Source organism: Pseudactinotalea sp. HY160 (assembly GCF_009372055.1).
GTDB lineage: Bacteria > Actinomycetota > Actinomycetes > Actinomycetales > Beutenbergiaceae > HY158.
Window position 1 is genome coordinate 57,672 of record NZ_WHMT01000005.1, and the last position, 57,671, is coordinate 115,342.

Sequence of the window (57,671 nt, forward strand, 5' to 3'; positions counted from 1 at the left end):
ATGACCGGGATGTCCTTGGCAGCGGCCGACTCGAGCTGACTCGACAGCGCGGTGCCGTCGATCGACGCGATGATGAGCAGGTCGACACCCTGCGTGATCATCTGGTCGATCTGCTGACTCTGCGTGGGGATGTCGTCGTTCGCGAACTGCAGGTCGACGGTGTAGCCCTTCTCCTCGAGCTGGCTCTTGACTGCCTCCCCGTCGGCGATCCATCGTTCCGAGGTCTGGGTGGGCATGGCGACACCGATGGTCTGATCCGACGGATCGGCATCGGCGCTGTCGCCGCCGGGTGCGTCATCGACGCCGCCCGCACCCTGACCGCCACACGCGGCCAGGGTCAGGGCTAGTCCCAACCCGGCGGTGGCCGCCACAAGTCTGTTGATACGCATGTACTCCTCCTTGAGAGATTGCCTGCCGTAGCAAGGCCGCAGGGCCGTCGATGCCCGCCTACGAGGGGTCGACCACCTGGGTTGGTCATGGCCCCGCGGCCAATGTGCGCGCTAACATCGTAAGCCCGCATGGCGGCCGATGTCACTAGCTGGGGGCTGAGCTGCGGTCTCGATTCGGTAACGAGTGAGGTCTGGGGCGTCGAGCGATACGGCGGCGGCGGGCGGGGCGCGTGGCCCGAGACCTGGCGACCGAGCCTCACGGCGCCCGGTGGACGCTTCGCGTAGGAGGGAATCCGCCGATGGCCCCGCGGCCGTTGCGTGGCCGGGGGAGTGGTCGCCGGCTAGAGGCGGCGACCTGTCGAACCTCGGACGACGAGGCGGGGGTGGATGAGCGATTGCGTCGACATGCTTCCATCGATCGCTGCAAGGAGCACGTCGATCGCCTTGTGGCCGACCGCGTCGAACGGCTGTCGCACGGTCGTGAGAGGGGGCTGGTAATAGTCGGCGCCGGAGATGTCGTCGTAGCCGACGACGGAGACGTCCTCCGGGACGCGGAGACCCACTTCGTTGAATCTCCGCATGAGGCCGAGGGCGAGAAGGTCGTTCGCCGCGAACACGGCCGTGATCTCCCGGTGTCGGCGGAGCAGCTCGAGGCCGGCGTCGTACCCGTCGTCGGCGCCCCAACCGGCGTGGAGCAGGTGTGCGGTCGACAGTCCGGCATCGGTCAGCTCCGCGCGCCACCCCTCCAGCCGGGCGCGCGCGTCGAACCAGTTGAGGGGTCCGCTCACGTGCGCGATGTGCTCGTGACCGAGGGAGGCGAGGTGCCCGGTGGCAAGGCGTGCGCCGAAATCGTGGTCGACCGCGACGACGTGCATGGGGGCGGGGGAGGTGAGACCGGGAGCGATGATGACGACGGGGAGTGTGTCCGCCAGGTCGCGTGTCGCTTCGGCCATCTCAGTAGTCGGGGCCACGACGATGAGACCGTCGACAGCAAGGTCGAGGAAGAAGTCCAAGGTTGGAGACAGGCTGCTCGTCTCGCTGTCCGTGCCGGCCGAGATGGTCGCGTACCCGGACGCCCGGGCGGCGTCTTGGATCGCCATCGCCATATGGCTCGGTCCGAAGTGCGTGACGGATGGGTTGACCACCCCGATGAGGCGCGTGCGGTTCGTGGCAAGAGCACGCGCGGACAGGTTTCGCCGGTACCCCATCTCCTCGATCGCCTCGAGGACTCGTCGACGAGTCTCCGGCCGGACGAGGGTCGGACTGTTGAGTACTCGTGACACGGTTTGGTGTGAGACTCCGGCGCGTGCGGCCACGTCGGCCATGACGGGTGCTTTCGCCATTTTCGTAACTGTCCAGTTCGAGCGTGGATGGGAGCGTGCGGTGCGAAGCCGCCACCGATGCCTGGATCGGTCGCGCTTCTGCGTCATCCTCGGACGCTGGGAGGTCCCGGAAGCCGCCTCGAACACGAGATCCGTTCCGTTCCGGCCGTCGAGTGATGCCTGATCGGCATGATAGTCGGTGTGCCACCCGTCGGCACCTACTCCGGGACTGCGTCGACGGGAACAGGGAGGGTGCGTGGTTGGGCTCCCGGCGTGCCCGGTCGACGCCGATGCCACGGATGCCGACGGGTCTTGACAGCGCGAACGTTAGCGCTAACATCGGGATGCCGGTTGAGCCACAGAGATGTCGTCCGGCAGCGTGTCAACGAAGATCACAACCAGTACGGGGAGGCACCGAGGAAGATGACCAAGCAATCTCATACGGATGTATACAGGGGATCGAGGAGACCGTCGTTCGGAGCGAGAGCCGTTGGGCTCGCGGCGACGGCGGCCATGGCGACAGCCGGGCTCCTCGGGGCCTCCACGGCGCTTGCGCCCGAGGCTCAGGCCGACGACGACGTCATCGACGTCGAGGTCGACGCGAGCGTGGTGGGGCGTACGTACGACGGAGTGGGAGCCGTGTCCGGGGGAGGGGCCACGACGCGACTTCTGCTCGACTACCCGGAGCCGCAGCGCTCCCAAGTGCTCGACTATCTGTTCCTACCGGGATACGGGGCCTCGCTGGAGATGCTCAAGGTCGAGATCGGGGGCGACACGAATGCGACCGACGGCTCGGAGTCGAGCCACATGCACGTGCCCGACGTCGTCAACTGTGAGACCGGCTACGAATGGTGGTTGATGCAGGAGGCCGTCGAGCGGAATCCGGACATCAACCTGGGTGGCCTCGCATGGGGGGCTCCCGGATGGCTGGAAGACGAAGGCGGATACTTCTCCGACGCGACGATCGACTACTTCCTCAACTGGCTCGGATGTGCAGATGAATATGGTCTGAACATCGATAACATGGGTGTGCGCAACGAACGCACCTACGACGTCGAATGGGTGATCAAGTTCCGTGCCGCGCTCGATGCCGCGGGGTACGAGGACGTCCGGATCGTTGCATCCGACGAGGCCGCGGTCAAGGGTGAGTGGCCGATTGCTGTTGATATGGCGGAGAACGCCGAGCTGCGGGACGCCGTCGACGTTCTCGGCAACCACTACTCCTTCGGGCCGAGCTCGGAGACCGCCCAGGCGCTCGATAAGCCGTTGTGGATCTCGGAAGGGGGGCCGTGGTCGGCCGAATGGGGAGCAGGTGGCCCGCCGCGGGCGATTTCCTCCCTCCTCAACAACTCGTACCTCCGTGGCCAGATCACGGGCGTCCAATTTTGGAATCTGCTTACCGCATACTATGACGGCTTGAGCATCTCCGATGCCGGGCTCATGCGTTCGAACACGCCGTGGTCGGGCGCCTATCAGGTGCAGGCGGCGATCTGGACCGTCGCGCACACGACTCAGTTCGTGAGCCCGGGATGGCTTTACCTGGACAATTCGAGCGCGCACTTCGACGAGGATGACATTCTCAAGGGAAGCTACGTGACGAGACGTGCTCCTGATACCGGCGACTGGTCGATGGTGATCGACCGGATCGCGACGGAGGACTCCCAGACCATGCGAATCAGCGTCGACGATGAGCTGATCGGCGACACGATTCATGTCTGGCAGTCGACCGAGAACGAGTGGTTCAGTCAGAAGGATGATCTCACCCCCGATGCAGATGGATTCGTCGAGGTCACGATCCCTGCGGACTCCGTCGTCACGTTGACCACGACGACCGGGCAGGGCAAGGGCACGGCCGTCGGAAAGAACGAGTCGGCATTCCCGTTCCCGTACCACAATTCGCTGTCCGACGGCGGGCCCTCGGGACAGACGCCCTATCTCTCACAGATGGAGGGGGCGTTCGAGGTGCGTGACTGCGTCGGTGGGCGCGATGGGGAATGTCTGACCCAGGTATCCCCGCGCCCCGCCATCGGGTGGGCGCCGTGGACCAAGCCGACGGCCCTGCTCGGCGATCTGGCGTGGGCCGACTACCAGGTGAGTGCGGACGTCTGGATTCCTGCCGGCGGGGCCGGGGAGGTGCTGGGGCGGTTGTCGAACGATGCGATGCAGCCGGTTCCGAACGGATACGGATTCTCGTTGGATGCCGAGGGGCACTGGACGTTGAGCCGAGGTGAACTCGGCGGGAAGGAGATCGTCGAGTTGGCGACCGGCGCGACCGAGGGCGTGGATGAAGGCTGGCACCGGCTCACGATCCGCTTCGACGAGGATCGGATCTCGGGTCTCATCGACGATGTCGAGGTCGTCCAGGTCGAGGACGCGACCTGGGCCAGCGGCATGGCCGGGGTGGCCAGTGGGTATGCCCCCACGCAATTCGCCGATCTCGCGATCGAGCCGCTCGCGCCGCTCGAGTTCGTGCATGTATCGGATGGCGCCGTCGCCGTGTCCGGATCCGGCTGGGAGCCTTGTGAATTCGGCGGCGACGACTGCCGCGTGGTCGACGCTCCCGAGGTCGATGCGTCTGCGGACGGCACCGCCGTGACGTCGAATACGGCGGGGGACGTCCTGGAATTCGGATTCCAGGGTGTCCAGGGGACACTGACGGGTTTTGCGGTTCCGACCGGTGGAAGCGCGTTGGTGTCGATCGACGGCAACGAACCGCAGACGCTTTCCTTCGATCGAATCGGTGACGATGCCGCCGTCGAGTGGCGGACGCCGATTCTGCCTGCCGGCAGCCACACCTTGCGGGTCGAGGTCGTGAACGGTTCCGCCGATGGTGGTGGCGTGGTCGTCAACGGTGTCCAGGTCGTGCCGAATAATGGTGCGCTCAGCTCGATCGATGACCAGATGGAGGGAGTGGGGCTCGGCGGATTCGACTACCGAGGTAGCGGCTGGCTCAGCTGCCCGGGCTGCATCAACAACTCCCAGCTCTTCCACGGGTCGGTGACCTACTCGGACAACCCGGGAGACACCGTGTCATTGCGCTTCGTCGGCGACCGCGTCGATCTCTACGGACTGCGTGATTCGCGGCAGGGCCAGACCGACGTCATGATCGATGGCCGTCGTGTCGGTACCGCGGACTTCAACGGAAGTGAGCGGGTCGGTAACCAGCTGATCTGGCAGAGCGAGCAGCTGCCGATGGGTGAGCATGTTCTCACGCTCATGGTGACCGAGGAGAGTGGGCGGATCAATGTCGACCGAGTCGTCGTCCACGGCGACATCTCCGATGGGGGGTCGACCGAGGAGCCGACCGATGACCCGACAGACGAGCCGACCGACGTGCCGACCGGTGACCCGACAGACGAGCCGACGGAAGGATCGGCGGACCAGTCGTCCGATGGTGCGTCCGCCGGTGCGGACACAGGCTCGGCGGGAGCGGAGGACATCTCGACGGCGGCAGCGGCGTCGGGAGACGCGGACGGTTCGGAGTCGGGCGATGGGCGGCTCCCGGACACGGGCGTCAGCGTCGCGTTCCTGTGCCTGCTCATGATCACGGCCACCGCAGCGGGCGTGCTGATCCGGCGGCGGGGACTCGCGACCCGATGACGGGTCGTGGGCGGGGCGGGACCCCCTCCCGCTGATCCCGTCCCGGCGCAGGCGGGGTGCTCCGTGCAGAGCCACGGGCCACCCCGCCTGCGCCCGGCCATTGCCCGCGCGACGCGTTTGACAGAGCGAATGTTAGCGCTCACACTAGTCGTGTGGGGCGAGCGTCACGCATCGCTTCAGATGGATTCGATCGCGAAGGAGAGATCATGGCCGAACGTGCGGGAGAGCTTGTGGTCGGAGTGGACTTCGGAACGCTCTCCGGGCGGGCCGTCGTGGTCCGTGTGGCCGACGGCACCGAACTCGGCAGTGCCGAGCATGCGTACAGCCACGCCGTGATGGAGCGCGAGCTCACAGCCGGTGACGGTCGCGCACTCCCGCCGGACTGGGCGCTCCAGGTGCCGCGGGACTACATCGACGTGCTCCGTCACGCCGTGCCGGCCGCTCTCGCCGACGCGGGCGTCGATGGCGGGGACGTCATCGGCATCGGCACGGACTTCACCGCCTGCACTATGGTGCCCACCCTGGCCGACGGCACCCCGCTGTGCGACCTGCCCGAATACCGCGATCGGCCGCACGCCTACGTCAAGCTCTGGAAGCATCACGCGGCCCAGGCCCACGCCGACCGAATCAACGAGCTTGCCCATGTCCGCGGCGAAACCTGGATCGGTCGCTACGGCGGCCTCATCTCCTCGGAGTGGGAGTTCGCCAAGGGGTTGCAGCTGCTCGAGGACGACCCCGAGCTCTACGCCGCCATGGACAGGTGGGTCGAGGCGGCCGACTGGATCGTCTGGCAGCTGAGTGGCGAGTACGTTCGTAACGCCTGCTCCGCCGGATATAAGGGCATCCTCCAGGACGGCGAGTACCCGAGCGAGGAGTTCCTCACCGTCCTCAACCCCGACTTCGGCCGATTCGTGGCCGACAAGGTCGACCAGCCGGTCGGGCAGCTCGGGCAGGCCGCCGGCCGGCTCACCCCGGAGGCCGCCGCCTGGACCGGTCTGCCGGCCGGGATCGCCGTCGCCGTCGGCAACGTCGACGCGCACGTGACCGCACCCGCCGCCGGAGCCGTCGACGCCGGGCAGATGGTCGCGATCATGGGTACCTCGACGTGCCACGTGATGAACGGCGAGACTCTCGCCGAGGTGCCGGGCATGTGCGGAGTGGTCGACGGTGGCATCCTCACCGGAGCCTGGGGCTACGAGGCCGGTCAATCCGGCGTCGGCGACATCTTCGCCTGGTACGTGAACAACCAGGTGCCCGCCGCGTATGCGCAGGAGGCGGAGTTGCGGGGACAGAGCCTGCACGAGTACCTCACGGACCTCGCCGCGGGTCAGCAGGTCGGCGAACACGGCCTCGTCGCCCTCGACTGGCATTCGGGGAACCGTTCGACCCTGGTGGACCACGAGCTCTCCGGCCTGCTGATCGGCCAGACGCTCACCACCCGGCCCGAAGACGTCTACCGGGCGCTGCTGGAGTCGACCGCTTTCGGTACCCGGGCGATCATCGAGGCCTTCGAGTCCTCCGGCGTGCCCGTGACCGAGCTCGTCGTGGCCGGCGGTCTGCTCAGGAACGCGTTCCTCATGCAGCTGTACTCCGACGTCACACGACTGCCGCTCTCGACCATCACCTCGTCTCAGGGGCCGGCGCTCGGCAGCGCGATCCACGCCGCCGTGGCCGCGGGTGCCTACGCCGACGTCCGCGGTGCCGCGGCCGCGATGGGACGGCGCACGATCGCCGCGTACACGCCGAACGAATCCGCGGCGCGCCGATACGACGAGCTCTATGCGGAGTACCGCCTTCTGCACGATCACTTCGGTCGAGGCGGAAACGACGTCATGCACCGCCTCAAGGCGATCCGTCGCGACGCGGTCGTGGCGCGAGAACCGGTCGGCGCCACCAGCGCCGTTCCCGCAGCGAAGGGATGAGGAGACCATGAGACTGAGCGAACAGAGCGCGGCTGTGCAGGAGGCCGTGGCGGCGGCGCGCGAACGCGTGGCCAGACTGCATGCCGAGCTCCCGCGAAACGATCTCGTCGTCTGGACCGCCGGCAACGTGTCGGAACGCGTCGCGGGCGCGGACCTCTTCGTGATCAAGCCCTCCGGCGTCTCCTACGACGAGCTCACCCCCGAGGTGATGGTCGTGTGCACGCTCGACGGCGCGAAGATCGACGACGGCACCCCGGGCGCGCTCGTTCCATCCTCCGACACGGCGGCCCACGCCTACGTGTACCGGCACCTGGCGCAGATCGGGGGAGTGGTGCACACCCATTCGACGTACGCCACGGCCTGGGCGGCTCGCGGAGAGGAGATCCCGTGCGTTCTCACGATGATGGCCGACGAGTTCGGCGGGCCGGTCCCGGTCGGGCCGTTCGCGATCATCGGTGACGACTCGATCGGGCGCGGGATCGTCGAGACCCTCGCCGGCAGTCGCTCGCCCGCGGTGCTCATGCGCAATCACGGGCCCTTCACGGTCGGCGCGGATGCGCGTGCGGCGGTCAAGGCGGCCGTCATGGTCGAGGAGGTGGCGCGTACGGTGCACCTCTCCCGGCAGCTCGGCAACCCACTCCCGATCGCGCAGGGCCACATCGATTCGCTGCACGACCGTTACCAGAACGTCTATGGACAGGGCGCCTCGTCGCCGAAGGAGAAGAAGGCATGAATCACGACCCGTTCGAGCGCCGCGAGGTCTGGTTCCTCACCGGGAGCCAGGACCTCTACGGGGACGACGTCCTCGACCAGGTGATGGAGCACTCCCGCACCCTGGCCGCCGTGCTCGACGACGCCGACGCGATTCCGGTGACGGTTCGCTGGAAACCGATCCTCAAGGAACGCGACGGCATCCGGCGGATCGCCCTCGACGCCAATTCCGACGACGCGTGTGTCGGCGTCATCGCCTGGATGCACACCTTCTCCCCGGCGAAGGCCTGGATCCAGGGGCTCGATGCGCTACGCAAGCCGCTGCTCCACCTGCACACGCAGGCAAACGTCGCGCTGCCGTGGGCGGACATCGACATGGACTTCATGAACCTGAACCAGGCCGCCCACGGCGACCGGGAGTTCGGCTACATCGCGACCAGGCTGGGCATCTCCCGCAAGACCGTCGTCGGTCACGTGAGCGACGCGGGAGTACAGGCACGGGTCGGCACGTGGGTACGGGCAGCGGCCGGCTGGGCCGAGGCGACGGGCCTCCGGGTCGCCCGGTTCGGTGACAATATGCGCGACGTGGCCGTGACCGAGGGCGATAAGACCGAGGCGGAGTTGCGGCTCGGGGTCTCCACCAACACGTGGGGCGTGAACGACCTCGTCGACCGCGTGGACGCCGCCGACGAGGACGACGTCGACTCCCTGGTCGCGGTCTACGACGAGGCGTACGACGTTGTTCCCGAGTTGCGCGAGGGCGGCGCCCGCCGGGAGTCCCTCCGCTACGGGGCCCGGATCGAGCTGGGGATGCGGTCCTTCCTGGAGTCGGGCGACTTCGGCGCCTTCACCACGAACTTTCAGGACCTGGGCGGGCTCCGCCAGCTCCCGGGCCTGCCGGTCCAGCGACTCATGGCCGACGGGTACGGCTTCGGCGCGGAAGGAGACTGGAAGACCGCGATCCTCGTGCGACTCGCCAAGGTCATGGGGCACGGCCTTCCCGGTGGCGCCTCCCTCATGGAGGACTACACCTACGAGCTCACCCCGGGCAGGGAGAAGATCCTCGGAGCGCACATGCTCGAGGTCTGCCCCTCCCTGACGCGCGGCACGCCCCGGCTGGAGATCCATCCGCTGGGTATCGGCGACCGGGAGGATCCGGTGAGGCTGGTCTTCGACGCCGACAACGGGCCCGCCGTGGTCGTCGCCCTGGCGGACATGCGCGATCGGTTCCGTCTCACCGCCAACAAGGTGACGATCGTCGGGCCCGACGCCGAACTGCCCAAGCTGCCCGTCGCCCGCGCAGTCTGGGAGCCGGAGCCCTCCTTCGCCACGTCCGCCGAGTGCTGGCTCACCGCCGGCGCCGCCCACCACACGATGATGACCACCCAGCTCCATCTCGACGTGCTCGAGGACTTCGCCGAGATCGCCGAGATGGAGCTGGCGGTCATCGACGAGGCGACCACGCCCCGAGGCTTCCTCAAGGAACTACGCTGGAATCAGGCCTACTACCGACTCAAGGAGGGGCTCTGAGATGAGGGTGGCCCGGCTCCACGCCGCCGGCGATCTGCGGATCGCGGTGGAGGCCGAGCCGGTGCCCGGACCGGGCGAGAGTCTCGTTCGTGTCGGTGCCGTGGGTCTGTGCGGTTCCGACCTGCACTGGTACTCCGAGGGCCACATCGGCGATGCGGGCCTCACCCGACCACTCGTTCCGGGGCACGAGTTCGCCGGTGTTGCGGAGGGCGGCAGGTACGACGGCCGAGTCGTCGCGGTCGATCCGGCGATCCCCTGTCGCCTCTGCCCGATGTGTGAGGCAGGGCACCGCAACCTGTGCCCACAGGTCCGCTTCGCAGGCCACAGCACGACCGACGGCGGGCTTCAGGAGGCGATCGCCTGGCCCGAGCGCAGCCTCCACCCGGTTCCAGCGGAGTTCACGGCTGCCGATGCCGCGATGCTCGAGCCCCTCGGGGTCGCGCTGCATGCGTGGGACCTCGCCCACGCCCGCGTCGGCGACACCGTGGCCGTCATCGGAGCCGGCCCGATCGGGCTGCTCGCGATCCAGGTCGCCCGGGCTGGGGGAGCGGGCCGGGTCATCGTCGTCGAACCCCTCGACCACCGCCGGCGAGCCGCCGAACGTGCCGGTGCGGCCACCACGCTCGCGCCGACGGAGGCCGGTGCCGCGGCCTGGCGAGAGCTGAGCGGACTCGGCTGCGACGTCGTCCTCGAGTTCGCGGGCACCGATCCCGCGATCGCGACCGCGCTCACGGCCGCCCGGCCCGGCGCCCGGGTGCTGCTCGGCGGGATACCCTGCGACGACACGAGCTCCTTCCCGGCCGGGCCGGCCCGCCGGAAGGGGCTCACCCTCGTCATGGTCCGGCGGATGAAGGAGATGTACCCCCGCGCGATCGACCTGGTCGCGACCGGGCACGTCGACGTCCGTTCGATCGTTTCGGAGCAGGCGCCGCTCGCCGCTGCCGATCGGGCCTTCATCCGTGCGACGAATCGCAGCGGCCTCAAGGTCGTGATCGACCCCTCCGCCTGATTCGGCCGGGCCTCAGGCCCCTGCCCGGGCGAGTCCTTCGCGCGGATCCTGTGTGTGACGCCCGTCGGCCCGGGCGCGGGAGCAATCCGACACGGGCCGGACGGGCGCTTCATCGGCCCGGAGATGGCGCTAGTGTGACGTGAGTCTCATCGTCGAGGGTGAAGGTGTGAACATGTCCGAGTCCGAAGGCCATACCGGGAAGAGGGGCTCCCGGAACGGGCCCGTGCGCCGGGTCATCCGGGAGGTCACGCGCCCGAGCCCGGGCCTCATCCACCCCGCGCTCATCCCCGGGATCGGGGTCGAGCGCACGGGCAAGTCGTTCTCCACGAACGTGCGCGTGTTCGCCATCGCGGGGGCGCTCGTGGCGGGGGTGATCCTCTGGGCGGTCGTCGCCCCGGGGACCATCTCCTCGACCGGGGCGTTCCTGCTCGCGTGGGTCACGGACAACTTCGGGTGGCTCTTCGGGCTGCTCGCCATCGCCATCGCCGGGTACATGATCGTGCTCGGCTACGGGCGCACGGGCGGGGTTCGCCTCGGCGCCGACGACGAGGAGCCCGAGTTCTCGACCGTGTCGTGGGTGGCGATGCTCTTCTCCGCCGGCATGGGCATCGGCCTGCTGTTCTACGGCCCGTACGAGCCGCTCACGTACTTCCTCGACCCGCCGCACGGGATGCGGGCCGATCCGGGCACCGTCGACGCGATGCACTCGGCCATGGCCCAGACGCTGCTGCACTGGGGCCCGATCGCGTGGGCGTTCTACGCCCTCGTCGGCGGCGCGATCGCCTACAACGCCTACCGGCGCGGCCGCAGCGCGCTCATCTCCTCGATCTTCGAGCCGATCTTCGGGCAGCGCACCCGGGGCGCGATGGGGGCGGTCATCGACATCTTCGCGATCATCGTCACCCTCTTCGGCACCGCGATCTCGCTGGGGATCGGCGCGCTGCAGATCGGCCAGGGCTACGAGGTGCTCACGGGCGCGGGGCCGGTGACCAACACCTTCCTCGTCGCGGTCATGGCGGCCCTCACCGCGGCGTTCATCGTCTCGGCCGTCTCCGGCGTCAAGCGCGGGATCCGGGCGCTGTCGAACATCAACATGGTCGTGGCCGGGGTGCTGGCGCTGTTCGTGTTCATCGCCGGACCGACCGTGTTCCTGCTCAACTTCATCCCGGCCGGCATCATCGACTTCTTCCGTGAGCTCGGCACGATGCTCGTGCGCAACCCGAACGAGGGCCCCGAGACCGCCGAGTTCATGGCCGCCTGGACCACCTATTACTGGGCCTGGTGGGTCTCTTGGACGCCGTTCGTGGGCCTGTTCATCGCGAAGATCTCCCGCGGGCGCACCCTGCGGGAGTTCGTCACCGTGGTCATCATGGTGCCCGCCTTCGTGTGCGCGCTGTGGTTCGGCATCTTCGGCGGCACCGCGATGTACCTCGAGCTCACCGGGAACGGCATCAGCGGGGCCGGCTCCGCCGAGGCGATGCTCTTCGACATGCTCGGCAAGCTGCCGTTCGGGGCGATCACGTCGGTGCTCGCGATGATCTCGATCGTCGTGTTCTTCGTGACCTCGGCCGACTCGGCCTCGATCGTCATGGGTTCGATGAGCCAGCGCGGCAAGCCGGACCCGTCCAAGTGGGTGACGGCCGTCTGGGGCATGCTCCTCGGCGGCACCGCGGTCGCGTTGCTGCTGGCGGGTGGCCAGGACGCGCTCAACGGCCTCCAATCGCTCATGATGGTCTCGGCGCTGCCGTTCGCGATCATCGTCATCGGCATCATGATCGCCTGGGCCCGCGACCTGCACACCGACCCGTACATCCTGCGCCAGCGGTACGCGCGCACCGCGATCGCGCAGGGGGTGCGACGGGCGATCGCCGACCACGGGGACGACTTCGTGTTCGAGTCGAGCGAGGTCGATGCCGACGAGGGGGCCGGTGCCTGGCTCGACACCGGCGATCCCGCCCTGGTCGAGTGGTACCTCGAGGCCACCGGCGAACTCGCGGCCGTGGACGCCGAGGACGTGCTGCGCACGATGACACCGGGTCGCATCCAGCCCCGCGGCGAGCCGCGCCCGGAGCACACGGCCTCGGGGGAGCGGGCGATGGTCACCGCCGACCTGATCCGGCTCGAACGCCTTCGCCAGGCCGAGGAGCGTCGTCGCCGAGACAACGGGGGGTCCGGCCGGCGCGACACCTGAGGCTGGTGCGCCGGACGTAGTGCAAAGGCATCCTTGCAAAGGATCCTCTGCAAAGGTATCTTTGTGCTTATGGACGACGCAGCTTCCGTTCCCGAGCCCCCGCAGCTCGCCGCGGGCGCGCTTCGGGCCCTCGCCCATCCGCTCCGGGTGGCGATCTTCGACATCCTCAGCCAGCGTGGCCCCCAGACCGCGTCGACCCTGGCCGACCTCACGGGGGAGTCCACCGGTTCGACGAGCTATCACCTGCGGGCCCTCGCGAAGCACGGTCTCATCGTCGAGGCGCCGGGCACGGGGCGGGGCCGGGAGCGCTGGTGGCGGCGGCCCGAGGGGGCGGTCTCCTTCGTCAACCCGGAGGCGCTCGAGACCCCGGCCGGCCGCGCCGCGAGCCAGGTCGTCATGACCGAGTTCCTCAACCGTCGCCACGGCCAGCTGCTCGACTTCATCGAGCACGGCATCCGCGCCGGCGTCGACGACTGGAGCGAGGCCGCGGTCGTGAGCACCTCGACCACGCACCTGACCCTCGAGCAGCTGAGCGAGCTCACCGCCCGGCTGCAGGCGGTCGTGGACGAGTTCACCCGCGCCCACCGCGATCAGCGCGGCCCCGGCGTGCGCACCGTGACCATCCGCACGGACGCCTTCCCCCTGCCTCTCGACGGAGCCTGACATGAGCACGACGATCACCCATCGCCCCGCGCACCTCCCGGCGCCGGCCACGACCGCCGAGCGGCTCGTGCTGCGCGCGACCGTGCTGGCGCAGGACTGGGTCGGCCGCCGGATCGAGCGCCGCTCCCACCGACCCGACCTGGCCGCGGCCACCGAGCGGCGTCGGCGGATCCAGGCCGCCGGCCGCATCGGCGACCCGCGCCTCTGACGGGCGGGCCGCGGGGAGGTCACCCGGCGGCGCGGGCTCCTCGGCGCGAGCGCACCGCGACGCCGGCCACGAGGGCGAGCAGGCCCGCGAGCACCACGAGGGCCGTGGCCCCGGACGCGATCCCCGTATCGGCCAGTGGCTCGGGCCGTTCGTCGCCGCCGGGGGAGCGGTCCGAGTCGTTGGCGCCGCCTGAGTCGCTCGAGTCGCTCGAGTCGCTCGAGTCGCTCGAGCCGGCCGTCCCACTCGAGCCGTCCGCCCCCGGCCCGCCGGAACTCGTCGACCCGGCGGAGGCGTCCGAACCATCGGAGCCGGCCGACCCGCCGGAATCCGCGGAGCCGGTGGTGTCGTCGGACGCATCGGAACCATCGGCCCCGTCGGCCCCGTCGGAACCGTCGGAGGCATCGGAACCAACGGACCCGTCCGATCCGTCGGAGGCATCGGAACCGTTCGACCCGTCCGAACCGCCGTTCGACCCGTCCGAACCGCCGTCCGGGCCGTCATTCCCGTCGTCCGGGCCGTCACTCCCGTCGTCTCCGCCGTTCGGGAGCGCCTCGACGACGACCGGCTCGGCGCCCACCGTCACGTTCCCGGCGAGGTCGACCGCGCGGTAGGCGAGGGTCATGCCCGTGTCGGGAGCACGGACCGGACCGCCGGCGTTCTCCCACGTGGCTCCGGCGTCGAGGGAGTACTCGATTCGGTCCACGCCCGAGCCCTCGTCGCTCGCCGACAGGGTGACCACCCGATCGTCCACCACGGCCTCGACCCGCGGGGCGGTCGAATCGACCCGGACCGTGAGCGACTGTGCCGGCTCGCGCGCCCCGGTGCCCGCGTACCCGCGGAAGGCGACCTGGGTCGTGCCCTCCTCGAACGCGAGGGCGCCGGTGTAGTCCTGCCAGGGCCCGCCGTCGAGCTGGTACTCGATGCGGACGGCGTCGGCGGAGGAGAGGGTGAGCGTCGGCGTCTCGGCGTACCATCCCGATGCGGGCTGCTCGGGTGCGAGCCCCGCGCTCGTCGTCGGCGCGACGTAGTCCGGGTCCGTGCAGGTGACCCGGGCGTCGGCCCAGTCGGCCCGGTCGAACCAGTCGACCGCGCCGGGATCGACGGCAAGCGTGAGGGTCTCGATACCGTCGACCGGCACCACGGCGGAGACGGCCGGCCCGCCGGTCACCTCCACGCTGCTCCACAGCCGCTCCCCGTCACCGGAGACGACGAAGGTGACCGAGGGGGACTTGCCCGGCAGGTCCATCGTCGCGTCCACGCCGACGTCGGCGCTGAACACCGAGCACCGACCGGCCAGGTTGAAGCTCAGGGTCGTGGGCGCCTGCACGCCGAGTCCGCGGGCGTAGGTCACGCCGTCGATCGTGATCGGGGGAGTGACCCGGGTGGGCACGTCGGTGATCGCGGTGTCCCGGGCGACCGGCCCGAACTCGTCCACGTCGGCGACGTCGGCCTCTAGGAACGGCAGATGCGAGAGGTAGGTCGTGCCCTCGCCGGGCGGGGCCGGCGCCGGGATCTGGCCGCCGCACGTGACCCGGGCGTCGGCCCAGTCGGCCCGGTCGAACCATTCGCTCCCGTTCGGGTCGACATCGAGGGTGAGCAGGCGCACGCCGGTCACGTCGACGCCCACCTCGACCCCGCCGCTCGTGACGGAGCCGGAGGTGAACAGCTCCCGGCCGTCACCGAGCACCGTGAAGGTGACGTCGGGTGACTTCCCCGGCTGGTCCATGGTCGCGTCGATCCCGGCGACCGCGTCGAAGCGGGTGCACACGGCGCCGAGGTTGAACGTGATCCTCGAGGGGGAGTTGACGCCGAGCCCGCGCTCGTACACGGTCCCGGCCACGGTGATCGGCCTGCGCACGTGCGAGGTCGCGTCGCCGATCTCGGTATTGCGAGCCGTGGGCCCGTAGGCGTCGTCGTGGCGATCCGACACGAAGCCGATCTCCGAGAGGTAGGTGATCCCGGCCCCCGGCGGCGCCGGCAGCGGGGTCGGCGTGGGCGAATAGGCACGCACCCAGGAATAGCGCTCGAGCGCCTCCTGGGCGAGGGCCGGAAGATCCCCGCCGGGCGCCGTCCGGTAGCCGTCGTCCGGCTCGTACGGGGCGGTGCCGGCCACGAACTCGGCGGCCATCGCCCGAAAGTCCGGCGCGGTCGAGTCCTCCCCGGCGAGCTGAGCGGCCAGGTGGTCGAAATAGGCGCCCCAGCGGGCCCGGTAATAGCCGCCCGCGAGGCCGTTCCACAGCCGGTTCGCGTAGTCGTTCAGGTTGGTCGACGGGGCCGCCGGGTCGGTCCAGGACGAGACGATCGCACGGGCGCCGGCCTCCTGGGCGCCGGCACTGGCCGGAGTCGGTGCATCGACCCGGGCGGCCTCGAGCCAGCGGCCGAGGAGCTGCCCGCCGTCGGTGCCGGCGACCCGGTCGATGAGGTCGAGGTCGGCGAGCCACTGCGCGGTGAGCTCCTCGAAGTCGGCGGCGCGCCCGTCCTCGTACGCAGACCTGATGAGAGCGAGCAGCGGCCGGTCGAGGTTGGCGAGCACCTGCCTGGCCACCGCCATGAGGTCGTACCGGTAGGTCTCGCTCGCGCGGGCGCCGGCGCCCGCCGCCAGCAGCAGCGGCAGCGCCGTGGCGAATTCGTCGACGTCGTAGCGCTGCGTCCCGGGCGACCACGCGGCCGCCGTCGAGACCGTGAGCGAGGGCTGGGCGCCGAAGATCGAGTCGGCCGCCTCGCTCCACCCGTCCGCGGGCATGTCGTAGGCGGTACGCCCGAGCACCGCCCACGCGGCGCGCGCGTTCGGGTCGTCGATGCCGTAGCGCCGCTGGGCCCAGTCGGCGAACCACTCGCCCAGGTCCGCGGGCTCGTCCCGCCAGGCCAGCCCGGCCGCGAAGTCGAATGCAGCGGGGTTGTTCTCGCCGGCCTCCGGCAGGATGGCGATGCCGTCGAGCGCCGATCCGGCCCGGTCGAGGGCCTCGAAGTAGCGCTCGCCCAGCACCCCGAGGTTCGCCCCCATGGTCGTGTGCCCACCGAAGTTCCAGATGGTGCCGACGGCATAGGGCGTGCCGTGCCAGTCGGCGTCGCGGTTCGAGGAGCCGTAGCGGTCCGAGAGGCCGTCGACGATGAACATGCGACTCGTGTCGGCGCCGGCGATCACCTGCTGCGGCGGGTTGTTCTGCCAGCCGAGCAGCACCCAGATCGACGCCGGGTTCGCCTCCAGCATCGCCTCCTGCACCGCGGCGGAGGCGGCGGCGACGTCGACATCGCCCGGCCGCCCGCCCTCGTGGAGCAGGTCCGCCTTATACATCGTGGTCGGCCCGAGCAGGGAGATCGAGGCGTCGTAGAAGGTGTCGGCGACGGCGGCGAACGGGGCGCTCGTGGGGTCGAGCCAGTCCGGCCGGTCGTAGCCGCCGGCCCACCCTCCCTGGGGCACGATCCGCGCCCCGGCGACCTTCTCGGCGAAGCCGGCCGGCACGGTTCCGAAGTAGCCGGGCAGCACGGGCACCATGCCCAGGTCGCGAATGTAGTCGGCGATCTGTCGCCCGAGTGCGGCGTTCTCGTCGAGCTGTGCGCGCGTCATCGGATCGGGGCCGCCGGACATGTTCTGAAGCAGCCACCACGGCTGGTGCTCGGACTGGGGGATCCAGTCGAGGATCTCCGCCTCGCTGTAGCCGTACTCGCTCAGCAGCTCGGCATACACGGCGTCGCTGCCGACCGGCATGAACACCTCGTTCAGCCCGTGCATCGCGTAGACGTCGACGAGGCGTTGCCAGTCGGCCAGCGTGCGGTACGGCCCCGTGTAGCCGTCCTCCACGTCGTTGTTCACGAACCGGTGGGAGACGTTCGCGCTGCCGGTGAGCGGCTCGCTCGCCGGCAGCCGGTCCGGCAGGTCGAGGCTCGAGCCGTTCCACGAGACCGACTGGTGGAGCACCGCGGAGACGTAGGCGTTGAAGCCGGCCAGGAGCGTGGCCGGAGTCGTCGCGGAGATCGAGACCCGGCCGCCGGCGGCGCTCACCGTATAGGTGTCGGCAGCTCCGACATCAGCGTCATCGGGGTCGGTCACGAGCGCGAGGTCGAACTTGGCGGCGTCGGCCCCGATCCACTCTCTCAGGGCGTCGGCCGCCGGCTCGGCCCCGGCGCCCACCTGGGCTCGGGCCGGCGTGGCGGTGAGTCCGGCGCCGAGCAGAAGTCCGCCGACGACGGCGCCGATGGACGTCGTCGCGGCCGTGCGTAGCCAGGGGAACCTCGTCATGGTGTCTCGTCCGCTTCGTCGTCGGCGACGCCCGTCCTCCACGGGCTCGCACGAGTATGACACTTTGGACGCGTTCGCTCAACGAGTCGATCACAAGCGCTCACCAGCCATGTGGGGCTTCAGAGGTGCGGGGCCACCACCCGGTCGAACGATTCGGCCGTGCGGCGCGCGACGTCGGCGAACGGGGCGTTCCAGATGTCCGCGTTGAAGAGCTCCACCTCGACGTCACCCGCGTATCCGGCGGCCCGCACGGCCCGGGTGAGGAATTCGAAGTCGATCACGCCGTCGCCGGGGTAGTGGCGGGCGAGGAGCACGTCGGCGGGCAGGGGAGTGGCCCAGTCGCACACCTGATAGCTCGAGATCCGTCCAGCGGCCCGGGCGATCTGCGCCGCGATGTCCGGATCCCACCACAGGTGGAACGTGTCCACGACCACCCCGACCGCCGCCGCCGGGAACTCCTCCGCGATGTCGAGGGCCTGCCCGAGCGTGGAGACCACCGCCCGGTCCGAGGCGTACATCGGGTGCAGCGGCTCGATCGCCAACTGTACGCCGACACCCGCGGCGTGCTCGGCGAGCTCGCCGATCGCCTCGCGCACCCGCTCCCGGGCTCCGACGAGATCCCGGCTCCCCGCCGGCAGCCCGCCCGCCACGAGCACGAGCGCGGGCGCTCCGAGGGCGGCCGTCTCGTCGAGTGCGCGCCGATTGTCGTCGATCGAGGCGCGCCGGTCCGGGCCCTCGGGCGCGGTGAAGAAGCCGCCGCGACACATGCTCGAGACCCGCAGCCCGGCATCGGCCACCATCCGGGTGGCCTGGGCGAGGCCCACCTCGGCCACGGGCTCGCGCCACAGGCCGATCGAGGCGTATCCGGCGGCCGCGCTCGTCTCGAGCGCCTCCGCGAGCGTGGCGTGCTTGATCGTCGCCTGGTTGAGGGAGAGACGTGGGTGGGTCATCGCGCACCCCCGGCGGTGACCCCGTGGACGGCGAGGTAGTCGTTCCAACGCCGGGCCGCGAGCTCGGGCCGCTCGAGCGCCCCGCACGCATTGGCGAGCTCGACGATCCTCGACAGGTGCGGCAGGCTCCGGGCGCTGTGCAGCCCGCCGACCATCGAGAAGGCCTGCTGGTGCCCGTTGAGCCACGACATGAACGCGACCCCGGTCTTGTAATACATCGTGGGCGGGGCGAAGATCTGCTGGGAGAGCGCCTCGGTCGGGCCGAGGATGCGCCGGTAGGCCGCCTCGTCTCCGGCGTCGAGGGCCTGGACCGCGGCCGAGGCCGAGGGGCCGAGGGCCGCGAACGCGCCGAGCAGGGCGTCGGAATGGTCCGACCCGTCCGGACCGTCCCCGCCGATGAGGTCGACGTAGTGGTAGTCGTCGCCGGTGAACATCGTGGCGGTGGCCGGCAGCCGCCGGCGTACCGCGAGTTCGGAGGCGGCATCGAGCAGGCTCATCTTCACGCCCCGCACCTTCTCGGGCGCCGCCTCGATGATCCGCACGAGGGTGTCGGCCGCGACCCGCCAGTCGGTCGAGCCGAAGTAGCCGCGCAGGGCCGGGTCGAACGCCTCGCCGAGCCAGTGGAGCACGACGGGGGCGCCCGCGGCCGCGAGCACCTCGCCGTAGACCCGCTCGTAGTCGGCCGGCCCCTCGGCCGCGCGGGCCAGGTGCCGGCTGCTCATGAGCACGACCCCGGCACCGCAGTCCTCGGCGTGGGTGAGCTGGCGGCGGAACGCGGTCGCGACGTCGTCGAGCCCGATCACCTCGTCGGCCACGTGGTCGGTGTTCACCCCGACGACGAGCTGTCCGCCCACGCTCGCCGCCTCGGCCGCGCTGCGGCGGATGAGCTCACGGGTGGCCGCGTCGTCCAGGCCCATGTTCCGCTGGGCCGTGTCCATGGCGTCGGCCACGCCGAGGCCCCACGACCACAGGTGATGACGGAAGGCGAGGGTCGCGTCCCAGTCGATCTCGGCCGGTCGGCCGGGGGTGTTGTCCGCCCACGGCTCGGGCACGACGTGCGCGGCGGCGAAGACCGTCCGCGAGCGCAGGTCGCCGGCGGGCTTGGCGTGGCCGGCCGGTGCGGCGGCCGGCACACTCGTGACCGCGCCGGTCTCGTCGAGGAGGTGCAGGTCCGTCACAGCGTCACCTCGGGCAGGGCGATCCGGGTACCGGTGCTCGAGCTGCGCAGGCCCTCCTCGGCGAGCAGCACCCCGCGGGCGCCGGAGAGGAAGTCGTAGGGGTTCGGTCCGCCCTCGAGCACGTGCCGCAGGAACTCCTCCCACTGCACCTTGAAGCCGTTCTCGAACGTGGCGTTGTCGGGAACCTCGACCCACGTGGCGTCGTAGTCGATCGCGTCGGGCACGTCCGGGTTCCACACCGGCTGCGGCGTGGCCGTGCGCGGCTGGATCTTGCAGCCGAACAGGCCCACGACCGCCGAGCCGAGCGTGCCGTCGACCTGGAACTCCACGAGCTCGTCGCGGTTGACGCGGGTGGTCCAGCTCGAGTTGAGCTGGGCGGTGATGCCGCCCTCGAGCTCGAACACGGCGTAGGCGGCGTCGTCGGCCGTCGCGCGATACGTGGCCCCGTGCTCGTCCACGCGCTCGGGGATCTCGGTCGTGGCGTGGGCGTACACGCTCGTGACCCGGCCGAAGAGGTTCTCGAGCACGTAGTTCCAGTGGGGGAACATGTCGACGATGATGCCGCCGCCGTCCTCGCTGCGGTAGTTCCAGCTCGGCCGCTGCGCCGGGTGCCAGTCGCCCTCGAACACCCAGTACCCGAATTCGCCGCGCACGGAGAGGATCCGCCCGAAGAAGCCCGATTCCACGAGCCGGGCGAGCTTGCGTAGCCCCGGCAGGTACAGCTTGTCGTGCACCACGCCGTTCTTGACCCCGGCGGCGCGGGCGAGCCGGGCGAGCTCGAGCGCCTCGGTGAAGGTCTCGGCGGTCGGCTTCTCGGTGTAGATGTCCTTGCCCGCGGCGATCGCCTTCTTGAGCGCCGGCACGCGGGCCTTGGTCACGAGGAAGTCGGAGTAGATCTGCCAGCGCGGGTCGGCCAGCGCCGCGTCGAGGTCGGTCGTGTAGTGCTCGAGGTCGTGACGGCGCGCGAGCTCCGCCAGCTTGGACTCGGTGCGCCCCACGAGCATCGGCACGACCTGGACGCGGCTGCCGTCGGACAGTTCGACCCCGCCCTCGTCGCGGATCGCCAGGATCGATCGCAGCAGGTGCTGGCGATAGCCCATTCGGCCGGTCGCCCCGTTCATGATGATGCCGATCTCGCGCACGTGGTCCTCGTTTCGTCGTGGCGGCCGTGTGGCGGCCGGGGTGTGCTGTGTGCTCCCGTGTGGCCCTGCATGGCTTCGTTCGGCCCAGTATTCGGGCCGGTATTCGGCCCAGCATGGCGCCGCGATCGGGTAAGCGCTTTCCCGAGAGTGTAGGGATAACGGACGACGCACGCAAGCCCCGTAGGTCAGGCGCGTCGGGCGGGGGTGCTCTCGCGCAGCACGACCTCGCCCGCGATGTGGACCGGATCGGGTCGTTCGTGCTCGCCGAGGGCCAGGGTGACGGCGGCGCTGCCCATCGCCTCGAGCGGCACGCGCACCGTGGTCAGTGCCGGGGTGATGTCGCGGATGGTGGCGACGTCGTCGAAGCCGGCCACGCCGAGATCCCGGCCGGGCGCGCGGCCGGCCTCCCGCAGCGCCGTCATCGCCCCCACGGCCATGACGTCGCTCGCGGCGAAGACGAGGTCGACGTCGCCGGTCGGCTCGCGATCATCGGTGCCATCGAGGTCGTCGAGGAGGCGGCGGGCGGCGCGGTGGCCGCCGTCGCGGCTGAAGTCCTCCCGGTAGATCCGGGCGGGGCCGAAGCCGTCGATGAATCCGCGCGCACGCTCACTCGGGGTGATGAGCCCGGCCGGGCCGGTGAGCACGGCGGCCCGGCGGTATCCGAGGCCGTGCAGCGCCCGGCCGAGGTCGCGTGCCCCCGCATGGTTGGCGAGGCGGACGGAGGGGAAGTCGATCGTCGACTCGGCGATGAGCACGACCCGGCCGCCGGTGTCGGCGAAGTGGCGCAGCTCGGCCTCGAGCGCGGCGTCCGCCGCCGGGTCCGTGGGGCGGGAACCGGCGAGCAGGAGCGCGCGGGGCCGATGGCCGCGCAGGGCGTGCACGGTGCTCAGCTCCCGGGCCGGATCGCGGTCCGTGACCGAGATGGTCACGACGAGGCCGGCCTCGTCGGCCTCGTCGGCGGCGCTCATCGCGCCGGCGGCGATGGCGGCGAAGTAGGGGTCGACGATGTCGGCGACCACGAGCCCGATGCTGTTCGACCGGCCACGCGCCACGGCCTGGGCCGAGAGGTTCGGGGTGTACTGCAGGTCCCGCGCCGCGGCGAGCACCCGGTCGCGGTAGGTCGCCGCAACCTTGCGCTCGCTGCCGTTGAGCACGCGCGAGGCGGTCGCCAACGACACGCCGGCCGCCCGGGCCACGTCGTGAAGCGTCACCGATCTCGCCATCTCTGTCCTCCTGCAGCGAAGGATAGCGGCACGGCCGGGGCCCGCGGCTTGCGGACCCCGGCCCGGGCGAGCGGCCTCAGCGGAGCCAGCGGTGCCGGCGCACGAGGGGCGTGCGCGCCCACCAGCGTCCCGCGCCCCACGTGTCGCCGGCGAGCGTGACGGCGGGGATGATGAGCAGCAGGGCCTCGTGCCAGTGGGAGTCGACGATCGGGTTGGTCGATCCCCGGACCAGGTCGCCGTCGACGACCGCGGTGGCGGCCGGCAGATCGGCCATGAACATGAAGAGCATGAGCAGGGTGCCCGTCACCGCCGCGATCCGCAGGCCGGCCCCCGCGATGAGCGCGATTCCGATGGCGGCCAGACCCACCATGAACAATGCGTCACCGAAGGGGTTGGCGAAGATGCCGAAGAATCCGGCGAAGGGTCCGTCGATTCCGGAGATGTATCCCTGGGCGGGAGTGCCGCCGTTGATCCAGGCGCCGGCCGCCGGCGTCGAATATCCGAGCCCGAACAGCTTGTCGAGGAATGCCCACAGGAATGTGAAGCCGATGACGACGCGGGCGAGGGCGAGCACCCTGCGAACGCCCGCGCGGGTGACGATCTCATCCTGGGTCCGCGGCGCCGTGGCGGGGACCGGGCGAGTGGTGGTGCTCATCATTGCCTCCTGGTTGGTCCGGATTTCGGATATGACCATCCTTGCAGCCTGCCGCCACATTTCCTCGGGTCCTTGGTCCCGTTCGAAAAGGGTTGACGAGTGACATTCTTCACGAAGTCGAAGGCGATGTTCGATATGTTCCTCGACCGCGGAATTCTCGCATTCAAGAATGTCGAGCTCAAGATGATTGTGCGACCCCATCCGTCTGCGGGTTCGCCGGCGGGGCCGGTCGGGGCCGCGCGCGACCGGCCGGCCGGCCGGTGGTGATCTCGACGGGGCTCGCCCCCTGGACTCCCGGGCGCGGCCGCGTAGCCTGGAGAGGCAGCAAGGCCGGGAGGCCAGGAGGCCAGGAGGCCGGGAGGTCGTCATGACGAACGTGGCACGCCAGCTCATCGAGTCCCACCTGCTCTCGGGTGAGATGACGCCCGGGCAGGAGATCGGACTGCGCATCGACCAGACCCTCACGCAGGATGCCACCGGCACCCTCGTGATGCTCGAACTCGAGGCGATGGGGCTCGATCGAGCGCGCACCGAGGTATCCGTGCAGTACGTCGACCACAACCTGTTGCAGACCGACGCCAAGAACGCCGAGGACCACCTGTTCCTGCGCTCGGCCGCCCGCCGGTGGGGCCTGTGGTTCTCCCAGGCGGGCAACGGAGTCTCGCATCCGGCGCACATGCAGCACTTCGGGCGCCCGGGGGCGACCATGGTGGGCTCCGACTCGCACACCCCGGCCGCCGGGTCGCTGGGCATGCTGGCCATCGGGGTCGGGGGCCTCGAGGTGGCGATGGCGATCGCGGGCGAGCCGCTGTACCTCGTCATGCCCGAGATCTGGGGCGTGCGCCTCACCGGAGAACTCCCGCCGTGGGTCAGCGCCAAGGACGTCATCCTGGAGATGCTGCGACGCCACGGTGTCTCCGGTGGGAGGAACCGCATCATCGAGTACCACGGCCCGGGTCTGTCGCAGTTGAGCGCGATGGACCGCCACGTCATCGCCAACATGGGGGCCGAACTCGGCGCCACCACGACGGTCTTCCCGGCGGACGAGGCCGTGCGATCGTTCCTGCGCGCCCACGGCCGCGAGGACGACTTCACCGAGCTCCTCGCGGCCGACGCCGACGATCCGGCCACGTGGGACCGCACCGACGAGATCGATCTGGGCACCCTCGAACCGCTCGTGGCCGCGCCGTCCTCACCGGGCAACGTGCAGACCGTGCGGGCGGCCGCCGGGCGAGAGATCTCCCAGGTCGTCGTGGGATCCTCGGCCAATCCCGGCCTGCGCGACTTCGGGATGGTCGCGGCGATGCTCGCGGGCCGGCGCACCGCGCCCGGGCTGAGCTTCGACGTCAATCCGACCTCCCGGAACATGCTGCAGGACCTCACCCGGATGGGGGCCACCTTCGACCTCATCGGCGCCGGCGCCCGCCTCCATCAGGCCGGCTGCATGGGCTGCATCGGGATGGGCCAGGCCCCCGCGACCGGCACGAACTCGCTGCGGACGATGCCGCGCAACTTCCCCGGCCGGTCCGGCACGAGCGACGACTCGGTCTGGCTCTGCTCCCCGGAGACGGCCGCCGCCTCCGGCCTGACCGGCGTCATCACCGACCCGCGCGACTGGGCCGAGACGGCCGGAATGGCCTACCCGACCATCGAGCTGCCCGATCACGCCACAGTCAACCGCGCGATGCTCGAGGAGCCGCTGCCACCCGCGGAGGCGGCGGCGATCGAGCTGGTCAAGGGCGAGAACATCGCGACGCTGCCCGACCTCACACCGATGCCGCAGCACCTGGCCGGCCCGGTGATGATCAAGCTCGGCGACGACGTCTCGACCGACGAGATCAGTCCGGCCGGGGCCCGGGCGCTCCCGTTCCGCTCGAATATCCCCAAGCTCGCGGACTTCGTGTTCGACGCGATCGATCCCGACTACTCGGTGCGGGCCGCCGCGCACGACGGCCCGCACGTGATCGTCGGCGGGGAGAACTACGGACAGGGCTCCTCCCGCGAACACGCGGCCATCGCCCCGTACTACCTCGGGCTGCGGCTGGTCCTCGCGAAGTCCTTCGCGCGGATCCACTGGCAGAACCTCGTCAACTTCGGAATCCTGCCGCTGGAGTTCACGGATCCGGGGGACTACGACTCCGTCGCCGCCGGCGACGAGCTGCGCCTGAGCGACGTGCCCGACACTCTCGGCGGGCACCACGAGCTCACGGTGCACAACGCCACCCGCGACGAGGACTACCCTGCGCGGCACCGGCTCTCCGCGCGGCAGGTGGAGATGGTGCTCGCCGGCGGGCTCATCCCGTTGCTACGCACGACCTGAGGCCGTGTCGGCGGGCGCCCGCGCCCCGGAGAGGGGACGTCGGATCTGTGGTCGGATCTGCGCGAGCGTGACTGATATCGATCATGGGATGGCGCAGAGTGTGCACTTCTGGGTACTCTGTGTAGGTCCCTGTGCACTTCCGCTGCTGTGAGGTCGCGCCGTTCCGAGGAAGGAAACCGCTCGCACATGTCACTCCTCCACCCATCAGGTGCCCGTCCGGGCCGCTCGTGGGCGTGGGCCACGCGCCCGCTCGCCGGGCTCGGTGCGGCCGCCCTGCTCGCCGCCGGTGTCGTGACCGGCGCCGATCCCGCTCGGGCCGACTCCGCACCGGCCGAGGTCGGACCGGCCGACTCCGCGGCCGCGGCGATCCCGGGCTCCCAGATCTTCCCGGGCAACGACGGCCGGCCCCACGAGGTCACGTTCGACTCCCACTCCTTCATGGTCGACGGCGAACGCCTGAACGTCTGGTCCGGAGAGTTCCACTACTGGCGACTGCCGAGCCCGGAGCACTGGCGTGACCTCTTCCAGAAGGTCCGCGCGAACGGCTTCAACGCGGTCTCCCTCTACTTCTTCTGGGGATACCACCAGACCACCTCCGGCGGGGAGTTCGACTTCTCCGGCGTCAAGGACATCGACCGACTCCTCTCGATGGCGGCCGAGGAGGGTCTGTACGTCATCGCGCGCCCCGGCCCCTACGTCAACGCGGAGATCTCGATGGGCGGCCTGCCGGCCTATCTGACGAACACCCCGAACGACGGCGGCAACCCCGGACTGCGCACGAACGCGAACCTCGAGGACTCCCTCGACTGGATCGAGGCCTTCGACGAGATCGCCGCGACCCACCAGGTGACCGACGGCGGCGGCTCGATCCTGCTGTATCAGGTCGAGAACGAGATGCTCGACGAGAATCCCAAGCGCGTGGAGTTCATGGCCGAGCTCACGAAGCAGGTCCGCGCCGACGGCATCACCGTGCCCGTCTTCCACAACGACTACGGCATGGGCGGGCGGTACAACCCCGCCAAGCCGGGCGCGGCCCAGGACATGGGCCTGGACTTCTACGCCTACGACAACTATCCGCTGGGCTTCACCTGCTCGGCCGGACGACGCGGCCTGTCCGACTTCGAGGCCGGGCTGCGCACCATCACGACCGAGGGGCCGAACTTCATCACCGAGGCCCAGGGCGGCGCGTTCACCCCGTGGGGAGCGGACTTCACCTTCGACCGGTGCTACGAGTTCACCGACCCGAGCTTCGTGCGCCAGTACGGCGTGAACAACATCGCCAACGGCGTCACCGCGTTCAACTACTACATGGCCTTCGGCGGCACGAACTGGGGCTGGACCGGTTCCCCGTCGTCGGGATACACCTCCTACGACTACGGCGCGGCGCTGACCGAGGACCGCCAGCTCACCGACAAGTTCACCGCCCAGCGCGAGCTCGGCTACTTCATCGAGGCCGTGCCGCAGCTCACGTCGATGAGCCCGGCGGCCGACCCGGCGGTGGACGTCGCCGCCGGTGCCCCGGTGAACGCCTACGAGCGCCGGGCCACCGAGGACCTCGACACCTCGGTCACCGGCCTGGGCACCCAGTTCCTCGGCTTCCGCCTGAACGACTCGAACAACACGACCGAGACGACCTTCACCACCTCGATCGACCTGAACGAGGGCGAGCGGGCGGCCTCGACCGAGGTCGTCAACGACGCCGATCCCCGCGTGGTCTACACCGGCACGTGGTCCCACGATGCCGGGAAGGACTGGACCTCCGGATCGGTCGAGGCCGACGAGTCCTACGGCATGGCCGGGGACGCCGCGGCCGAGCTGACGTTCACGGGCTCGAAGATCGCGCTCATCTCCTCGAGGTCGAACAACCACGGCTACGCCGACGTCTTCATCGACGGCGACCTGGTGGGCGAGACGAACACGTGCATCGCCTCGAACGACTACACGTCCGAGTACCAGGTCACCTCGTTCGTCTCCGACGAGCTCGATCCCCGCGTCGAACACACGATCAAGGTGGTCTCCCGCGGCGAGATCGGCTGCCCCGACGGCAACGTCGAGCCCGGCATCAACATCTCCGTCGACGCGTTCGAGATCACCCCCGCGAAGTTCACGGTCGACGACACCCAGGCGGACATCCTCGAGTACTCGGGAGACGGCTGGGAGAGCGCCGACTGCGAGACGAAGAACTGGGCCTGCGGGAACCACCTCGGCACCGAGACGTTCTCGGACGTCACCGGGGACTACGTCGAGTACTCGTTCACGGGAACGGGCATCCAGGTCATCGCGCCGCAGTCGATCAACCACGGCTACGGCGAGGTCTCGATCGACGGCGAGGTCGTGGACAGGACGAACACGTTCAACGGCCCCCAGAACGCCTCCAAGCAGGTCGTCGCCTTCGAGCGGGCCGGCCTGAGCGAGGGCGAGCACACGATCCGGATCACCGTGACCGGGGAGAAGGACCCCGGCTCGCAGGGCACGTTCGTCTCGATCGACGCGTTCAACGTGCTCACCGGCGACGAGGAGTCCGAGGCCCCCGGTGCCGGCGAGGCCCCCTACTTCGAGCGGATCCCGCAGCAGGAGGGCACCCACCTCACCCTGCACGGGCGCGACGCCCTGGCGATCGTCGCCGACTACCGCGTCGGCGAGCACGAGCTCTACTACACGACCTCCCAGCCGGTCGGGAACATCCCCACGGCCGGCGGCCGCCTGCTCACCCTCGACGGCTACGCCGGCGACGACGGCGAGACCGTGCTCCACTACGCCGCCCGACCCGAGGTCACCACCCTCGAGGGCGGTGAGCCCCAGGTCACCTGGAACGAGGCCGACGGCACCCTCCGGCTCAACTACACCCACGCCGCGGCGCTCTATCGCATCGCGGCCGAGGGCACGGACGAACCGCTGCTGCTGCGCGTGACCGACCGCGACGAGATGGGCGGCATGTGGCAGGTCTCGGGAGCCCGCGGCGACGGCAACGCCACCGTGGAGGTGTTCGGCGCGCACCTCGTGCGCACGGTCACCTTCGACGGGGAGGTCGCGCATCTGACCGGCTCGATGACCGCTGCCGGCGACGTGGAGGTCTACGTGCCCGAGGGGATCACCTCGGTCACGTGGAACGGCGCGGAACTCGCCGGCGCCGGCGCGGGCGAGGGTGGCGCGCTCACCGGCGGGGTGCCCGGGCCCGAGCCCGTCGACACCCCCGTGCTCGAGACCTGGCGCGTCGCCGAGGAGAATCCCGAGGCGGCCGTCGCATTCGACGACTCGGACTGGATCATCGCGGACGCCGCCGCGCCCCTCAACCCCCAGCAGGGTCCCGGACCCGACACAGGGGTGGTGCTCGACTCGAACTTCTACCACTTCTTCGAGGGCGACGTCTGGTACCGGGCGCACTACACCGCCGGCACCTCGGAGACGATCACGCTCAACGGGAACGGTGCCACGGGCGGACCCGGTCACGGGCGCAACTCCGCCTCCATGCTCGTGTGGATCAACGGCGAGTACGCCGGTGCGGCCATGGCCGAGGGCCGGGACAAGACCTTCGACGTTCCCGACGGGGCGGTCACCCCGGGCGAGGACGTGGTGGTCTCGGTGCTCGTGCGCAACCAGGGCCAGAACCTGGACTGGAGTGACAACGGCCTCTCCAAGCAGAACCGCGGGCTCTGGAACGCGCGCCTGAACAACGACGGACCGGTCACCTGGAAGATCCAGGGGGCCCGCGACGTCGACGATCCGATCGACAGCGCGCGCACGCTGTACAACAACGGCGGCCTCTACGGCGAGCGGGCGGGCTGGTACCTGCCCGGGTACGACGACGAGGCGTGGGCGCAGACCACGACGCTGCACGCGAGCAAGCCGGGCGTGGCCTGGTATCGGACCTCCTTCGAGCTCGACGTGCCGGCCGGGCAGGACACCTCCTTCGCCCTCGACGTGAACGCCACCGACTTCGGTCCGACGTTCGCCCAGCGCACCGACGCCTCGCGCACGGTCATGTTCGTCAACGGCTGGAACATCGGCACGTGGGTGGGCTACGTGGGCCCGCAGTCCCGGTTCACCATCCCCTCCGGATTCCTCGACATGACCGGGGAGAACGAGATCGCCATCGCCGTCACGGCGGAGGCCACCGGGGCCGGTCCGGACTCGATCGACCTCGTACAGGTCGGGAACATGACCGGCGGGATGCCGGCGGTCGAGAACGCGGCGCCCGAGCTCGCGGCCTACGAGCTCGCAGCCGACCTCACCGCCGACGACCGGACGGCGACCGCCCGGGTGAGCGGATCCCTGATCGTTCCCGAACTCGCCGGCGACGCGCTCACGGGCGTCGTGGTCGACTGGGGCGAGGGCACCGAGTCCGAGGCGCTCGCGCCCGAGTCCTTCGCCGCCGTCCACGACTACACGGCCGACGGCGACTACACGGTCACCGCCACGGCCACAGAACTCGTCGGCGGGGCGCACCTCGCCCAGCGCACCTTCACGGTGATCGTGGAGGACGGGAGGATCGTCGTCGGCGACGGCGGCACCGACGCCGGCGGTGACACGGACGCCGGCGGTGACACGGACACCGGCGGTGACACGGACACCGGCGGTGACACGGACACCGGCGGTGACACGGACACCGGCGGTGACACCGACTCGGGGGGTGACACGGACGCCGGTGGTGACACCGACTCGGGTGGTGACACGGACGCCGGTGGTGACACCGACGGTTCGGATGGCTCGGACGGTTCCGACGCGGATAGTTCGGCTGGTTCCGACGGGTCTGACGGGTCGGACGGCTCCGATGGCTCCGACGCCGGCAGCACGGGTGGGTCCGACGGGTCGGACGGCTCCGATGGTTCCGACGCCGGCAGCTCTGGCGGTTCCGATGGTTCCGACACCGGCAGCTCTGGCGGGGCCGATGGTTCCGACACCGGCAGCTCTGGCGGGGCCGATGGTTCCGACGCGGGCAGGTCTGGCGGTTCCGACGCGGGCAGCTCTGGCAGCGCGGACGGGCCGGGTGGTTCCGGCGGCCTGCCCTCGACCGGCGTCGGGCTCGGCGCGCTCGGCCTCATGGCGGGACTGCTCGCGGCCGGCCTCCTGCTCGTGCAGCGACGCCGGACCCGGATCGCCCGCGACTGAGGCGCCGGACGGGTCGGCACCCGACCCACGCAACCGACGACGGCCGCGACCCTCCCACGGGAGGGGAGCGGCCGTCGTCCATGATCGGGGCCGATGTCGGAGGCCTCGGCGTACGATGACAATCGTGCGGGGCGGCCACCGGGGCCGGGCCGCACGGGCGAAGGAGGCCACGATGTCCGAGGAGTCCGGCAGCGGAACAGTGATCGTCGGAGCGGGGCTGGCGGCCGCGCACGTCGCATCGACCCTCACCGGCGGCGGCTACACCGGGCCGATCACGCTCATCGGCGACGAGGGGGAGCGGCCCTACGAGCGCCCGCCGCTGTCGAAGGAGGCGCTCCAGGGCACCGCCGACTATGCCGACGCCTACGTCCACGACGAGGCCTGGTACCGGGAGGCCGGGATCGCGCTGCACCTGGACGACGCCGCGGTCGCGATCGATCGCGCCGCCCGCACCGTCCGGCTGACCTCGGGTGCCACCGTGGGTTACGGACGGCTCGTGCTCGCCACGGGGGCCCACGCCCGCGCGCTGCCCGTCCCCGGCGCCGACGCCGACGGCGTGTTCATGTTGCGGCGGATGGCCGACTCGAAGCGCCTGCGGGACGTGCTGACGACGGGTGCCCGGGTCGTCATCGTCGGCGGCGGCTGGATCGGGCTCGAGGTCGCGGCCGCGGCGGTGCTCGCCGGCGCGTCCGTCACCGTGCTCGAGGCCGGCGAGGCTCCGCTCGGCCGGATCCTCGGGTCCGTGCTCGGCGATCACTTCGCCGGCCTGCACCGCGCCCACGGCGTGGACCTGCGCACCCGGGCGAGCGTCGTGGAGATCGTCACCACCGAGGGCCGGGCCACGGGCGTGCGCCTCGACTCGGGTGAGGAACTGCCCGCGGACGTCGTGCTCGTGGGAATCGGCGCCGTGCCGAACACGGAGCTCGCCTCCGCCGCCGGTCTCGACGTCGACGGCGGCGTGCTGACCGACGAGCACCTGGTCACGAGCGATCCGGCCGTGCTCGCGATCGGCGACGTGGCCAACGCCCACAACAGCCTGCGCGGGGAGCGCCTGCGCGTCGAGCACTGGGACAACGCGATCCGGCACGGCACCCTCGCCGGCAGGGTCATCCTCGGCGAGAACGCGGCCTACGACTGGCAGCCGTATTTCTTCACCGACCAGTACAACCTCGGCATGGAGTACGTGGGCCTGGGGAGCGGCAGCGACGTCCTCGTGGTCCGCGGGGACCTCACCGCGGCCGAGGCGGCGGGGGAGTTCATCGCGTTCTGGCTGCGAGAGGGCGTCGTCACCGCGGCGATGAACGTGAACATCTGGGACGTGAACGACGACCTGCGGGCGCTCATCGGGCGACGGATCGAGCCCGGCCGGCTCGCCGACGACGGCATCGGCCTCGCCGACCTGGCCTGACCCGCCTGGCCCGACCGGGCCCGGCCCACCGGGGCCGGCCCACCTGGCCGGAGCCGGCGCCTGAGCGGACGGCGGCGGGCGGACGGCGGCCGGTCAGCGCGTGGATCGGATGCTCAGGCCGGGCTTGCGCCGATGCACCGAGAGGTAGCGCAATCCGTCCGGGCCGGCCTCGATGGAACGCTGCGAGCGGCGGGGAAGCCACACGAGGCCGCCCGGGCCGAGGGGCACCACGTCGCGCTCGGTGACGATCCTGCCCGAACCGGCGATCACGTGCAGGAGCACGTCGAGGTCGGGGCCGGCGTGGGTGGCGATCCTGCCCTCCGGCGCGATCGCGATGACGTTGGCGTCCAGGTCGCGTTCGGCCACGTCGAGCCGCCAGACCGCCCCGAACAGGTCCGCCTCCGCCGTGGGCCCGGCCAGGTCGGCGGTATCGGCCAGCAGCCGCGGCAGCGGCGTGGCCGCGAGCCTCGTGATCCGGATCCGCCATTCGGGGGCCTCGTCCAGATACTCCCAGTCGTAGCCGCGCGGATACTCGCGTTCGAACAGTCCGCGCAGCGGAACGGGATCGTGATCGTTGACGAGGACGAACGACTCCTGCACCGCGAGCGCATCGAACGTGGCGAGGATGGTCGAGTGCCGCTCGGCGTGGGGGATCACGCGGGCGTCGAGCTCGTAGGAGGTCATTCGTGCTCCGATTCTGCGGTGGCCGGCGGGTGGCTCCATCATGCCCGTCCGCGACGGGGCGCGGGCCGGACGGCGCGCGGGCCGGCGAGGCTCGCCTACGATGGGGGCATGTCTTCGCAGGTGTGCAGGCGTCAGGTTCTCGCGGGTGCCGGAGTGATCGCGGGCGTGACCCTGCTCGGGGCGTGCAGCGGCGAATCGACGGCGCTCGAGCCGGGGATCGTGCTCACGCCCCTGGCGGACGTGCCCGTCGGGGGATCCGTCACGGTGACGCCCGAAGGGGGCTCGCCGATCGTCGTGGGCCGTCCGTCCGAGGGCACCGTCGTGGCCGTGAGTGCGATCTGCACCCACCAGGGCTGCGAGGTGGCCCCGATCGACGGGGAACCGCAGGTCCTCATGTGCCCGTGCCACCATTCGGAGTTCGAGACCTTCACCGGCGACGTCCTCGAGGGGCCAGCGGTCGACCCGCTGCCGGAGATCACGGTCGCCGTCACCGGCGGGAACGTCGTGACCGCCTGAGCGGCGCGGGTCGTACAGTGAACCCGGGGCGGCACGGCTGTGCCGGCCCGAGTAGAATGACGAAGGAGCGCACATGAGCCAGTTTCAGCCACCCGCGGGCCCGCAGGGGGAACCGCCGTTCGGGTCGGCCGGTGGGTTCGGGGAGTCCGCGCCCGCGCCCGGCGGCTACACCGGACAGGTTCCGCCGAGCGTGCCGAGCGCCGCGGCGCCCGGGCACTATCAGCAGGCAGACCACTACCAGCAGTACCCCCAGCAGCAGTACCAGCAGCCCGAGCAATACCAGCAGGGCCAGCAATACCAGCAGGGCCAGCAGTATCAGCAGAGTCAGCAGTATCAGCAGGGCGCCGGATATCCCGCGTATCAGCCGGCGGCCCCGAGCGGCCCGTCGCTGTTCGAGGACCCGGTGCGACTCGGCAAGGCCGCCTGGCTCGCCGTCGCCGTGTTCTCGGGCCTCGTCGCGCTGGCCGCGGTGCTCAGCGCGATCGCGAACTTCTCGCTCGGCGGCCTCTACGGGGGCGCGAGCAACGTGCTCAGTGGGATCGCGGTGCTCCTCAAGGGTGTGTCCCTGGCGGCGGTGGTCGCCACGGTGGGCAGGCTCGCGATCGACTTCTTCGTGGGCGCGGCCCTCGACCGGGCCGACCGGGCCGCCGACCGGACCGACTGAGGCCGGGCCCGGCCGGGCGGGGAGGCTGGCCCGCCGGGGCTCGCGTGCGGCACGATAGCGGCATGGAACCAGTAGCCGAGCCCGACCGCAGCGTCACGGCGACGGACCCTCGGCCGCCGCGCTGGATGCGCCGCAGCACCCTGCTCCTGCTCATCGTGCTCGCGATCCTCGCGCTCGGGCTCGTGCTCTACTTCCTGCTCCCGGCCGGATGGGCCCGCGTCGTCGGTTCGATGACCCACGGCACGGCGGCCTCGTGGCACGGGGTCGGATTCGGGATCGTGTTCACCCTGGCCGCCGTGGCCACGGCGGCGCTCGCCCTGCGCAGCCGGCACCGCCCGGAACGGCGCGGCCTCGTGATCGGGCTCGTGGTCGCGACCGCCGTGCTCGCGGCACCCAACCTGCTCACCCTGCTGATCGCGACCGGGCTCACCGCGCCGCTCGCCCGGGCCGACGTCGTGCTGCGCATCACCGCGCCCGGCTTCACCGTCGGCACCCTCGTGGGCGTCGTCGTCGCGGCCCTCCTCGCCGCGGGCGGCCGCTACCTGTGGGTGAATCGCGGCCGGTCCGAGGCGAGCACGGACGGCGCGTGAGCGCCGGGTCCCGGCCCGGATCGCGAGCCGGTTACCCTGGGGTCATGGCAAGCCCCGCGACCGACCGACGGCACCTGCCACGGCGCCGCCGGTCGCGCGCCCGGCCGGCGAGGCGGCGCCCGGGCGCGACCCTCGCCCTGCTCACCGGCATGGCCCTCCTCGTGGCGGGCTGTTCGGGCGGGGTCACGCTCGACCCCGAACCGGGGGTGAGCCACGCGGTCCGCAGCATCTCGGTCACCCACGAACCAGAGTCCGAACGGATCTCGGGCAGCGATCCGGCCGAGCTCGCCCTCGCCGCGTCCCAGTCCTACTTCGAGGCCGCGCAGGTCGTGGTGCTCGCCCCGGTCGACGAGCCCGGGGCCATCCTGCGTGCCGCCTCGATCGGAGCGGTCGCCGGAGTGCCGGTGCTGCTCACCCCGCCGCCGGGTGAATCCACGACGCCGTCCGACACCGCCACCCCGGGGGAACTCAACACCGAACTCGTGCGGCTGGGCACCCGGGCGGTGCTGACCGTCGGGGCCGTGAGCCTCGCGGACGTGGACACGACCGCGCTCATCGTCGCGCCCGACCCCGGCGACGACGAGGCCCTCGGCGCCCTTCTCGGACGCGAGGTGACCTCCGTGGCGCCACCCGAGCCCGAGGACGCCGTCCAGGCGCTCGCGCGTCTCGGCGAGGACGAGGTGTTCGCCGCCCCGGAGGCCGGCGCCGGCCCGGACGCCTACGGGTCGATGCCCGAGACACTCGCCGCCGAGCCGCTCGCGGGGGCCGTCGTCATCACCCGGGACGAGCCGGTCCTCGTGGCGGCCGCGGGCACGGCGGCCGGGGCCGGCGCCCGGCTGCTCGTGGGCAGCGAACCACTGCGCGGCGACGCCGACCTCATCGGCGCGCTGGGCGAATCGGCGGTCACGAGCCTCGTCGCCCTGGGGACGTGGTCGATGCCGCGCGCGGAGCTCGACGTGGTGCTGGACGCCGTCCGCACGGGCGTGCAACTCCCCGGCGGCGGACAGCTGATCTTCGGATCCGGGGACTCGTCGATCCGCTACGTGAGCCTCTACGGCAGCATCCAGACCGACAAGCTCGGCACCCTCGGCGCGCAGGACGCCGCGGCCACGATGACCCGGGTCATCGGCGACGCGGCGGCCTACACCGCCGCCTGGGACGACCAGGTCGTGCCGGCCGTGGAGATCCTCGTGACCGTGGCGAGCGAGGAGCCCGGGACCCACGGAAAGTACAGCCATATGTGGCCCGCCGCCGACATCGAGCCGTGGATCGAGCGGGCCGAGCAGGCCGGAGTGCTCGTGCTGCTCGCATTCCAGCCGGGACGATACTCGTTCCTGGACCAGGTCCGCGAATACGAGACCCTGCTCGCCCACCCGAACGTGGGCGTGCGGCTCGAGCCGGGCTGGCGGTACGAGACCGACGCGCGGGCCCGCGACCGGGAGGGGTCGGTCGACGCCGGCGAGGTGAACGACCTCATCTCCTACCTGAGCGCCTTCGTGGCCGCCCACGACCTGCCCCAGAAGCTCGTGAGCGTGAGCGAGTCCACCGCCGGGCAGGTGCGCCACCGGGGGATCCTCATCACCGACGACCCGCGGATCCCCGTCCTCATCAACGTCGACGTCGGCGGCGACGCCGAGGCGCGCGGCAAGGGCTGGCGGTCCGTCCGCGCGGATGCCCCCGCCGGCCTGGCCTGGGGGGTCACGATCCCCGCGAAGTCCGACCCCCCGGTCGGTCCGGCCGAGGTCGCCGACCTGCTCTCGCCCGTGCCCGACTGGGTGAGCCGGCGATGACCGCGCCATCCGCCCCCGAGGGGAAGGCCGGCAAGAACGGCACCGACGGCAAGAACGGCAAGAACGGCACCGACGTCCCCGCGGAGGCCGAGCAGCACAGCTGGTGGGTGCGGCTGCACCCGTGGGCCCGGCGCTCGATCCGGGCGAGCATCGCCTTCGTCGTCACGGGCCTCGTGGCGGTCGTGGGCGGGGTGCTCACGGCCGACCACGAGGGCTCGCTCGGGCCCCACATCGCCGAGTACTCGATGACGCTCAACCACGAGATCACAGTGAACATGGGCCCGCTCGGATCGCTCATCCTCGACTCCCCGCTCCCGCTCGGCCTCGGTGTCGACGTGCTCGTCGAGCGGATCCCCGACGAGCTCTCGATCGGCGGGGAGGAGGTGCCCGCCGGCCCGGGGGACGCGATCGCGGGGCTCACCGAGGACCTGAACAGCTACGTGCAGTTCTTCACCGACCCGGCCACGACGATCCGCACCGCCGCGTTCGGGCTCGCCTCGAACGCGGTGCTGCGCACGTTCCTCTACTGGTCGATCCTGCTCACGGTCATCATGCTCAGCCGACTGACGGCGCACGGCCTGTTCCGCAACGCCGTCGCCTCGGCCTGGCGTCGCCCCGACATCCGGGCCGTGACCATCGGCCTCGTCCTCGCCCTGGCCGTCGCGCCGGCGGTCTCGGTGACGAAGGGTTCCGCCGGCGTGGGGCACACGTCCTCGGTCCTCGCGAACACGCCGCTGGCCGACGCCCGGATCACCGGCCGGCTCGGCGAGCTGATCGACCACTACGGGCAGGTCGTCATCGACGCGATCAACAAGAATTCGGAGTTCTACGACGTGGTCGAGGCGAACCTGCGCGACGCCTACGCCGCCGATTCCGCCCCGCACGCCCCGCGGACCCCGCCGCTGCCGGCTCCGACGATGAGCCCGGACGCGAGCCCGGCACCCGGAGACGGAGCCTCCGAGGCCACCTCGAGGGCGGCGGCGTCGCCCACCGCCACGCCGGAGCCCACGGGCGACGACCTCGGCGGTCCCACGGGCGCCGCCGACGGCAGCGGGGACGGCGACCGGACCGGTGACGAGGAGACGCCGCCGGGCACGGCCGGGCCGGACGGGAACCGCGCCGTGGACGAGGAGGACGTCGCCACGATCGTCATCGTCTCCGACCTGCACTGCAACGTGGGGATGGGCAAGGTCATCGGAGCCGCCGCCCAGGAGGCGGAGGCCGACCTCATCGTCAACCTCGGGGACACGGTCATGGGCGGCACCGCCGTCGAGGCGATCTGTGTCAACGCCTTCGCCGACGGCTTCGGGGACCTGCCGGTGGTCGTGGCCGACGGCAACCACGACTCGGACGTGACGGCCGACCAGGAACGCGGCCACGGATGGACCGTGCTCGACGGCAAGCCGGTCGTGATCGAGGGGATCCGCTTCCTCGGCGACACGGACCCCACCCTCACCTCCCTCGGCGCGCCGACCCGCCAGGTGGGGCCGGAGACGATCCCGGAGATCGGCGACCGGCTCCGCGACGAGGCGTGCGAGCTGGCGGCGGGCGGCGACCCGGTCGACATGCTCCTCATGCACAACCCCCGGGGCACGGAGGCCGCGCTCAAGAGCGGCTGCGTGCCGCTGGCCCTCGCGGGCCACTACCACCGCCGGATCGGACCGTGGCAGCGGGGGCTCGGCGTGCAGTACGTCAGCTCGTCCTCGGGCGGGGCCACGTACAAGGTGCCCACGATCGGACCCCTGAACGCGCCCGCGACGATCACGGTGATGCGCTGGGACCGTGCCACCCACACGCCCCTGAGCTTCCGCACGATCATCGCCGACCCGGATCAGAGCGTCGACCTGTCCCCGTGGTTCGCCTTCCCCGCCCGGCCCGACCACGAGGTCGAACTCGAGTGGCCGGCCCCCGGGCAGGGTCCGTGGAGCTGAGCGGGGCGGACTAGGCTGACCGGACAGGGCCCGCCCCGGGGCCGACAGGAGAGGAACCGCGAGTGAGCGACACACACCCGAGCCCCGCGACGGCCGGCCCGCTGGACCCGATCGACGACCAGGTCCCCACCCGGGCGCCGGGCGGCCGGGAGTTCGGCTGGGTTGCCCTCATCACCGGGCTCCTGGGCCTGTGGGCCTCGGCCTCGCTGGCGATCGACTACATCAACCGGCTCGTGTTCGGCCAGGACTACGTCGCCGCCTGCGACATCAACCCGATGATCGGCTGCGGCCTGTTCCTCGACAGCGACGCGGCCTCGGCCTTCGCGATCCCCAACGTCGTCGTCGGGGTGGCCGCCTTCCCGGTGGTGATCACGCTCGCGATGCTGCTGCTCAGCCGGGTCGAACTGCCCCGGTGGATCTGGCGTGGCGCCGTGGTCGGCGGACTCTTCGGGATCGGGTTCGTGACCTGGCTGCAGTATCAGGCGCTGTTCGTGCTGTCGGGCCTGTGCCCCTACTGCCTCGTCATCTGGGCGGTGATGATCCCGCTGTTCGTGCACATCGTCGCCCGCGCCGGCGAGGCGGGGGCGCTCGGCTTCTCCGCCGGGGTGGCCCGTCAGCTCGTGCGCAACCGCTGGATCATCGTCGTGCTGTGGTACCTCGTGGTCGCGGCCGCGATCCTGCTCGTGCTCGGTGAGGCGCTCCTCGCGGTCATGTGACCGGCGGCGTCTCCCGTCGGAGCGGGCGGATGACCCCGACGCGGGAGGACCAGTGCCGGCCCGCCCGGAGCCGCCCGACCACGGCCCGCTCGAGGGAGGTGCGCTGCGGCAGGCGGGCCAGCTGCTCCGGGCCCACCTGCTCGCGGGTGCGGAACGTGAAGAAGATCGCGTCGCCGTCCGCCGGCCGGGACTCCTCCCGCAGCTGCCACAGGCGCTGGAACGCGGCGATGTTCCCCCGGCCTTCGAGCGCCTCGGACAGGTTCGGGTCGAGCAGCCAGGAATCGCAGTGGAATCCGGCCAGGTCGAGCCCTGCGAGCGGTCCGGCGGCCAGCTCGCGCGCCTGGTCGAACGACTCCTGCACCCCGGTGAGCGGGCCCGTCTGGGGGATGTGCGCCGAGAGGTGGAGGCGGCCGTCGTAGCGGACGACGTTGAACTGCAGCCGGCCGAGCCACCACAGGGTGCCCGACCAGGCGACCGTGAGCCACCATTGGGTGTGCAGGCCGAAGGAGCCCGTGACGAGGCGGTGCACGTGCACCTGCTGGCCCAGGTCGCGCAGGCCGCTCGCCGCGACCTCCGCGGAGAGGCCGAGCCGGCGGCCGTAGGCGCGCACCTCCGGCGACGTGACGGCGAGGGCCAGCAGCGGCAGGAGTCCGCGGGGTTGGCCGGGCTCGTCGGGCAGGACGTCGAAGAAGTCCTTGGCCTGTGGGCCGAGCCGGTCGCCGATGAGCCCGAGGACCGGGCCGGTCGCGGCGGCGACCCGGTCGAGGTCGGCCGGCCCGATCGCCTCGAGCAGGCGGTCCAGCTCGGCGCGGTCCTCGGGATAGAAGCCGAGCCGATCCCACAGGGCCGGATCGGCCAGGCGGGAGCGCACCCGCTCCGGCGTCAGCGCGCGGGGCGCGGACGCCGGAGCGGGTGGGAACACCTCGATCGGTCGCTCGGTCATCGGTTGCGGGTCAGGAGATGCGGCTCTCGCTGCGGTCGGCGGTCCACTCGATGTGGAAGGACCCCTCGTCGTCCACCCGCCGATACGTGTGGGCGCCGAAGAAGTCCCGCAGGCCCTGGATGAGCGAGGCGGGCAGGCGCTCGGCGCGCACCGAGTCGTAATAGGACAGGGCCGCACCGAAGCCCGGGGCGGGCACGCCCGCGGTGGCCGCGGTGGCGACGACCCGGCGCCAGCCGTCCTGCGCGGCCGTGAGGCCGGTGACGATGCTCGGCGCGGCGAGCAGGGTCGGCAGGTTCCCGCCGGCGTACTCGGACCGGATGCGCTCGAGCAGGCGCGCCCGGATGATGCAGCCGGCCCGCCAGATCTTGGCCACCTCGGCCACGTCGATGTCCCAGCCGTACTCGAGGGAGGCGGTGCGGATCTGGTCGAGCCCCTGGGCGTAGGCGACGACCTTGGAGGCCCACAGCGCCTGGCGCACGTCCTCGACGAGGGAGTCGGTGCGCTCGACCCGGCGGTCGGGCCCGCTCAGGTGCTCCCGGCCGGCGGCCCGCAGGTCGGGGTGGCTGGAGACCGCGCGGGCGAAGACCGATTCGCCGATCGTGTTGACCGGCACGCCGAGACCGAGGGCGCTCTGCACGGTCCACGTGCCGGTGCCCTTCTGGCCGGCCGCGTCCACGACCACGTCGACGAGCGGGGCGCCCGTGCGCGGGTCGAGCTGGTCGAGCACGGTCGAGGTGATCTCGATGAGGAAGGAGTCGAGGTCGCCGGTGTTCCACTCGCGGAACGCCTCCGAGATCTCGGCGACGCTCAGGCCCGCGGCCCGCAGCAGGTCGTAGGCCTCGGCGATGAACTGCATGTCGGCGTACTCGATGCCGTTGTGCACCATCTTGACGAAGTGGCCGGCGCCGTCGGGGCCCATGTGGGCGCAGCACGGCTCACCGTCGTAGCGGGCGGCGATGTCCTCGAGGATGGGGCCGAGCGCCGCATACGACTCGAGCGATCCGCCGGGCATGATCGAGGGCCCGTTGAGCGCGCCCTCCTCGCCGCCGGAGATGCCGGCGCCCACGAAGTGCAGGCCGTGCGTGCGCAGCGCCTGCTCCCGGCGACGGGTGTCCTCGTAGTGGGCGTTCCCGCCGTCGACGACGATGTCGCCCTCCTCGAGCAGCGGGATGAGGGAGTCGATCGTTGCGTCGGTGGCCGGACCGGCCTGGACCATGATGATGATCCGGCGCGGGCGCTCGAGGCTCGCCACGAACTCGGCCAGTTCGGCGGCCGGCACGAAGGATCCCTCGTCCCCGTGGGAGGCCATGAGGTCGTCCGTGCGGGCCTGGGTGCGGTTGTACAGCGCGACCGTGTGGCCGTGGCTCGCGATGTTCCGGGCGAGGTTGCGCCCCATGACCGCGAGGCCGATCACCCCGACGTGGGCGGTTCCGACAGTGCTCATTCTTCTCTGGGTCCCTTCGATGCGGCAGTTCCTCGACCGAACCTACCGGTCCGCGCCATGCCGCGGCGAGGCGGACCACCGTCCGGGACCGCCGCACGGGCCGGCGCGGCGGCCGCAGGAGGCCCGTCGAGGCCCGTGCAGGCCCGTGCAGGCCCGTGCAGGCCCCGGCGGGCGCCGCGTGGGAGTCGCGAGCGGGCACCGGCCGGCCGTGGTCGGCAACAGCCGACACCGGCTGACAACAGCTGGCAACAGCCGGTGACTCGGGTGCCGGCCCGCCTGGTCGCGGGCGTGGCCGTGACGCCGGTCACAGCGGGAATGAATCTTCAACTACCTTGTTGTGATGTATGCACACGCATAGAACTTGGGAGTCGGTAGAGATGCAGTTCGGAATCTTCACGGTCGGGGACGTCACCACGGACCCGACGACCGGTCGCACGCCGACCGAGCGCGAGCGGATCAAGGCGATGGTCGCGATCGCGAGACATGCCGAGGACGTGGGCCTCGACGTGTTCGCTACGGGCGAACATCACAATCCACCCTTCGTGCCGAGCTCGCCCACGACGATGCTCGGCTACATCGCGGCGCAGACCTCGAGGCTGCTGCTCACCACCTCGACCACGCTCATCACCACGAACGACCCGGTGAAGATCGCCGAGGACTACGCGATGCTCCAGCACCTGGCCGACGGCCGCGTCGACCTCATGATGGGCCGGGGCAACACCGCGCCCGTCTACCCGTGGTTCGGCAAGGACATCCGGCAGGGCATCCCGCTCGCGATCGAGAACTACGCGCTGCTGCGCCGCCTCTGGGAGGAGGACGTGGTCACGTGGGAGGGGCGCTTCCGCACCCCGCTCCAGCAGTTCACCTCGACGCCACGGCCTTTGGACGGCGTCGCCCCCTTCGTGTGGCACGGCTCCATCCGCAGCCCGCAGATCGCCGAGTTGGCCGCCTACTACGGCGACGGCTTCTTCGCGAACCACATCTTCTGGCCCACCGAGCACTTCCAGTCGCTCATCCGGCTCTACCGCGAGCGCTACGAACACTACGGTCACGGCAGCGCCGACCAGGCGATCGTCGGCCTCGGCGGGCAGATCTTCATCCGCAAGAACTCCCAGGACGCCGTGAACGAGTTCCGTCCCTACTTCGACAACGCGCCCGTCTACGGCGGCGGCCCCTCGCTCGAGGAGTTCACCGAGGCCACCCCGCTCACGGTCGGGTCCCCGCAGGAGGTCGTCGACCGCACGCTGACGTTCCGCGACCACTTCGGGGACTACCAGCGACAGCTCTTCCTCATCGATCATGCGGGCCTGCCGCTGCGGGTCGTGCTCGAGCAGCTGGACGAGCTGGGCGAGATCCTGCCGACCCTGCGCGCCGAGTTCGCGAAGGACCGGCCCGCCCACGTCCCGGACGCGCCGACGCACGCCTCCCTCGTCGAGGCCCGCCGGGCCGCGCCGGGCACCGCCGCCGCGATCGGGGAGCCGCGGCAGCCGGTCCGGGACACCGTGACCGGCCGCGCATTCGACCCCGCGGCGTCGTCGTGAGCGTGGCCACCGGCCTCGACCGGCCGCCGACGCCCCGCGCCGCGAGCGCGGCCTGGGAGGCGCTGCTGCGCGCCCAGGCCTCCCTCATGGCCGGCTTCGAGGCCGGGGGAGACTTCGACCCGCTCTCCGCCCGCGAGTACGACGTGCTCTTCCGCCTCGCCGGCGCGCCCGGCGGCCGGCTGGCGATGCGCGAGCTCGTCACCGGCGCCCTCGTCTCCCAGCCGGGCATCTCGCGCCTGGTCGACCGGCTCACCGCCGCCGGCCTGACCCGGCGCGAACCCGACGCCCGGGACGGACGGGCGATCGTCGTCGTCCTCACGCCGCGCGGCCGCGCGCTCCAACGCGAGCTGGGACGCCGGCACGTCCGCTCGATCACGGCCCGGCTGGCCCCGCTGAGCGAGCGCGAGGCGCGGCTGCTGCAGGCGCTGTGCACGCGACTGACCGACGCCCTCGCCGTCCCCGACCACGCCGACCGCCCCGATCGCACCGCATGGGAGGATGCCTCATGACTTCCGTCGTCTCACTCTCCGGAGGGTTCGGATACCCCTCCACCACGACCGCCCTGACCGACCTGCTCGCGCGCGCGGCCGAGGAGCTGGACGGCGCGGACCTCACCCGGCTCGAACTGCGAGACCTCGCGGGCGACCTCCCCGACGCGACCCTCCTCGGGCTGCCGAGCGAACGGCTCGACCGGGCGCTGCGGGCCGTCGAACAGGCCGACCTGATCATCACCGCCTCGCCGGTGTTCCGCGGGTCCTACGCCGGACTGTTCAAGGCGTTCTGGGACCTCGTGGACCCGGTCGCGATGAAGGGCAAGCCCGTGATCCTCGGCGCGACCGGCGGATCGGCGCGCCACCAGCTCGTGATCGACCAGGCCATGCGGCCGCTGTTCTCCTACTTCGGAGCGCTCGTCGTGCCCACCGCGATCTATGCCGCGGAGGAGGACTGGGCGGCCGCCGGCCTGCCCACCCCCGAACTCGCCGATCGTGCCCGCCGCGCCGTGGCCCAGGCCGCCGACCTCCTGCCCGCCCGGGCGACCCTGCGGGGCTGAACCGGGCCCCCGCGGCTGGTGTGGGCCCCGGGGCGCGGCCCGCCGGTGCGCTAGGCTGTGCGGGTGGAAACGCGGGCCCTCCTGAGCTGCCCGCGCTGAGCCGAAGCGGAACGACGCCGCGTCAGCGCGGACGACCTCTCACGTCTGGGTGAGGGGTCGTCGTCATGAGAGCCCACGTGTCCATCGGCCCAGTGGCCCCAGTAGACCGAGGAAAGAGCGATGACCACGACCACCCCCGAGGTGCCCCCCTTCCGCTACACCGCCGAGCTGGCGGGTGAGATCGAGCGAGCGTGGCAGCGGCGGTGGGAGCGGGACGGCACGTTCCACACGGCGAACCCGGACGTGGGCGGCGCCGGCGACCTGCCCGAGAAGTTCTACCTGCTCGACATGTTCCCCTACCCCTCGGGCAAGGGGCTGCACGTGGGACACCCGCTCGGGTACATCGCCACGGACGTCGTGGGCCGCTATAAGCGCATGACCGGCGTCAACGTGCTGCACGCGCTCGCCTACGACGCGTTCGGCCTGCCGGCCGAGCAGTACGCGATCCAGACCGGTCAGCACCCCCGCACGACCACCGAGGAGAACATCGCGGTCATGCGGGAGCAGCTGCGCCGGCTCGGGCTGGCGCACGACGACCGCCGCTCCTTCGCCACGACCGACGACGACTACGTGCGCTGGACCCAGTGGATCTTCCTGCAGATCTTCGACTCGTGGTTCGACCCGGACGCCGTCGCCCCGGACGGCAGCGCCGGGGCCGCCCGCCCGATCGGCACCCTGATCGACCGGTTCGCCGCGGGCGTCGTCACGCTGCCCGAGCCGTTCGCGGCGCGCTCCTGGGGCGACCTGACCCCGGCCGAGCGGGAGGAGGCGCTGGGCCACTACCGCCTCGCGTACGTGGCCGACGTGCCCGTGAACTGGTGCCCGGGACTGGGCACGGTGCTCGCGAACGAGGAGGTGACCGCCGACGGGCGCTCCGAGCGCGGCAACTTCCCGGTGTTCAAGCGCAACCTGCGCCAGTGGATGATGCGCATCACCGCCTACGGCGACCGGCTCGTGGCCGACCTCGACCGCCTCGACTGGCCCGAGAAGGTCAAGGCGATGCAGCGCAACTGGGTGGGCCGGTCCGCCGGTGCGACCGTCACCTTCACCCTCGACGAGGGAACCCAGGCGGTCGACGTCTTCACCACCCGCCCCGACACGCTCTTCGGCGCGACGTTCATGGTGCTCGCGCCCGAGCACCCCGCCCTCGACGCGCTCGTGCCCGCGGCATGGCCCGAGGGCACGAAGGACTCCTGGACGGGCGGCGAGGCCACCCCGGCGGCCGCGGTGGCCGCCTATCGGGCCCAGGCCGCCGCCCGGACGGAGGCGGAGCGAACGAACGCCGAGCGCGACAAGACCGGGGTGTTCAGCGGCGTCTTCGCCACGAACCCCGTGAACGGCACGCCCCTGCCCGTGTTCATCGCCGACTACGTGCTCATGGGCTACGGCACGGGAGCCATCATGGCCGTGCCGGCCCAGGACGAGCGCGACTGGGAGTTCGCCACGGCGTTCGACCTGCCGATCGTGCGCACCGTGCAACCCCCGGAGGGCTTCACCGGTGGCGCCTACACCGGCGAGGGCCCCACGATCAACTCCGCGAACGCCGACCTGTCGCTCGACGGCCTCGACGTCGCCTCCGCCAAGACCGCGATCATCGACTGGCTCGACCAGCACGACCTGGGGGAGGGCACGGTCACCTATCGCCTGCGCGACTGGCTCTTCTCCCGGCAGCGCTACTGGGGCGAGCCGTTCCCCGTCGTCTACGACTCCGACGGGCGGGTCGTGCCGCTGCCGGAGGAGCTGCTCCCGGTCACGCTGCCCGAGATGCCCGACTTCAGCCCGAAGTCCTACGACGACGACGACATCACCTCCGAACCGGAGGCACCGCTCGGCCGGGCCGGCGACTGGGTCGAGGTCGAACTCGACCTGGGGGAGGGCCCGAAGACCTACCGGCGCGACACGAACACGATGCCCAACTGGGCGGGTTCGTGCTGGTACGAGCTGCGATACCTCGACCCGGACAACGAGTCGTTCGCCGTCGACCCGGGCCTCGAGCAGTACTGGATGGGACCGCGCACCCTGCCGGACGGCACCTCGAGCACCGGCGGGGCGGACCTGTACGTCGGCGGCGTCGAACACGCCGTGCTCCACCTGCTGTACGCGCGGTTCTGGCACAAGGTGCTCTACGACCTCGGCCACGTCTCCTCGGTCGAGCCGTTCCACAAGCTCTTCAACCAGGGCTACATCCAGGCCTACGCCTTCACCGACGCCCGCGGTGCGTACGTGCCCGCGGAGGAGGTCGTCGAGCATCCCGGCGACGACGGGAACCCGACCTACACCCACGACGGCGCGCCGGTGACCCGCGAGTACGGGAAGATGGGCAAGTCCCTCAAGAACATGGTCACCCCGGACCAGATGTACGCCGAGTACGGCGCCGACACCTTCCGGGTGTACGAGATGAGCATGGGCCCGCTCGACCTGTCGCGGCCGTGGGAGACCCGCGCCGTCGTCGGCGCGCACCGCTTCCTGCAGCGGCTGTGGCGCAACGTCGTCTCGGAGGAGAGCGGTGAGGTCACCGTGGCCGATGAGCCGATGGACGACGGCACCGCCCGGGTGCTCGCCCGCACCATCGCCGATGTCCGGGTCGAGTACGAGGCGATGCGCCCGAACACGGCCATCGCCCGCCTCATCGTGCTCAACAACCACCTCACCGGCCTGGACCGGGTGCCCCGCGCGGCGGTCGAGGCGCTGCTCGTCATGACCGCCCCGGTGGCCCCGCACATCGCCGAGGAGCTGTGGAGCCGACTCGGCCACGCCGAGACGCTCACCTACGAGCCCTTCCCCACGGCGGACGAGGCGAAGCTCGTGGACGAGACGGTCACGTGCGTCGTCCAGGTCGCCGGCAAGGTGCGCGACCGGCTCGAGGTCTCCCCGGACATCTCGGCCGACGAGCTCGAGGCGGCCGCGCGGGCCTCGGCGGCGGTCGCCCGGGTGCTCGACGGGCGCGGTATCCGAAAGGTCATCGTGCGCGCGCCCAAGCTCGTCAACATCGTGCCGGGCGAATAGTCGAGTAGGCGAGTGGGTGAGGCGGCGACCGACGGGTCGCCGGCGCGCATGCCGACCGTTCCCGTGATCCCGGGCGAGCCCTACGACGGCCCGCTCGCGCTCGAGTGCGCGCACTTCCGGCGCGACGAGTGCCGCTCGTGCACGCTGCTGCCGCTCGGCCCGGACGAGCAGGGCTCCCGGGCGATGCGGCGGCTGCGCGGCCTGCTCCCCGATCCCGGGATCGAGTGGTCGGCGCCGGTCCGCTCGGCCGCCGGGGGCTTTCGCACCAAGGCGAAGATGGTCGTGACCGGCACCTCCGAACGCCCGGTGCTCGGGCTGCCGGGGGCGCCCGGCACGGCGCCGGCCGATCTGCGCGACTGCCCGCTCTATCCGCCCGAGCTCACGGCCGCCCTCGAGCACGTCGCCTGGTTCATCACCCGGGCCGCCCTCCCGCCCTATCGGGTGGACCGGCGCCGCGGCGAGCTCAAGCACGTGCTCCTCACGCTCGGCCGCGACGAGGACTCGACGGGGCGCCTCATGCTCCGGTTCGTGCTCCGCTCCGAGGCCGCGCTGCCCCGGATCCGCGAGCACCTGCCCGCCCTGCTCGAGCGCATCCCCGGCCTGGAGGTCGTCTCCGCCAACCTCCATCCCGCCCACGCGGCCACCCTCGAGGGGGAGCGGGAGATCGTCCTGACCGAGGCCGCCACCCTGCCCGTCGACCTCGGCGGGCTCACGTTCCACGTGCGCCCGCGCAGCTTCCTGCAGACCAACCCCGCCGTCGCGGCCGAGCTCTACCGCCAGGGCGCGGACTGGGCCGGCGCGGCCCACAGCGTCTGGGACCTGTACTGCGGGGTCGGGCCGTTCGGGCTGCATGTCGCCCGGGCCGACCCGTCCCGGGCGGTGGTCGGGGTCGAGACGAGCCGCGAGGCCGTCGACTCCGCCCGCCTCACCGCACGGTCCGCCGGCCTGCGGGCCCGCTTCGAGGTCGCCGACGCCACGAGCTGGGCCATCGAGCAGCCGGCCGGGCCCGACCTGGTCATCGTCAACCCGCCCCGGCGCGGCATCGGCACCGCCCTGGCCTCCTGGCTCGACGCCTCGAGCACCGGCGCCGTGCTCTACTCCTCCTGCAATCCGGCCAGCCTCGCCCGCGACCTGGCCCGCATGCCGCAGCTGCGCCCCGTGCGGGCCCGACTCTTCGAGATGTTCCCGCACACGGCCCACAGCGAGGTGCTCGTGCTCCTGCGCCGCGCCGCCTGAGCCGCGCCGCCCGCCGCGAGGAGGATCCACAGCGCGGCCCGTGATGGACCGTCGTCCACAGCCCGCGACCCGGCCCGGGTGCCGGGCCGCCGCGGCGCCTAGCGTGGCGCGCATGGATCCATTCGAGCCTGCGGACGACGCAGCTCGCCCCGCGCGCGCCAGGTCCCGCCTCTGGTGGGCGACCCGGCCGGGCATCGCCATCAAGGCCGGGGTCGTGCTGCTGGCCGTCGGGCTCGCGGTCACCGGCTGGCTCCTGCTGCGGCCCCCGCCGGGGCAGATCCAGCGTCCGCCCCTCCCGGCGGCGGCCGGGGTCGACGACGCGGCGGGGCCGGATCCCGCGGACCGGACCGGCGGGTCCGCGAACACGCACGAGCCCGGAGCCGGCGGGCCGCCCGACCAGGGAGCCGGTGGGCCGCCCGACCAGAGACCGGGCGACACAGGCGAGGCGGGCGAGCTCATCGTCCACGTCGCCGGAGCGGTGCTCGAGCCGGGGCTCGTCACGCTGCCGGCCGGGGCACGGATCGCCGATGCGCTGACCGCCGCGGGCGGGAGCATGCCCGAAGCGGCACTGGACGCCGTCAACCTCGCTGCCCCCGCGCGCGACGGCGAGCAGATCTACGTGCCCACGCGGGAGGAGGGGGCGCCGCCGGCGGCCCTCGGGGGCGAGGGTGGAAGCGGGGGAGCGGCGCCCGCGGGCCCCGTCGACCTCAACACCGCGGATGCCACGCAGCTCGAGACGCTGCCGGGGATCGGGCCGGTCACGGCCGCGAAGATTCTCGAGTGGCGCGAGGCGCACGGCCCGTTCGGCGACGTCTCGGACCTCCTGGCCGTGCCCGGGATCGGTCCGGCGACCCTCGCCGAGCTCGAGGGGAGGGTGCGGGTGTGACGCGGCCACTCCGGCGCGGGGGCGACGGGCCATGTCCGTCGCGCTGACCCCGGTCGACCTGCGGCTCGTGCCCGCCGCGCTCGCGCTCTGGCTCGCCTGCGCCCTCGCGACCGAGACGGGGCCCGCCGGCGGCCTCGCGGTCGCAGTCGCCGGGGCCGCCGCCGCGGTGTGGCTCGTGGCCCGGCCGCGCCCGCCCCGGGCCCGGCACCGGCCCGCCTGGGTGGGCTGGAGCCGGATGACCGTGCTGCTCGCCTGCGTGATCGCGAGCGTCGGCGGTGCGGTCGTCAGCGCCGCCGTCATCGCCCGCGAGCGGGCCGTGGCCCCGCTCGCGGGGGTCTCGGGCACCGTACACGCCCGGATCGCGGCGGAGCCGCGGGAGCTGCGGAGCAGGCCCGGCAGCTACGGCGTCTCGGTCGAGGTGCGCGAGGTGGACCTCGCCGGCCCGCGTGCGCGCTGGTCGGGGAACGTGCCCGGCCTCCTCCTCGGCGACGTGGCCGGCGTGCGCCCCGGGCAGCGCATCGCGATCCCGGCGCGGCTCGACTCACCGGACGGGCGCGACCTCCTTCTGCGCGGGACCGGCCCGCCCGAGGTGGTCGCCCCGATGACGGCCCTGGATGCCCGCGTCGACCGCCTCCGGGAGGGTCTGCGCAGGCAGGTGGCCGACCTGCCGCCCTTCGCGCGCGGGCTCGTTCCCGGCGTGGCGATCGGCGACGACCGGGCCCTGCCCGACCGGCTCGCGGAGGCGATGCGCACCACGAGCCTCACCCACCTGACTGCCGTCTCCGGCGGGCACGTGGCCGTGGTGGTCGGCCTCGTCCTCCTCGTGCTCGCCCGCGCCCCGGTGCCCGTGCGGGCCGGCTGCGGGCTGGTCGTGCTCGCGGGCATGGTCGTGCTCGTGCTGCCCACCGCATCCGTCGTGCGGTCCGCGGGCATGGGGGTGGTCATGCTTGCGGCGCTCGGGCTGCGCCGGCCCCGGCTCGCCCTGCCCGCCCTGGCCGGCGCCGTCATCGTCCTGCTGGCGGCCGATCCATGGCAGGCGACCTCGGTCGGCTTCGCGCTGTCGGTCAGCGCCACCGCGGGCCTCGTGGTGTGGACCGAACCGCTCGCCGCGCGGCTGGCCCGGTTCGTGCCCACCGGGGTGGCGCGGCTCGTGGCCCTGCCGATCGCCGCTCAGTGCTGGTGCGCGCCGATCCTCGTGCTCCTGTCCCCGACCCTGCCCACCTACGCGGTGCCTGCGAACCTGCTCGCCGCCGTCGCCATGCCGCCCGCCACCCTGCTCGGACTGGCCGCGACGCTCGGCGGCGGCCTCTGGCCGGCATTCGGCGCGCTCGCGTGCCTGGCGGCCACGTGGTGTGCGGGCTGGGTCGCCGCGATCGCCACCGCCTTCGCCTCGCTCCCGGGCGCGCTCCTGCCCTGGCCCGGCGGCCCCGCGGGCGCCGTGGGCCTCGCACTGATCGTCGCCGCGGCCGGCGCGTGGGCCCACCGTCGGCTGCGCGTGGCAGGCTAGAGGCATGCCACCCCGTGCCCGGTCCGCCGCGCTCTCACCTCAGGATCTCGACTCGATCCCGCTCGCCCCGATCGTGCTGGTCAAGGGCGGCGAGGGCTACTTCGTCGACCGCGTGACCGAACACCTCACGCGCCTGGCCACGGAGCTGGATCCGGGAGTGGAGGTCGTCCGGGTCGAGGCCGGCGCCTACGAACCGCGCATGCTCGACACCTGGCTCAGCCCCTCGCTGTTCGACGAGCGCCGCCATATCGTGGTCGGGGGAGTCGACGCGGCCACCGACGCGTTCATCACCGACCTGCTCGCCTACGTCGACGGCCTCGGGGCCGCGCTCGAGGACGTCTCGATCGTGCTCCGCCACGAGCGCGGCACGCGCGGCAAGAAGCTGCTCGACCGGATCGCCAAGGCCGGATTCCCCGTCGTGGCGTGCGACCCCCTCAAGAAGGACGCCGACAAGGCCGCCTTCGTGTCGCAGTATTTCGCCTCCGAGCGGCGCGCGATCGCCAAGGACGCCGTGCGGGCGCTGGTCGAGGCGACGGGCTCCGACCTGCGCGAACTGGCGGCGGCGTGCCGGCAGCTCTGCGACGACGTGACCGGTCGCATCACCGCCGACGTCGTGTTGCGCTACTACGGCGGCAGGGTCGAGGCCACCGGCTTCCGCGTCGCCGACTCGGCCATCGGCGGCGACGGCGCGGCCGCCGTCACCCTCGTGCGGCACGCGCTGGCGACCGGCATGGATCCGGTGCCGCTCGTGGCCGTGCTCGGAATGAAGCTGCGCACGCTCGCCGGGGTGAGCGCGATGCGGTCCCGCGGCCTCACCGCCGGCGACCTCAAGCTCGCGCCGTGGCAGGTCGACCGGGCGCGCCGGGATCTCAACGGCTGGACCCCGGAGGGTCTCGCCCGGGCGATCACGGCCGTCGCCGACGCCGACGCCGCCGTCAAGGGCGAATCGAGGGATCGCGGCTACGCCGTCGAGCGGGCCGTGCTCGACATCGCCGCGGCCCGGGGCCGCCGGGGCTAGAGCGGGTTGGAGTGGATCAGAGCTCGGTGAACCTGCTCACGAGGTACTCCGAGACCTCCGCGCAGTGCGCGCTCATCTGGGTGAAGCCCGGGTGGGCCGACAGCACGAGGGCGGTCGCGTCGTCCGTGAGCGTCAGCCCGAACGTGGCGACGCCCGTGACCCCGAGCGCGGCCACGAGGTCGACGAGGGGGGCGCGCAGCTCGTCGCGCAGGTCGGCGTCGACGATGAGCTCATGGCCGCCGTCGGCCCAACGGTAGAGCCACACGTGGGTCGCGCCCGCGTGTGCCGTGGGCCGGTAGGTCACGGCGAGGTAGGGGGCCACATCGGGATGGCTGCCGTCGGGGGCCGCCTGGCCGGCATGGGCGAAGGCCTCGGCGAGCAGGGACCGGTCGCGCATGCGGGCGAGTGTGTCGGGGGAGGCCGTGATGAATCGCTCGGGATGCTCGGTGCGGGCGAGCTCCGCGAGCGTCTCGTGATCCTGCGGCGTGCTCGGCAGCACCGCGGCCACCGACATCCGGTCGAGGAAGTCGATGAAGGACCGCCGGGCCTGATCGCCGACCCGGCCGGGGGTGCGCAGGGAGGTCAGGTCGACGCCGTAGGCGGGCCCGCCCCGGGCGAGCAGCCCCTGCAGGAGGGTCGAACCGGTCGCCGACCATGCAGAGGAGACGACGAAGGAGCGGACCTTCGGGTGCGCCTCGCGGGCGGGCCGGGGGAGAACGTGAAGTGGAGCGAGCAACATGGGGCGTCCAATTGCCGAGCGTGCGGGGGACGACGCCGCCGGGGTGGCGGTGTCATGAGGAAAGACCCGGCACGGGGGCGATCGTGACGCGACGCCGGTGTGATGTATCGCACACCTAGGTGCACCTAGGGGGAGGTGAGCTCGATCCGGGTCGGGATCCCCCGGAGTTCCCCGGCCGTGTACGTCAGGTCCACGGTGTAGTCCCCGGGCGGGAGCACGCCCACGTAGACGTTCCAGACGTCGCCGAGCACGTCGGTCAGGGTGGACGGGGCGGAGCCGTCGACCGGCGTGAACACGAGCTGCTCGGGGCGGTCGATCCCCGCGGGCAGGTCGATGCGCACGCCGACGAGCCATGGCAGGACCCCGGGCAGGAACTCGACATCCTCCGCCGTCGGCGCGAGATAGTCGACCGGTCCGATCGTCGCGGGCTCCGAGACGGCGCCGTCGCGGGCGGCGGTCACCCGGAAGGTGTGCTCACCTGCGGTCGTGATCGACGGGACGACGCTCCACGTTCCGTCGTCGGCGGCGACCGTGCTGCCCACGACCGCTCCCGCCGTGTCGGTCACCGTGATCCGGCCGCCCGGTTCGGCGGTTCCCGCGAGCGGATGGACGACGTACTGCTCGGCCGCGACGTCGTCGATCGCCGGGGCGGGGGGGAGCCCGGGATCCGGCGTCGGCTCGGGGTCCGGTGTGGGCTCGGGGTCCGGTGTCGGTTCGGGGTCCGGTGTGGGCTCGGGGTCCGGTGTCGGATCGGGCGTGGGTTCCGGGTCCGGCGTCGGATCCGGCGTGGGTTCCGGATCCGGTGTCGAATCGGGAGAGGGGTCGGGTGTCGGTGTCGGCTCCGGGTCGGGTGTCGGAGTCGGCTCCGGGTCGGGTGTCGGAGTCGGCTCCGGGTCGGGTGTCGCAGTCGGTGTCGGTTCGGGTGCCGGCTCGGGCGCCGGCTCGGGCGCCGGTTCGGGTGCCGGCGTGGGCGGCGGGGAGGAGTCTGCGGACGGCGCGGGACCGGACTCCCCGGGCCCGGGACCGGGCGTGATCACCCGCGGGGGCGTCGCGGGCGGGAGCAGGACGGGAATGCTCGTGCCGCCGGCGGGTCCGGACACCGAGATGGACGAGGGGTCCTCGCCCTGATCCGGTTCCTCGGCGTCGCCCATGTTCGGCGCCGTGCCGGCCGCCGTGGTCTCCTGTGTGGCGGCGTCCGTGGCCGTCGCTCCCGACTGTGCCGGCGGGGCCTGCGGGTCGGCGGAGGAGACGGCCGCGGGCGGGGAGGCCGCCGGATCGTCGGGCGTGGCGGCCTGCCAGGCCGCGGCCCCGACGGCGGTCGTCACCACGAGCACGCCACCTGCCCCGAGGGCCTGCCCGGTCGACATCGTTCGCGCGGCCCGGAGGGCGCCCTTGACCCAGCCGAGCGGCCCGAGGCTCCCCGCGAGAGCCCCGGTGAGGCCACCCGCCGTGCCCCCGGCCACGAGTACGGTCGGAACGGTCCACGACTTCGCGGCGAGCAGGAGGGCCGGCAGGAGGAGCGCGGGCATTCGCTGCGAGAGCGCCGCGAGCCTGCCGGTGGCCCGGCGGCAGTCCTCGCAGTCCTCGAGGTGGGCATCGACCAGCGCGGCCCGCGTGGCCGAGAGCGTTCCGCGCTCATGGTCCGCGAGGTACGGCGCTAACCGGGCGCAGTCGCCGCTCAGCTCGCGCCCGCTCAGGTGCGCGCCGAGCCAGGCGGACCGCAGTCCCTCGCGTGCCCGGGAGGAGAGGGCGGCGACCGCGTTGGGGCGCAGGGCGAAGTGTTTCGCCAGGAGCCGGGGCGTGTAGCCCTCGACCTCGGTCAGCCACAGCACCTCCTGCCAGCGCTCGGGGAGCTGGCGGAAGGCCGCGCCCACGGTGGCGAATTCGATCTCCTCGTCGGTGCGATGAGAAGGAGTCGCGGGCTGGGCGGATTCGATCTCGGCGGTCGGGGTCTCGCGGATGTTCCGCTGCAGATCGGCCGCGGTATTGCGCACGGTCGCGAGCAGATAGGGGCGGAATTCCCGAGTGGGTCCGGCGCCGCGTTTGAGGGCCCGGAACACCTGGAGGAAGGCGTCCTGGGCCACGTCGTCGGGATCGATGCCGGAACCGCAGACCCGGCGGGCCTGCGCCACGGCCGCGTCGTAATGGTTGCGATAGAGCAGATCATAGGAATCGAGAAACCCCGCGCGAACCGTGTCGGCGGCCACAGGATCGTCCTGATCACCGGCCATGCGGTTCATCGCGGCCATGTGGCTCCTTCCCGATCGCTCGCGCGGGCGACCCCACGTTCCTCCCCCGGTCGAGGACTTCGGCCCCGACGGTTTCGAACTCGAGGCAATCATAGGCGCAGTTCCGACTCTCGGCCCATGGTGGCCGATCGGCTGCCCACCGGCGCCCCGTCACCGTCCCATGGTGGCGATGGTGGCCCCACCGGCCGGCCACACCCGGCCAGGGGGACCCGTGCCTCGCCTGTGCGCCCCGTCACAGCAGCCATGGGACGAACATGGGCTGGTCTTGACCGGCCGCGTACTCCTCCAGGAGGCTGTGTGCCCGTGACCACAGAGACGACGCAGACTCCCACCCGGCTCGAACGACTCGGCAGACTCCCGTTCACGCGCCTTCACCGCAGGCTGCTCACGGGCTCCGGCGCCGGCTGGGCCATGGATGCCATGGACGTCGGGCTCATCTCCTTCGTCATGGCCGCGCTCAAGAGCGAATGGCAACTGACGACCGAGCAGGTCTCCTGGCTCGGATCCATCGGCTTCGTCGGGATGGCGCTCGGTGCGAGTCTCGGCGGCCTCTTCGCCGATCGGATCGGCCGGCGGAACGTCTTCGCGCTCACGCTGCTCATCTACGGCATCGCGACCGGCGCCTCCGCGCTCGTCGGCTCCCTCGCGCTGCTCCTCATCTTCCGATTCGTCGTGGGCCTCGGACTCGGTGCCGAACTCCCCGTCGCCTCGACCCTGGTCTCGGAGTTCGCGCCGCCGCGCATCCGGGGCCGCCTCGTCGTCATCCTCGAGGCCTTCTGGGCGGTGGGCTGGCTCGCCGCCGCGCTCATCGGCTACTTCGTGGTCGCGGCCGGCGACAGCGGGTGGCGGTGGGGCCTGGCCATCGGCGCCGTACCCGCGCTCTGGGCCGTCTACGTCCGACGCAACCTGCCCGAATCGGTCCACTTCCTCGAGAGCCGAGGGCGAGTCGACGAGGCCGAGGCGATCGTGCGGCAGTTCGAGCAGTCCCCGCCGCTGCGCCGCTCGGGCGAGGCCGGTCGGGGCGATTCTGCCGAAGCGGTGCCCGTCGCGACCGCTGCGCCGACCACGGTGCCCGCCGTGCCCGCAGAGCCTGTAGAGCCGGCGGCCGCCGTGCCGGTGTCCGCCCGTCAGCGGCTCGCGCTGCTCTTCTCCGCCGAGCACCGCCGGCGCACGATCGGTCTGTGGGGCGTGTGGTTCCTCGTGAACTTCGCCTATTACGGTGCGTTCATCTGGCTGCCGACGCTGCTCATCGACCGCGGTATCTCCATTTCCCAGTCGTTCGGCTATACGCTCATCATCACGGCGGCACAACTGCCCGGATATGCCGTGGCCGCCTGGCTCATCGAGGCCTGGGGGCGGCGCGCCACGCTCGTCACGTTCCTCGGCGGATCCGCGGTCTCGGCCTTCCTGTTCGCGCTGGCGGCGATCAACGCGGCCCCGGGCACGGAAACCCTCATCGTTCTGAGCGGCTGTCTCCTGTCGTTCTTCGCCCTCGGCGCCTGGGGCGCGGTCTATGCGGTCGGCCCGGAGATGTACCCGACGGGAATCCGCGGCACCGGCACCGGCTGGGCGGCAGGATTCGGTCGGATCGCCTCGATCGTCGCGCCCTTGTCCGTGGTGTGGATCCAGGACGCCGGCGGCTCCTGGACCACCGTCTTCATCGTGTTCGCGTTCGCCTATCTCCTCTCGGCGGGTTGTGCCCTGCTCCTCTCGGAGCGTCGCGGCAGAATTCTCGATTGACACGCGGAGACTTTCGGTGCCCCGATAACGTCGCTGGTAGCATCGGGCACCGCGTGAATGTCCTGTTGCGGCCGGCGGCCGCCGGGACACAGTCCGGATGAGAATCAGCGAAGGAAAGAGACGACGATGACCGAGAACCCCCAGCAACCCCAGCAGCCTGGGTACGGGCAGCAGCCGCCACCGCCTCCGCAGCAGGCGTACGGCCAGCAGGTTCCGCCCCAGCAGCAGCCCTACAACCAGCAGCCGGGTTACGCCCAGCAGCCGGGGCAGTTCCCGCAGGCGGCGCCCCCGCCGCCGCAGCCCACGGGCCCCGGGCGTCCCGGTGAGCTGATGCCGCGCTTCCTCGCCCGGCTCGTCGACGGGATCCTGCTCGGCATCGTCTACGGGATCCTCTACGCCATCATCATGGCGATGCTCGTGCCGAACACGTTCGACGCGATCCTGTCGGGCCAGTCGGTCGCCGGCCGGATCCTGCTCGCCAACGCGATCCTGGCCGTGCTCGGTGCGGTGATCATGCTCGGGTACTACGCGTTCCTGGAGTCGAGCCGCGGCCAGACCGTGGGCAAGATGATCACCAAGCTGCGGGTGCACGGGCCCACGAGCGAGAAGCCGACGATGTCGGAGGCGGTCAAGCGCAACATCTGGATGGCGGCCGGGATCGCCGGCATCATCCCGGTGGTCGGATCCGCCCTCGGCGGGATCGCCTCGCTCGTGGCCGTCATCATGATCGCCGTGGGGATCAACGCCGACACCGTCGGACGCCAGGCCTGGCACGACAAGTTCGCAGGCGGCACCCGGGTGGTCACCACCGAGTAGCCCACCAGGTGGGCCGGCCCAGTGCGGCCGGCCTCCCCATCCGGACGACGATCGCCCGGGGCCCGCATCGGGCCCCGGGCGATCGCGTGTCCCCGGGGGAGGGCCGCTCGCCCGCGTGATGTGGGTGGGGCCCGGTTGATGTGGGTGCCCCGGACCACCTCCCGGGTGGCCGGATCGACCCGGACCGGGACTACTCCCTTGGGAACAGAGAACGGCGCCGTACCCCCGACTGCTCGGGAGTGCGGCGCCGTGTCGCCTCGTGGCCGCGGGACCGGCTCGTCGCCGTCACGCAGCCGGTCGGCTCAGAGCTTGGCGACCTTCTTGGCCAGCGCCGACTTGCGGTTGGCGGCCTGGTTCTTGTGGATGACGCCCTTGCTTACGGCCTTGTCGAGCTTGCGCCCGGCCTCCTGGAGCGCGGTCTCGGCCGCGTCCTTGTCGCCGGCGGTGATCGCCGAGCGCACAGTGCGCACGTGCGTCTTCAGCTCCGACTTGACGGCCTTGTTGCGCAGGCGCGCCTTCTCGTTGGTGCGGTTGCGCTTGATCTGGGACTTGATGTTTGCCACGTGTTGACTCTCTTATGCGTTCGCTGACGCGATCGGGTGCTCAGATGATTGAGGGCGTATCGCAGACCGGGACTGGGGTGGGGAACCCGTGGCGAGGTCAGCGAGCGGTCCCGAGCGCACAGAAGCGCTCGATCCAACGGCCGAGCATAGCAGCTATGCGTGCCGGGGGAAC

The 57,671-nt window shown here is 71.7% G+C and carries 42 protein-coding genes (1 of these 42 only partly in view); 28 read left to right on the forward strand and 14 right to left on the reverse strand.

Going from position 1 to position 57,671, the window contains the following annotated elements:
- Both chvE and GCG21_RS06790 read right to left on the reverse strand, forming a co-directional pair.
- Positions 1-389, reverse strand: partial view of a multiple monosaccharide ABC transporter substrate-binding protein gene (gene chvE / locus GCG21_RS06785; RefSeq protein ID WP_152818518.1) — the 5' portion only. It extends 772 nt beyond the left edge of the window; only the first 389 of its 1,161 coding nucleotides appear in the window; the start codon lies at positions 387-389; the stop codon falls past the left edge of the window.
- Positions 390-730: 341 nt separating this feature from the next.
- A complete protein-coding gene (locus GCG21_RS06790; RefSeq protein ID WP_194164974.1) occupies positions 731-1,732 on the reverse strand; it encodes a LacI family DNA-binding transcriptional regulator in 1,002 nt (333 codons plus the stop codon).
- A 492-nt stretch (positions 1,733-2,224) separates the two neighbouring features.
- On the opposite strand from GCG21_RS06790, the gene GCG21_RS06795 reads away from it, so the two are divergent.
- The 8 genes from GCG21_RS06795 to GCG21_RS06830 all read left to right on the forward strand — a co-directional run bounded on the left by GCG21_RS06795 (position 2,225) and on the right by GCG21_RS06830 (position 13,545).
- Positions 2,225-5,311, forward strand: a complete 3,087-nt coding sequence (locus GCG21_RS06795; protein ID WP_194164975.1) for a hypothetical protein — start codon at positions 2,225-2,227, stop codon at positions 5,309-5,311.
- A 206-nt stretch (positions 5,312-5,517) separates the two neighbouring features.
- Positions 5,518-7,233, forward strand: coding sequence for a ribulokinase (gene araB, locus GCG21_RS06800; protein ID WP_152818521.1), 1,716 nt, complete (start codon positions 5,518-5,520; stop codon positions 7,231-7,233).
- 7 nt (positions 7,234-7,240) lie between these two features.
- Positions 7,241-7,966, forward strand: coding sequence for an L-ribulose-5-phosphate 4-epimerase (locus tag GCG21_RS06805; protein WP_152818522.1), 726 nt, complete (start codon positions 7,241-7,243; stop codon positions 7,964-7,966).
- Positions 7,963-9,474 (forward strand): L-arabinose isomerase, encoded by a 1,512-nt coding sequence (gene araA / locus GCG21_RS06810; protein ID WP_152818523.1) that lies wholly within the window; start codon positions 7,963-7,965, stop codon positions 9,472-9,474. The genes GCG21_RS06805 and araA overlap by 4 nt, the downstream gene beginning before the upstream one ends.
- Position 9,475: 1 nt before the next feature.
- Positions 9,476-10,483 (forward strand): zinc-binding dehydrogenase, encoded by a 1,008-nt coding sequence (locus GCG21_RS06815; RefSeq protein ID WP_152818524.1) that lies wholly within the window; start codon positions 9,476-9,478, stop codon positions 10,481-10,483.
- 172 nt (positions 10,484-10,655) lie between these two features.
- Positions 10,656-12,674: a BCCT family transporter gene (locus tag GCG21_RS06820; RefSeq protein WP_152818525.1), complete on the forward strand. Its 2,019-nt coding sequence runs from the start codon at positions 10,656-10,658 to the stop codon at positions 12,672-12,674.
- A 69-nt stretch (positions 12,675-12,743) separates the two neighbouring features.
- Complete coding sequence (locus tag GCG21_RS06825) at positions 12,744-13,337, forward strand: helix-turn-helix domain-containing protein (protein ID WP_152818526.1); 594 nt, start codon at positions 12,744-12,746, stop codon at positions 13,335-13,337.
- Between the two features lies 1 nt (position 13,338).
- The gene (locus tag GCG21_RS06830; protein WP_152818527.1) at positions 13,339-13,545 is read left to right on the forward strand and encodes a hypothetical protein; all 207 of its coding nucleotides are present in this window, start codon (positions 13,339-13,341) and stop codon (positions 13,543-13,545) included.
- A 19-nt stretch (positions 13,546-13,564) separates the two neighbouring features.
- On the opposite strand, the gene GCG21_RS06835 is transcribed toward GCG21_RS06830, so the two are convergent.
- The 6 genes from GCG21_RS06835 to GCG21_RS06860 all read right to left on the reverse strand — a co-directional run bounded on the left by GCG21_RS06835 (position 13,565) and on the right by GCG21_RS06860 (position 22,933).
- Positions 13,565-17,785: an alpha-N-acetylglucosaminidase TIM-barrel domain-containing protein gene (locus GCG21_RS06835; RefSeq protein ID WP_152818528.1), complete on the reverse strand. Its 4,221-nt coding sequence runs from the start codon at positions 17,783-17,785 to the stop codon at positions 13,565-13,567.
- A 119-nt stretch (positions 17,786-17,904) separates the two neighbouring features.
- On the reverse strand, positions 17,905-18,735 hold the full coding sequence (locus GCG21_RS06840) for a sugar phosphate isomerase/epimerase (protein WP_152818529.1): 831 nt from the start codon (positions 18,733-18,735) through the stop codon (positions 17,905-17,907).
- A complete protein-coding gene (locus tag GCG21_RS06845) occupies positions 18,732-19,913 on the reverse strand; it encodes a dihydrodipicolinate synthase family protein (RefSeq protein ID WP_370517360.1) in 1,182 nt (393 codons plus the stop codon). Before GCG21_RS06845 ends, GCG21_RS06840 begins: the two co-directional genes overlap by 4 nt.
- Entirely contained in the window at positions 19,910-21,055 is a 1,146-nt protein-coding gene (locus GCG21_RS06850; protein ID WP_370517361.1) for a Gfo/Idh/MocA family protein, read from the reverse strand. Before GCG21_RS06850 ends, GCG21_RS06845 begins: the two co-directional genes overlap by 4 nt.
- A 185-nt stretch (positions 21,056-21,240) precedes the next feature.
- Positions 21,241-22,278: a LacI family DNA-binding transcriptional regulator gene (locus tag GCG21_RS06855; RefSeq protein ID WP_152818531.1), complete on the reverse strand. Its 1,038-nt coding sequence runs from the start codon at positions 22,276-22,278 to the stop codon at positions 21,241-21,243.
- Between the two features lie 76 nt (positions 22,279-22,354).
- A complete protein-coding gene (locus GCG21_RS06860; protein ID WP_152818533.1) occupies positions 22,355-22,933 on the reverse strand; it encodes a DoxX family protein in 579 nt (192 codons plus the stop codon).
- A 99-nt stretch (positions 22,934-23,032) separates the two neighbouring features.
- On the opposite strand from GCG21_RS06860, the gene GCG21_RS16200 reads away from it, so the two are divergent.
- The 4 genes from GCG21_RS16200 to GCG21_RS06875 all read left to right on the forward strand — a co-directional run bounded on the left by GCG21_RS16200 (position 23,033) and on the right by GCG21_RS06875 (position 31,770).
- Positions 23,033-23,200, forward strand: coding sequence for a hypothetical protein (locus GCG21_RS16200; protein WP_194164976.1), 168 nt, complete (start codon positions 23,033-23,035; stop codon positions 23,198-23,200).
- Between the two features lie 100 nt (positions 23,201-23,300).
- Positions 23,301-25,253 (forward strand): aconitate hydratase, encoded by a 1,953-nt coding sequence (locus GCG21_RS06865; RefSeq protein ID WP_152818535.1) that lies wholly within the window; start codon positions 23,301-23,303, stop codon positions 25,251-25,253.
- A gap of 186 nt (positions 25,254-25,439) precedes the next feature.
- Positions 25,440-30,362, forward strand: coding sequence for a beta-galactosidase (locus GCG21_RS06870; RefSeq protein ID WP_152818537.1), 4,923 nt, complete (start codon positions 25,440-25,442; stop codon positions 30,360-30,362).
- Between the two features lie 172 nt (positions 30,363-30,534).
- A complete protein-coding gene (locus GCG21_RS06875) occupies positions 30,535-31,770 on the forward strand; it encodes an NAD(P)/FAD-dependent oxidoreductase (RefSeq protein WP_152818539.1) in 1,236 nt (411 codons plus the stop codon).
- Positions 31,771-31,863: 93 nt separating this feature from the next.
- On the opposite strand, the gene GCG21_RS06880 is transcribed toward GCG21_RS06875, so the two are convergent.
- Positions 31,864-32,454, reverse strand: a complete 591-nt coding sequence (locus GCG21_RS06880) for a DUF2249 domain-containing protein (RefSeq protein ID WP_152818541.1) — start codon at positions 32,452-32,454, stop codon at positions 31,864-31,866.
- A 108-nt stretch (positions 32,455-32,562) separates the two neighbouring features.
- On the opposite strand from GCG21_RS06880, the gene GCG21_RS06885 reads away from it, so the two are divergent.
- The 6 genes from GCG21_RS06885 (at position 32,563) to GCG21_RS06910 (ending at position 38,661) form a co-directional block, all read left to right on the forward strand.
- Positions 32,563-32,970 carry a Rieske (2Fe-2S) protein gene (locus GCG21_RS06885; protein WP_152818543.1) on the forward strand — a complete coding sequence of 136 codons (408 nt, stop codon included), beginning with the start codon at positions 32,563-32,565 and terminating at the stop codon, positions 32,968-32,970.
- A gap of 73 nt (positions 32,971-33,043) precedes the next feature.
- Positions 33,044-33,634 carry a hypothetical protein gene (locus GCG21_RS06890; protein WP_152818544.1) on the forward strand — a complete coding sequence of 197 codons (591 nt, stop codon included), beginning with the start codon at positions 33,044-33,046 and terminating at the stop codon, positions 33,632-33,634.
- A gap of 62 nt (positions 33,635-33,696) precedes the next feature.
- Positions 33,697-34,224 (forward strand): hypothetical protein, encoded by a 528-nt coding sequence (locus GCG21_RS06895; protein ID WP_152818546.1) that lies wholly within the window; start codon positions 33,697-33,699, stop codon positions 34,222-34,224.
- A gap of 44 nt (positions 34,225-34,268) precedes the next feature.
- On the forward strand, positions 34,269-36,014 hold the full coding sequence (locus GCG21_RS06900; protein ID WP_152818548.1) for a cell wall-binding repeat-containing protein: 1,746 nt from the start codon (positions 34,269-34,271) through the stop codon (positions 36,012-36,014).
- Positions 36,011-37,945: a metallophosphoesterase gene (locus GCG21_RS06905; protein WP_152818550.1), complete on the forward strand. Its 1,935-nt coding sequence runs from the start codon at positions 36,011-36,013 to the stop codon at positions 37,943-37,945. The genes GCG21_RS06900 and GCG21_RS06905 overlap by 4 nt, the downstream gene beginning before the upstream one ends.
- 62 nt (positions 37,946-38,007) lie before the next feature.
- Complete coding sequence (locus GCG21_RS06910; protein ID WP_152818552.1) at positions 38,008-38,661, forward strand: vitamin K epoxide reductase family protein; 654 nt, start codon at positions 38,008-38,010, stop codon at positions 38,659-38,661.
- Here the strand turns inward: GCG21_RS06910 and GCG21_RS06915 are convergent.
- Together GCG21_RS06915 and gndA are read right to left on the reverse strand one after the other, a co-directional pair.
- The gene (locus GCG21_RS06915) at positions 38,654-39,604 is read right to left on the reverse strand and encodes an acyltransferase domain-containing protein (RefSeq protein WP_152818554.1); all 951 of its coding nucleotides are present in this window, start codon (positions 39,602-39,604) and stop codon (positions 38,654-38,656) included. The genes GCG21_RS06910 and GCG21_RS06915 overlap by 8 nt on opposite strands.
- Before the next feature lie 10 nt (positions 39,605-39,614).
- Complete coding sequence (gene gndA, locus GCG21_RS06920) at positions 39,615-41,048, reverse strand: NADP-dependent phosphogluconate dehydrogenase (RefSeq protein ID WP_152818556.1); 1,434 nt, start codon at positions 41,046-41,048, stop codon at positions 39,615-39,617.
- Positions 41,049-41,425: 377 nt separating this feature from the next.
- On the opposite strand from gndA, the gene GCG21_RS06925 reads away from it, so the two are divergent.
- The 8 genes from GCG21_RS06925 to holA all read left to right on the forward strand — a co-directional run bounded on the left by GCG21_RS06925 (position 41,426) and on the right by holA (position 51,392).
- The gene (locus GCG21_RS06925; protein ID WP_152818558.1) at positions 41,426-42,589 is read left to right on the forward strand and encodes an LLM class flavin-dependent oxidoreductase; all 1,164 of its coding nucleotides are present in this window, start codon (positions 41,426-41,428) and stop codon (positions 42,587-42,589) included.
- Complete coding sequence (locus tag GCG21_RS06930) at positions 42,586-43,098, forward strand: MarR family winged helix-turn-helix transcriptional regulator (RefSeq protein ID WP_370517362.1); 513 nt, start codon at positions 42,586-42,588, stop codon at positions 43,096-43,098. The genes GCG21_RS06925 and GCG21_RS06930 overlap by 4 nt, the downstream gene beginning before the upstream one ends.
- Entirely contained in the window at positions 43,095-43,640 is a 546-nt protein-coding gene (locus GCG21_RS06935; RefSeq protein ID WP_194164977.1) for a CE1759 family FMN reductase, read from the forward strand. Before GCG21_RS06930 ends, GCG21_RS06935 begins: the two co-directional genes overlap by 4 nt.
- A 219-nt stretch (positions 43,641-43,859) precedes the next feature.
- Positions 43,860-46,745 carry a leucine--tRNA ligase gene (gene leuS / locus GCG21_RS06940; protein ID WP_152818562.1) on the forward strand — a complete coding sequence of 962 codons (2,886 nt, stop codon included), beginning with the start codon at positions 43,860-43,862 and terminating at the stop codon, positions 46,743-46,745.
- 12 nt (positions 46,746-46,757) lie between these two features.
- Positions 46,758-47,981 (forward strand): methyltransferase domain-containing protein, encoded by a 1,224-nt coding sequence (locus tag GCG21_RS06945; RefSeq protein ID WP_370517363.1) that lies wholly within the window; start codon positions 46,758-46,760, stop codon positions 47,979-47,981.
- Positions 47,982-48,093: 112 nt separating this feature from the next.
- Positions 48,094-48,867, forward strand: a complete 774-nt coding sequence (locus tag GCG21_RS06950; RefSeq protein WP_194164978.1) for a ComEA family DNA-binding protein — start codon at positions 48,094-48,096, stop codon at positions 48,865-48,867.
- A gap of 31 nt (positions 48,868-48,898) precedes the next feature.
- A complete protein-coding gene (locus tag GCG21_RS06955) occupies positions 48,899-50,374 on the forward strand; it encodes a ComEC/Rec2 family competence protein (protein WP_152818566.1) in 1,476 nt (491 codons plus the stop codon).
- A 4-nt stretch (positions 50,375-50,378) separates the two neighbouring features.
- Positions 50,379-51,392, forward strand: a complete 1,014-nt coding sequence (holA, locus tag GCG21_RS06960; RefSeq protein WP_152818568.1) for a DNA polymerase III subunit delta — start codon at positions 50,379-50,381, stop codon at positions 51,390-51,392.
- A gap of 16 nt (positions 51,393-51,408) precedes the next feature.
- On the opposite strand, the gene GCG21_RS06965 is transcribed toward holA, so the two are convergent.
- Complete coding sequence (locus tag GCG21_RS06965; RefSeq protein ID WP_152818570.1) at positions 51,409-52,131, reverse strand: hypothetical protein; 723 nt, start codon at positions 52,129-52,131, stop codon at positions 51,409-51,411.
- 125 nt (positions 52,132-52,256) lie between these two features.
- Positions 52,257-54,380: a sigma-70 family RNA polymerase sigma factor gene (locus GCG21_RS06970; protein ID WP_194164979.1), complete on the reverse strand. Its 2,124-nt coding sequence runs from the start codon at positions 54,378-54,380 to the stop codon at positions 52,257-52,259.
- Positions 54,381-54,623: 243 nt separating this feature from the next.
- Between GCG21_RS06970 and GCG21_RS06975 the strand changes: the two genes are divergently transcribed.
- Both GCG21_RS06975 and GCG21_RS06980 read left to right on the forward strand, forming a co-directional pair.
- Positions 54,624-56,120: an MFS transporter gene (locus GCG21_RS06975; protein ID WP_152818574.1), complete on the forward strand. Its 1,497-nt coding sequence runs from the start codon at positions 54,624-54,626 to the stop codon at positions 56,118-56,120.
- Between the two features lie 126 nt (positions 56,121-56,246).
- The gene (locus tag GCG21_RS06980) at positions 56,247-56,936 is read left to right on the forward strand and encodes an RDD family protein (RefSeq protein ID WP_194164980.1); all 690 of its coding nucleotides are present in this window, start codon (positions 56,247-56,249) and stop codon (positions 56,934-56,936) included.
- A 302-nt stretch (positions 56,937-57,238) separates the two neighbouring features.
- On the opposite strand, the gene rpsT is transcribed toward GCG21_RS06980, so the two are convergent.
- On the reverse strand, positions 57,239-57,499 hold the full coding sequence (rpsT, locus tag GCG21_RS06985; RefSeq protein ID WP_153878088.1) for a 30S ribosomal protein S20: 261 nt from the start codon (positions 57,497-57,499) through the stop codon (positions 57,239-57,241).
- Between the last annotated feature and the right edge of the window lie 172 nt (positions 57,500-57,671).

Coding starts and splice junctions, on each gene's coding strand:
- GCG21_RS06905 (WP_152818550.1), top strand. CDS start 36,011: ATGACCGCGCCATCCGCCCCCGAGGGGAAGGCCGGCAAGAACGGCACC.
- GCG21_RS06965 (WP_152818570.1), bottom strand. CDS start 52,131: ATGTTGCTCGCTCCACTTCACGTTCTCCCCCGGCCCGCCCGCGAGGCG.
- GCG21_RS06980 (WP_194164980.1), top strand. CDS start 56,247: ATGACCGAGAACCCCCAGCAACCCCAGCAGCCTGGGTACGGGCAGCAG.
- GCG21_RS06870 (WP_152818537.1), top strand. CDS start 25,440: ATGTCACTCCTCCACCCATCAGGTGCCCGTCCGGGCCGCTCGTGGGCG.
- GCG21_RS06805 (WP_152818522.1), top strand. CDS start 7,241: ATGAGACTGAGCGAACAGAGCGCGGCTGTGCAGGAGGCCGTGGCGGCG.
- araB (WP_152818521.1), top strand. CDS start 5,518: ATGGCCGAACGTGCGGGAGAGCTTGTGGTCGGAGTGGACTTCGGAACG.
- GCG21_RS06835 (WP_152818528.1), bottom strand. CDS start 17,785: ATGACGAGGTTCCCCTGGCTACGCACGGCCGCGACGACGTCCATCGGC.
- GCG21_RS06975 (WP_152818574.1), top strand. CDS start 54,624: ATGGGACGAACATGGGCTGGTCTTGACCGGCCGCGTACTCCTCCAGGA.
- GCG21_RS06970 (WP_194164979.1), bottom strand. CDS start 54,380: ATGGCCGCGATGAACCGCATGGCCGGTGATCAGGACGATCCTGTGGCC.
- GCG21_RS06885 (WP_152818543.1), top strand. CDS start 32,563: ATGTCTTCGCAGGTGTGCAGGCGTCAGGTTCTCGCGGGTGCCGGAGTG.
- GCG21_RS06825 (WP_152818526.1), top strand. CDS start 12,744: ATGGACGACGCAGCTTCCGTTCCCGAGCCCCCGCAGCTCGCCGCGGGC.
- araA (WP_152818523.1), top strand. CDS start 7,963: ATGAATCACGACCCGTTCGAGCGCCGCGAGGTCTGGTTCCTCACCGGG.
- GCG21_RS06820 (WP_152818525.1), top strand. CDS start 10,656: ATGTCCGAGTCCGAAGGCCATACCGGGAAGAGGGGCTCCCGGAACGGG.
- GCG21_RS06895 (WP_152818546.1), top strand. CDS start 33,697: ATGGAACCAGTAGCCGAGCCCGACCGCAGCGTCACGGCGACGGACCCT.
- GCG21_RS06840 (WP_152818529.1), bottom strand. CDS start 18,735: ATGACCCACCCACGTCTCTCCCTCAACCAGGCGACGATCAAGCACGCC.
- gndA (WP_152818556.1), bottom strand. CDS start 41,048: ATGAGCACTGTCGGAACCGCCCACGTCGGGGTGATCGGCCTCGCGGTC.
- GCG21_RS06860 (WP_152818533.1), bottom strand. CDS start 22,933: ATGAGCACCACCACTCGCCCGGTCCCCGCCACGGCGCCGCGGACCCAG.
- GCG21_RS06865 (WP_152818535.1), top strand. CDS start 23,301: ATGACGAACGTGGCACGCCAGCTCATCGAGTCCCACCTGCTCTCGGGT.
- GCG21_RS06875 (WP_152818539.1), top strand. CDS start 30,535: ATGTCCGAGGAGTCCGGCAGCGGAACAGTGATCGTCGGAGCGGGGCTG.
- GCG21_RS06935 (WP_194164977.1), top strand. CDS start 43,095: ATGACTTCCGTCGTCTCACTCTCCGGAGGGTTCGGATACCCCTCCACC.
- GCG21_RS06855 (WP_152818531.1), bottom strand. CDS start 22,278: ATGGCGAGATCGGTGACGCTTCACGACGTGGCCCGGGCGGCCGGCGTG.
- GCG21_RS06890 (WP_152818544.1), top strand. CDS start 33,044: ATGAGCCAGTTTCAGCCACCCGCGGGCCCGCAGGGGGAACCGCCGTTC.
- GCG21_RS06915 (WP_152818554.1), bottom strand. CDS start 39,604: ATGACCGAGCGACCGATCGAGGTGTTCCCACCCGCTCCGGCGTCCGCG.
- GCG21_RS06815 (WP_152818524.1), top strand. CDS start 9,476: ATGAGGGTGGCCCGGCTCCACGCCGCCGGCGATCTGCGGATCGCGGTG.
- GCG21_RS06830 (WP_152818527.1), top strand. CDS start 13,339: ATGAGCACGACGATCACCCATCGCCCCGCGCACCTCCCGGCGCCGGCC.
- GCG21_RS06955 (WP_152818566.1), top strand. CDS start 48,899: ATGTCCGTCGCGCTGACCCCGGTCGACCTGCGGCTCGTGCCCGCCGCG.
- GCG21_RS06900 (WP_152818548.1), top strand. CDS start 34,269: ATGGCAAGCCCCGCGACCGACCGACGGCACCTGCCACGGCGCCGCCGG.
- GCG21_RS06790 (WP_194164974.1), bottom strand. CDS start 1,732: ATGGCGAAAGCACCCGTCATGGCCGACGTGGCCGCACGCGCCGGAGTC.
- GCG21_RS06925 (WP_152818558.1), top strand. CDS start 41,426: ATGCAGTTCGGAATCTTCACGGTCGGGGACGTCACCACGGACCCGACG.
- leuS (WP_152818562.1), top strand. CDS start 43,860: ATGACCACGACCACCCCCGAGGTGCCCCCCTTCCGCTACACCGCCGAG.
- GCG21_RS06950 (WP_194164978.1), top strand. CDS start 48,094: ATGGATCCATTCGAGCCTGCGGACGACGCAGCTCGCCCCGCGCGCGCC.
- GCG21_RS06880 (WP_152818541.1), bottom strand. CDS start 32,454: ATGACCTCCTACGAGCTCGACGCCCGCGTGATCCCCCACGCCGAGCGG.
- GCG21_RS06795 (WP_194164975.1), top strand. CDS start 2,225: ATGGCGACAGCCGGGCTCCTCGGGGCCTCCACGGCGCTTGCGCCCGAG.
- holA (WP_152818568.1), top strand. CDS start 50,379: ATGCCACCCCGTGCCCGGTCCGCCGCGCTCTCACCTCAGGATCTCGAC.